51 protein-coding genes and 1 tRNA gene (1 of these 52 running past the window's edge) are annotated in these 57,671 nt (G+C 69.6%); 10 read left to right on the top strand and 42 right to left on the bottom strand.

What is annotated here, in order from left to right:
• Positions 1 to 140, top strand: partial view of a DUF1440 domain-containing protein gene (locus tag PKE84_RS13250; protein ID WP_271177729.1) — the end only. It extends 448 nt beyond the left edge of the window; 140 of the gene's 588 nt are visible here — the last part of the coding sequence; the start codon falls outside the window, past its left edge; the stop codon is at positions 138 to 140.
• A 74-nt stretch (positions 141 to 214) separates the two neighbouring features.
• Positions 215 to 628, top strand: a complete 414-nt coding sequence (locus tag PKE84_RS13245) for a GNAT family N-acetyltransferase (protein WP_271177728.1) — start codon at positions 215 to 217, stop codon at positions 626 to 628.
• Positions 629 to 665: 37 nt separating this feature from the next.
• Here the strand turns inward: PKE84_RS13245 and PKE84_RS13240 are convergent, their stop codons facing one another.
• A complete protein-coding gene (locus PKE84_RS13240; protein WP_271177727.1) occupies positions 666 to 3,506 on the bottom strand; it encodes a helix-turn-helix transcriptional regulator in 2,841 nt (946 codons plus the stop codon).
• Between the two features lie 182 nt (positions 3,507 to 3,688).
• Between PKE84_RS13240 and PKE84_RS13235 the strand changes: the two genes are divergently transcribed.
• A complete protein-coding gene (locus PKE84_RS13235) occupies positions 3,689 to 4,600 on the top strand; it encodes an alpha/beta fold hydrolase (RefSeq protein WP_271177726.1) in 912 nt (303 codons plus the stop codon).
• A gap of 62 nt (positions 4,601 to 4,662) precedes the next feature.
• Here the strand turns inward: PKE84_RS13235 and PKE84_RS13230 are convergent, their stop codons facing one another.
• The 9 genes from PKE84_RS13230 to PKE84_RS13190 form a co-directional block, all read right to left on the bottom strand.
• The gene (locus PKE84_RS13230; RefSeq protein WP_271177725.1) at positions 4,663 to 5,343 is read right to left on the bottom strand and encodes a TylF/MycF/NovP-related O-methyltransferase; all 681 of its coding nucleotides are present in this window, start codon (positions 5,341 to 5,343) and stop codon (positions 4,663 to 4,665) included.
• Positions 5,344 to 6,071: 728 nt separating this feature from the next.
• Positions 6,072 to 6,145: transfer RNA gene (locus tag PKE84_RS13225), tRNA-Pro, on the bottom strand.
• A gap of 256 nt (positions 6,146 to 6,401) precedes the next feature.
• The gene (locus PKE84_RS13220) at positions 6,402 to 8,333 is read right to left on the bottom strand and encodes a glycoside hydrolase 5 family protein (protein WP_271177724.1); all 1,932 of its coding nucleotides are present in this window, start codon (positions 8,331 to 8,333) and stop codon (positions 6,402 to 6,404) included.
• Positions 8,334 to 8,389: 56 nt separating this feature from the next.
• Positions 8,390 to 9,229 (bottom strand): carbohydrate ABC transporter permease, encoded by an 840-nt coding sequence (locus tag PKE84_RS13215; RefSeq protein ID WP_271177723.1) that lies wholly within the window; start codon positions 9,227 to 9,229, stop codon positions 8,390 to 8,392.
• A complete protein-coding gene (locus PKE84_RS13210) occupies positions 9,222 to 10,214 on the bottom strand; it encodes a carbohydrate ABC transporter permease (protein ID WP_271177722.1) in 993 nt (330 codons plus the stop codon). The genes PKE84_RS13215 and PKE84_RS13210 overlap by 8 nt, the downstream gene beginning before the upstream one ends.
• A gap of 97 nt (positions 10,215 to 10,311) precedes the next feature.
• Entirely contained in the window at positions 10,312 to 11,616 is a 1,305-nt protein-coding gene (locus PKE84_RS13205; protein WP_271177721.1) for an ABC transporter substrate-binding protein, read from the bottom strand.
• 139 nt (positions 11,617 to 11,755) lie between these two features.
• On the bottom strand, positions 11,756 to 12,769 hold the full coding sequence (locus PKE84_RS13200; protein ID WP_271177720.1) for a LacI family DNA-binding transcriptional regulator: 1,014 nt from the start codon (positions 12,767 to 12,769) through the stop codon (positions 11,756 to 11,758).
• Positions 12,770 to 13,132: 363 nt separating this feature from the next.
• The gene (locus PKE84_RS13195) at positions 13,133 to 14,755 is read right to left on the bottom strand and encodes a chitinase (RefSeq protein WP_373877145.1); all 1,623 of its coding nucleotides are present in this window, start codon (positions 14,753 to 14,755) and stop codon (positions 13,133 to 13,135) included.
• A gap of 8 nt (positions 14,756 to 14,763) precedes the next feature.
• Entirely contained in the window at positions 14,764 to 17,091 is a 2,328-nt protein-coding gene (locus PKE84_RS13190; protein ID WP_271177718.1) for a glycosyltransferase family 2 protein, read from the bottom strand.
• A 363-nt stretch (positions 17,092 to 17,454) separates the two neighbouring features.
• Between PKE84_RS13190 and PKE84_RS13185 the strand changes: the two genes are divergently transcribed.
• Entirely contained in the window at positions 17,455 to 18,855 is a 1,401-nt protein-coding gene (locus PKE84_RS13185; RefSeq protein WP_271177717.1) for a DUF2252 domain-containing protein, read from the top strand.
• Between the two features lie 105 nt (positions 18,856 to 18,960).
• Here PKE84_RS13185 and der read toward each other — a convergent pair whose 3' ends face one another.
• From der to tyrS, 15 genes are all read right to left on the bottom strand, one after another.
• Positions 18,961 to 20,472, bottom strand: coding sequence for a ribosome biogenesis GTPase Der (gene der, locus PKE84_RS13180; protein WP_271177716.1), 1,512 nt, complete (start codon positions 20,470 to 20,472; stop codon positions 18,961 to 18,963).
• A 4-nt stretch (positions 20,473 to 20,476) separates the two neighbouring features.
• Entirely contained in the window at positions 20,477 to 21,247 is a 771-nt protein-coding gene (cmk, locus tag PKE84_RS13175) for a (d)CMP kinase (protein ID WP_271177715.1), read from the bottom strand.
• Positions 21,244 to 22,332 (bottom strand): prephenate dehydrogenase, encoded by a 1,089-nt coding sequence (locus tag PKE84_RS13170; RefSeq protein ID WP_271177714.1) that lies wholly within the window; start codon positions 22,330 to 22,332, stop codon positions 21,244 to 21,246. The genes cmk and PKE84_RS13170 overlap by 4 nt, the downstream gene beginning before the upstream one ends.
• Positions 22,329 to 23,096 carry a pseudouridine synthase gene (locus tag PKE84_RS13165; protein ID WP_373877148.1) on the bottom strand — a complete coding sequence of 256 codons (768 nt, stop codon included), beginning with the start codon at positions 23,094 to 23,096 and terminating at the stop codon, positions 22,329 to 22,331. Before PKE84_RS13165 ends, PKE84_RS13170 begins: the two co-directional genes overlap by 4 nt.
• A gap of 118 nt (positions 23,097 to 23,214) precedes the next feature.
• Positions 23,215 to 23,913, bottom strand: a complete 699-nt coding sequence (scpB, locus tag PKE84_RS13160; protein WP_271177712.1) for an SMC-Scp complex subunit ScpB — start codon at positions 23,911 to 23,913, stop codon at positions 23,215 to 23,217.
• Positions 23,903 to 24,748: a segregation and condensation protein A gene (locus tag PKE84_RS13155; RefSeq protein ID WP_271177711.1), complete on the bottom strand. Its 846-nt coding sequence runs from the start codon at positions 24,746 to 24,748 to the stop codon at positions 23,903 to 23,905. The genes scpB and PKE84_RS13155 overlap by 11 nt, the downstream gene beginning before the upstream one ends.
• The gene (locus PKE84_RS13150) at positions 24,732 to 25,592 is read right to left on the bottom strand and encodes a ParA family protein (protein ID WP_271177710.1); all 861 of its coding nucleotides are present in this window, start codon (positions 25,590 to 25,592) and stop codon (positions 24,732 to 24,734) included. The genes PKE84_RS13155 and PKE84_RS13150 overlap by 17 nt, the downstream gene beginning before the upstream one ends.
• Before the next feature lie 134 nt (positions 25,593 to 25,726).
• Positions 25,727 to 26,632, bottom strand: coding sequence for a site-specific tyrosine recombinase XerD (gene xerD / locus PKE84_RS13145; protein ID WP_271177709.1), 906 nt, complete (start codon positions 26,630 to 26,632; stop codon positions 25,727 to 25,729).
• Positions 26,629 to 27,279, bottom strand: coding sequence for an NUDIX domain-containing protein (locus PKE84_RS13140; protein ID WP_271177708.1), 651 nt, complete (start codon positions 27,277 to 27,279; stop codon positions 26,629 to 26,631). Before PKE84_RS13140 ends, xerD begins: the two co-directional genes overlap by 4 nt.
• A complete protein-coding gene (gene pyrG, locus PKE84_RS13135; RefSeq protein ID WP_271177939.1) occupies positions 27,279 to 28,979 on the bottom strand; it encodes a CTP synthase in 1,701 nt (566 codons plus the stop codon). Before pyrG ends, PKE84_RS13140 begins: the two co-directional genes overlap by 1 nt.
• Before the next feature lie 70 nt (positions 28,980 to 29,049).
• A complete protein-coding gene (gene recN, locus PKE84_RS13130; RefSeq protein ID WP_271177707.1) occupies positions 29,050 to 30,774 on the bottom strand; it encodes a DNA repair protein RecN in 1,725 nt (574 codons plus the stop codon).
• The gene (locus tag PKE84_RS13125; RefSeq protein ID WP_271177706.1) at positions 30,767 to 31,684 is read right to left on the bottom strand and encodes an NAD kinase; all 918 of its coding nucleotides are present in this window, start codon (positions 31,682 to 31,684) and stop codon (positions 30,767 to 30,769) included. Before PKE84_RS13125 ends, recN begins: the two co-directional genes overlap by 8 nt.
• A 159-nt stretch (positions 31,685 to 31,843) precedes the next feature.
• Positions 31,844 to 32,677: a TlyA family RNA methyltransferase gene (locus PKE84_RS13120; protein ID WP_271177705.1), complete on the bottom strand. Its 834-nt coding sequence runs from the start codon at positions 32,675 to 32,677 to the stop codon at positions 31,844 to 31,846.
• On the bottom strand, positions 32,670 to 32,828 hold the full coding sequence (locus tag PKE84_RS13115) for a hypothetical protein (RefSeq protein ID WP_271177704.1): 159 nt from the start codon (positions 32,826 to 32,828) through the stop codon (positions 32,670 to 32,672). The genes PKE84_RS13120 and PKE84_RS13115 overlap by 8 nt, the downstream gene beginning before the upstream one ends.
• A 29-nt stretch (positions 32,829 to 32,857) precedes the next feature.
• The gene (tyrS, locus tag PKE84_RS13110) at positions 32,858 to 34,159 is read right to left on the bottom strand and encodes a tyrosine--tRNA ligase (protein ID WP_271177703.1); all 1,302 of its coding nucleotides are present in this window, start codon (positions 34,157 to 34,159) and stop codon (positions 32,858 to 32,860) included.
• Between the two features lie 141 nt (positions 34,160 to 34,300).
• Here tyrS and PKE84_RS13105 point away from each other — a divergent pair, with 141 nt between their 5' ends.
• Together PKE84_RS13105 and PKE84_RS13100 are read left to right on the top strand one after the other, a co-directional pair.
• On the top strand, positions 34,301 to 34,918 hold the full coding sequence (locus PKE84_RS13105) for a DNA-binding protein (RefSeq protein WP_271177702.1): 618 nt from the start codon (positions 34,301 to 34,303) through the stop codon (positions 34,916 to 34,918).
• A complete protein-coding gene (locus PKE84_RS13100) occupies positions 34,915 to 35,526 on the top strand; it encodes a hypothetical protein (RefSeq protein ID WP_271177701.1) in 612 nt (203 codons plus the stop codon). Before PKE84_RS13105 ends, PKE84_RS13100 begins: the two co-directional genes overlap by 4 nt.
• Positions 35,527 to 35,611: 85 nt before the next feature.
• On the opposite strand, the gene PKE84_RS13095 is transcribed toward PKE84_RS13100, so the two are convergent.
• The 15 genes from PKE84_RS13095 to infC form a co-directional block, all read right to left on the bottom strand.
• A complete protein-coding gene (locus PKE84_RS13095; RefSeq protein WP_271177700.1) occupies positions 35,612 to 36,283 on the bottom strand; it encodes a DNA-3-methyladenine glycosylase in 672 nt (223 codons plus the stop codon).
• 39 nt (positions 36,284 to 36,322) lie between these two features.
• Complete coding sequence (locus tag PKE84_RS13090) at positions 36,323 to 36,451, bottom strand: hypothetical protein (RefSeq protein WP_271177699.1); 129 nt, start codon at positions 36,449 to 36,451, stop codon at positions 36,323 to 36,325.
• Positions 36,451 to 37,908, bottom strand: coding sequence for an argininosuccinate lyase (argH, locus tag PKE84_RS13085; protein ID WP_271177698.1), 1,458 nt, complete (start codon positions 37,906 to 37,908; stop codon positions 36,451 to 36,453). Before argH ends, PKE84_RS13090 begins: the two co-directional genes overlap by 1 nt.
• Before the next feature lie 11 nt (positions 37,909 to 37,919).
• A complete protein-coding gene (locus PKE84_RS13080) occupies positions 37,920 to 39,119 on the bottom strand; it encodes an argininosuccinate synthase (RefSeq protein ID WP_271177697.1) in 1,200 nt (399 codons plus the stop codon).
• Between the two features lie 65 nt (positions 39,120 to 39,184).
• Positions 39,185 to 40,108, bottom strand: coding sequence for an ornithine carbamoyltransferase (gene argF / locus PKE84_RS13075; RefSeq protein WP_271177696.1), 924 nt, complete (start codon positions 40,106 to 40,108; stop codon positions 39,185 to 39,187).
• Positions 40,109 to 40,130: 22 nt separating this feature from the next.
• Positions 40,131 to 41,312: an acetylornithine transaminase gene (locus tag PKE84_RS13070; protein WP_271177938.1), complete on the bottom strand. Its 1,182-nt coding sequence runs from the start codon at positions 41,310 to 41,312 to the stop codon at positions 40,131 to 40,133.
• An 89-nt stretch (positions 41,313 to 41,401) separates the two neighbouring features.
• Positions 41,402 to 42,367, bottom strand: coding sequence for an acetylglutamate kinase (gene argB, locus PKE84_RS13065; protein ID WP_271177695.1), 966 nt, complete (start codon positions 42,365 to 42,367; stop codon positions 41,402 to 41,404).
• 1 nt (position 42,368) lies between these two features.
• Positions 42,369 to 43,541, bottom strand: coding sequence for a bifunctional glutamate N-acetyltransferase/amino-acid acetyltransferase ArgJ (gene argJ / locus PKE84_RS13060; protein ID WP_271177694.1), 1,173 nt, complete (start codon positions 43,539 to 43,541; stop codon positions 42,369 to 42,371).
• On the bottom strand, positions 43,538 to 44,620 hold the full coding sequence (argC, locus tag PKE84_RS13055) for an N-acetyl-gamma-glutamyl-phosphate reductase (protein WP_271177693.1): 1,083 nt from the start codon (positions 44,618 to 44,620) through the stop codon (positions 43,538 to 43,540). The genes argJ and argC overlap by 4 nt, the downstream gene beginning before the upstream one ends.
• A 344-nt stretch (positions 44,621 to 44,964) precedes the next feature.
• Positions 44,965 to 47,511, bottom strand: coding sequence for a phenylalanine--tRNA ligase subunit beta (pheT, locus tag PKE84_RS13050; RefSeq protein WP_271177692.1), 2,547 nt, complete (start codon positions 47,509 to 47,511; stop codon positions 44,965 to 44,967).
• Positions 47,511 to 48,551, bottom strand: a complete 1,041-nt coding sequence (gene pheS, locus PKE84_RS13045; protein ID WP_271177691.1) for a phenylalanine--tRNA ligase subunit alpha — start codon at positions 48,549 to 48,551, stop codon at positions 47,511 to 47,513. The genes pheT and pheS overlap by 1 nt, the downstream gene beginning before the upstream one ends.
• A gap of 226 nt (positions 48,552 to 48,777) precedes the next feature.
• Positions 48,778 to 49,593 (bottom strand): TrmH family RNA methyltransferase, encoded by an 816-nt coding sequence (locus tag PKE84_RS13040; RefSeq protein WP_271177690.1) that lies wholly within the window; start codon positions 49,591 to 49,593, stop codon positions 48,778 to 48,780.
• A 105-nt stretch (positions 49,594 to 49,698) separates the two neighbouring features.
• Positions 49,699 to 50,091: a 50S ribosomal protein L20 gene (gene rplT / locus PKE84_RS13035; RefSeq protein WP_271177689.1), complete on the bottom strand. Its 393-nt coding sequence runs from the start codon at positions 50,089 to 50,091 to the stop codon at positions 49,699 to 49,701.
• A gap of 29 nt (positions 50,092 to 50,120) precedes the next feature.
• Entirely contained in the window at positions 50,121 to 50,315 is a 195-nt protein-coding gene (rpmI, locus tag PKE84_RS13030) for a 50S ribosomal protein L35 (RefSeq protein WP_271177688.1), read from the bottom strand.
• The gene (infC, locus tag PKE84_RS13025) at positions 50,315 to 50,971 is read right to left on the bottom strand and encodes a translation initiation factor IF-3 (protein WP_271177937.1); all 657 of its coding nucleotides are present in this window, start codon (positions 50,969 to 50,971) and stop codon (positions 50,315 to 50,317) included. Before infC ends, rpmI begins: the two co-directional genes overlap by 1 nt.
• A gap of 317 nt (positions 50,972 to 51,288) precedes the next feature.
• Here infC and PKE84_RS13020 point away from each other — a divergent pair, with 317 nt between their 5' ends.
• Positions 51,289 to 51,636, top strand: coding sequence for a DUF1844 domain-containing protein (locus PKE84_RS13020; protein ID WP_271177936.1), 348 nt, complete (start codon positions 51,289 to 51,291; stop codon positions 51,634 to 51,636).
• 81 nt (positions 51,637 to 51,717) lie between these two features.
• On the top strand, positions 51,718 to 53,529 hold the full coding sequence (locus PKE84_RS13015) for a gamma-glutamyltransferase family protein (protein WP_271177687.1): 1,812 nt from the start codon (positions 51,718 to 51,720) through the stop codon (positions 53,527 to 53,529).
• Between the two features lie 7 nt (positions 53,530 to 53,536).
• Here PKE84_RS13015 and PKE84_RS13010 read toward each other — a convergent pair whose 3' ends face one another.
• On the bottom strand, positions 53,537 to 54,934 hold the full coding sequence (locus PKE84_RS13010) for a pyridoxal phosphate-dependent decarboxylase family protein (protein ID WP_271177686.1): 1,398 nt from the start codon (positions 54,932 to 54,934) through the stop codon (positions 53,537 to 53,539).
• Positions 54,935 to 55,052: 118 nt separating this feature from the next.
• Here PKE84_RS13010 and PKE84_RS13005 point away from each other — a divergent pair, with 118 nt between their 5' ends.
• Positions 55,053 to 55,382, top strand: a complete 330-nt coding sequence (locus tag PKE84_RS13005; RefSeq protein ID WP_271177685.1) for a hypothetical protein — start codon at positions 55,053 to 55,055, stop codon at positions 55,380 to 55,382.
• Here PKE84_RS13005 and PKE84_RS13000 read toward each other — a convergent pair.
• Positions 55,364 to 56,791 (bottom strand): amidase, encoded by a 1,428-nt coding sequence (locus PKE84_RS13000; RefSeq protein ID WP_271177684.1) that lies wholly within the window; start codon positions 56,789 to 56,791, stop codon positions 55,364 to 55,366. The two genes, PKE84_RS13005 and PKE84_RS13000, sit on opposite strands and share 19 nt — an antisense overlap.
• Before the next feature lie 131 nt (positions 56,792 to 56,922).
• On the opposite strand from PKE84_RS13000, the gene PKE84_RS12995 reads away from it, so the two are divergent.
• Positions 56,923 to 57,624: a hypothetical protein gene (locus PKE84_RS12995; protein ID WP_271177683.1), complete on the top strand. Its 702-nt coding sequence runs from the start codon at positions 56,923 to 56,925 to the stop codon at positions 57,622 to 57,624.
• Positions 57,625 to 57,671 lie beyond the last annotated feature (47 nt).

Genomic DNA, 57,671 nt, shown 5'->3' with positions numbered 1-57,671 from the left:
CTCCGATGCGTCTCTACAAGCCCATCACCGAGTACGACGCCAAGACACTCGGCAAGGATCTCGCCGCCCACCTCGTCTACGGACTGGGCACGGCCGCCGCCTTCACACTGCTGCTCTCACGCCGAGGCGGCCGCCGCTGACGACCCGCACCACTCGATCCGCCCGATCCGCCCGATCCGCCCCGCCGCGCCCGAACAGAAAGAGGAACCTCCGAATGACCGAGAACAATCGAGACGAGTACCCCGACGAAGCCGGTTACCCGGACGGCGCAGGGTTCCTGAGCGAAACCCAGCCCGAATTGGTCGACGAAGTGAAGGCCGGCGCTGCCCCGAGCACCGGAATCGACTTCTTCATCGTGGACAATGAAGCCGACAAGACGTTCGAAGCCGTCAGCGGCGACACCCTCATCGGCGGGATCACCTACCGCGTGCAGGACGACGTCGTGACGTTGATCCACACCTACGTCTACCCGGAGTTCCAAGGTCAGGGTGTCGCCTCCGAGCTGGTCCGCAGAGTGCTCGACCAGATCCGGTCCGGCGGTCGCACGATCGTCATCGAATGCCCCGTCGTCAAGGCGTTCGTCGAGAAGCACCCGGAGTACCAGTCTCTGGTCTCCCCACCGGCGTGATGGCGAAGCCGGCGGCCCTGGCCGAGGGAGACGGCGGCTACGGCATCCTGCCCTGGTAGCGTGCGGCCGCGGGCGAGCCCAGCCCCGGCCCGGCCGGCGCCACGGCTGTCGCGCGTAGTCCCCTGCGCGATGTGACACCGAGCTTGGTGAACACCTTGCCGAGATGCCACTCGACGGTTCGCGGGCTGATGAAGAGCTGCGCCCCGATCTCCGGATTGCTCCTGCCCTCCGCCGCGAGGCGTGCGATGAGGGCCTCCTGTGCAGTCAGCTCGTTCGCGGTGTCGACCGAGCGGGCGCGCACAGTCTCACCGGTCGCCGCCAGTTCGCGCCGCGTTCGTTCCGCGAAGCCTTCCATCCCGGCCTCGCGGAAGAACTCGTGGGCCCGACGCAGCTGCACCCGCGCATCCATGCGCCGGCCGCTGCGGCGCAGCCACTCGCCGTACAGCAGGTTCGTGCGCGCCAGCGCCATCCGGATGCGCGTTCCACTCAGGCGTTCGGCCGATTCCTGATACGACGCCTCGGCGATGTCGTCGTCGCCGAGCAGGGCACGGCAACGTGCCAGAACGCCGAGCGACCAGTCGGTGCCGCTCGCGCGGGCGATCTCCTCCAGCCGGCCGAACGCGGCCGCCCCGCGCTCCGCCTGGTCGCTGCGCACCGCGGCTTCGACCAGCTCCGGGTAGACCCAGGTCGAGAGCCCCAGCTCGAACGGATGCTCGGCGGCGTGCTCGGCCGTCGCCAGCGCCTCGTCGTACCGTCCGAAACTGTTCAGGAAGACGGCACTCGTCAGCTCCGTTCCCATGAGCCAGAGACCCTCACCGCGCGCGGAGACGTCGCTGCGGCTGACGTCGATCAGCGCACGCGCCTCGGTCTCGCTGCCGCTCCACGCCGCGCGCAGGAACGCGATGTGCGGAGACAGGGCGTTGCCGGTGGCCGCGGTCACCGCGTCCGCCTCGACGGCGAGCGCGAGCGCGGCCGCGAGATCCCCCGTGAAGAGCTCGACGGTGAAACGCTCGGTGAGGGCGATGGGCAGCATGGCGAGGGCGCCGGTCCGCCGCGCGACGGCGACGAGTTGCTCCGTGAGGCCGAGCCAACCGACGTCATCGCCGATCGCACGGGCCGCACGTGAAGCCGGCCAGAGCCAGCGCAGGGCGTCCGCGTCGCCGATCCCCTCTCTCCTCAGCGCATCGAGGGCGCGGCGAAGCATCGGAACGCCTGCGGCGTAACCGCTCCTGACGAGCACGGCGAGGCCGTTCAGCAACAGCTCACAGGCGGTCGGAAGCCTCCTTCCCGAGTCGCCCCAGCGCGCGTCGATGATCGAGTCCGCCACGTCGTCGAGCGCACCACCGCCACCCGCGAGGCGTCCCGCGAAGAGCGCCGCGGTGAACGCGTCGAGATACGTCTCACGCGCCACCGTGGCGTCCAGCGCCTCGAACCGCTTCGCGGCGCGAAGCAGTAGCGATGGGGCCTCGCGCCCGCGCGTGGACGCGAACGAGATCTCTGCTCCGAGCAGTTGCGCCCGTGCATCGTCGAGCTCGCCGAGGGGTCCGGCCGAGGCGATCGCGAGCATGGTGTGCGCCGCGTCGGTGGCACCGGCCTGCAGCCGGGCGTTCGCCGCGGCGAGAGCCCGCCGGGCGCGTTCTGCGGGCTCAGGAGTCAGTTCCATGGAGCGGGTCAGAAATGCGGCGGCCGCCGCCCATCCACCGCGCGCCCGCGCACGGACGGCCGAGGCCTCGAGTTCGGCGGCGACACCCTCGTCCAGACCACCGGCCGCGACGGCCCGGTGCCAGGCGAGGTAGTCGGAGTCACTGTCGCCGATGATGGCCGCCGCGAGCACCTCGTGCGCCCTGCGCCGATCCAGTTCGGAGGCGGCGCGGTAGACCGCGGACCGCATCAGGGGATGCCGGAACCGGACCTGAGCGCCGAGATCCAGCAGGCCGGCCTCCTGTGCCGGTGTCGCCGCATCGGCCGGAATGCCGAGCCGGGCGGCGGCCCTCCACAGCAAGGTGACATCCCCGGACGGGTCGGCGGCCGCGATCAGCATCAGCTGCCGGGTCGGCTCGGGAAGTTGCTCCAGTCGCCGGATGAAGCCCTGTTCGATCCGGCCGGTGAGCGCCGACCGGTCGGCCGCACCGTTGCCGAAGGCCAGCTCCGCCGCGTCCAGGTCGCGCGGCAGTTCGAGGAGCGCGAGCGGGTTGCCGCGCGCCTCGGCGATGATCCGGCTGCGCACCCGCTCATCCAACGGCCCCACGATCACCGAATCGAGCAGGGCCGCGGCATCGGCGTCGGCGAGACCGCGAACGACGAGGGTGGGGAGGGCCGCCAACGCATCGCTCCCATCGCTTCCCTCGCCGGCATCCGTCGCATCCCGCACCGCGAAGACCATCCCGACCCGCTCCGCGACGAGGCGGCGGGCCACGAACGTCAACGTCAGAGCCGACGCGGTATCGATCCACTGGGCGTCGTCGAGAGCGCAGAGCAGCGGTGCGGTTTCGGCCACCTCCGCGAAGAGGCCGAGCACGGCAAGACCGACGAGAAACCGATCCGGCGGCTCGCCGCTCTGCGAGCCGAACGCGACACCCAGCGCCTGGCGCTGAGGCTCGGGGAGGTGGGTGACGCGGTCGAGGAACGGAGCGCACAGCTGCTGGAGAACCGAGTACGCGAGTTCGACCTCCGACTCGACACCCGTCGCCCGGGCGATCACGAAGCCGTCCGCGCGCTGCACGACGTAATCGAGCAGCGCCGTCTTGCCGACGCCCGCCTCGCCTCGCAGCACCAGCACCTGGCTGCGGCCTGATACCGCGTTCGCCAGCACCGCATCCAGCTGCTCGCACTCGCCGCGCCTGCCGTGCAGTGCGCGGCTCTCTTCATGACTCGTCATGGCAACCCACCGCCAGTTCCGACATTAGGGATCGCCGTGATCCCTGGCAAGAGGCGGTCGGCGCCGACCCCCGGGCGCCGGGCGCCGGGGTGCGGACCCGGGCATCTCCCGGGCGCGAAGGGAAAGCGACAGGAACAGGATCGATGACATCAGCAACGAGATCTCTTGAAAGGGGATTGATCATGAACACCACAAGCACACTCACCAGCGCAGCGGTCGACGTGCGTACCGCACTCACCGAGGGCTACGCGGACGTCGGCGAGGTGACACTGCACTACGTCGAAGCCGGCGAGGGACCCCTCGTCATCCTCCTGCACGGTTTCCCGGCCTTCTGGTACACCTGGCGGGAGCAGATCGCGCCGCTCGTGAACGCGGGCTACCACGTGGTCGCACCGGACCTGCGCGGCTACAACCTGTCTTCGAAGCCCGCGGCGTTCACCGACTACACGGCCGACAAGCCCGCCGCGGACATCCGGGGCCTCATCCGGGCGCTCGGGAGCGAGACGGCGACGGTGGTCGGACACGACTGGGGCGGATCGGTCGCCTGGACACTGGCGATGAACAACCCGGAGGTCGTGGACCGTCTCGTCATCCTGAACGCGGCGCACCCGCGCAAGCTGAACGAGGGGCTGAAGAACCCGCGGCAGCTGCTGAGGAGCTGGTACTTCTTCTACTTCCAGCTCGCGGGTTCACCGGAGCGTCGCGCCGCCCGCGACAACTGGAAGTTCTTCACGGGCTTCCTCCGCGACGCGCATCCGGCGTACACGCAGCAGGAGCTGGATCAGTACCGTTCGGCCTGGTCGCAGCAGGGAGCGGCCACAGGCATGATCGACTACTACCGCGCGGCGGTCCGCCTCGGGTCGAAGCAGAAGGTTCTGACCATCACGGCACCCACCCTCGTCATCTGGGGACAGGAAGACCGGTACCTCGGCGCCGACCTCGCCGAACCGCACGCGGAGGACGTACCCAACCTGGTCTCAGTCGAGCGCTTGCCCAACGCGTCGCACTGGGTGCACCACGACGAGGCCGGGCGCGTCAACGAACTGCTCGTCGACTTCCTCGGGGGTGACAGCGGGAGCCTGACCGGCCGATGACGGTTCGTCGGCCGAGAGCGATCGACGAGACGACCGGGGCGTGTGGCCCCGGTCGTCGCGTATCACTCGGGTTTGATCGCGACGCGCCCGCTGCCGGTGCGGGCGAGGTAGAGGCGGGCGCCGGTGCGTGCGATGAATTCGTCGACGGCCTCGCGCGATCCCTGCCACCACCCATAGTCGTCGAGCAGCAGAACGCCGCCCGGCGACAGCCGTTCGTACAGATGCGTCAGCTCGTGCGCTGTCGATTCGTACCAGTCCGTGTCCAGTCGCAGTACGGCGATGCGCTCGGGCGCCTGGCTGGGGACGGTCTCCTCGACCGGCCCCTTGATGAAATGGAGCTTCTCCGCCGGGTAGGGGACCTCATGGAAGCCCTCCTGCACATCCTCGAGGGAGGCGTACGCCCACACCCGGGACGTCTTGTCGTACGACGCCAGCAGTTCGGCAGCGGGCCGACCGTCGCCGCGCTTGTCCCGCGGCCCCGGCTCGGTCATCCCTTCGAACGTGTCGAACAGGTACACGTCACGCTCGTGCGAGCCGACAGCATCCAGCGCCCGGGCGATCGCATGCACGCTCCCGCCGCGCCACACGCCGCACTCGACCACCGCGCCGGGGATGTCGTACCGGGTGACGTAGCGCGCGGCCATGATGACGGCGTACAGCTTCTCGATGTTCGTCATCGTGTACGGCTGCACCGCCCGGATGATCGCGGCGGCCTCCTCGTCGATGTCCGTGGGAATCTTCACAACTGGAGGAGCCTCAGGCACCGACGCGTCGGCCGCTGGTGTGCGCGCCGAGGGCGTGGGCGCCGTCGGTGTTCTCGCCGGCGTCGGGCCGTCGGCACGGGGCCGCGCGCGCCGCAGTTCGTACCCGGTCAGCCGGGACAGGACACCATTGACACGCTTCCGCATCGACACAGTCCACAAGCTACCCCACCGCCGGATGCTCCGGGCCGGCTGCGTCGATCGACACGGTCAGTCGGTCGGTGAATTCGTGCTGCGTCAGGACTCGGACCCGGCCACGTGCATGCGACCAAGCGGCCGTTAGATTAGCTCTCATGACCAACGGTGGGTTACAGAGGCTGTGGCGGAGCTATCGGATCACGTATCTCCTCTGGGTGGGTTGGGGGGTCCTCGCGGCAGGCCTCGCGCTCCTCTTGAGCTATTTCCTGACTAGTGGGACGTATCCGCTTCCCGCGGCTGGCGCATGGAATCTGGCGTTCCCGATCGGCTTTCTGATGCTCGGGTCCATCGTGACGACGATCGGGGTTCTGGTGACAGTCAGAAAGCTGCGTCAGCGCTAGCGCTCGGGCTGCGCCCCGCGCGCTCCCCCAGCTGCCGCGCCTCGCTGCGCTCGGGGCGGCGCCCGGGGTCCCTCGCGGCGGGGACCCCGATAGTCAGCAGCAAGTGACGACAAAAAGAAGAGGGTGACCGCTCGCCATGCGAGCGGTCACCCTCTTCTTTTTGTCGTTACGTCGGGCTGACAGGATTTGAACCTGCGACCCCTTGACCCCCAGTCAAGTGCGCTACCAAGCTGCGCCACAGCCCGATGCTGCTTCGAGGGTGGAGCCCCAAAGCAACTTGACCATACTAGCGTGTCCGCGAGGGAGGTCGTGCCACGAGCGTGAGCGGCCCGAGCGCGTGCGGCGGGAGCGGGACCTCGCATAACTCCGGAAGTTCGAGCCGGGGTGAAGCGCAAGTTCCGGAGTTAGACGCGCAGCGCCCGCGTGTCGCATGAGACTTCCGGAGTTACGCCAGCGCCAGCCCGACCGGCACCACGCCAGCCCGACCAGCACTGCCCACCCCTACTCCCAAACCAATTCCCGCACCTCGACCCCGTACCCCTCCAGCGTCACCGACGACACCGCATCCCCCGCCAGCGTCTGCAGCGCACCACCCGACACGACCGGCGACACGGTCACCGACGCCGGATGCTGCGACACGAAGAACACGAACCGCCGCCCGTCGGCATGCACCAGCGAGTCCACGAACACGAGCGGATCGTCCAGCACGACATCCCGTTCGAGGTCGGCGACGACGGCCAGCGCGTCGTACAGCCGCCACGTCTCCTCCGGGTTCACGCGCGGCAGCGCCGAGGCGAAGTACTCGAACGGGTACGTCGACAGCACGGCCCGCCCCGACCCGTGCGACTGCGACACGATCACCGGATTGTCGTGCTGGTCGACCGCGATGATGGTCCCCGTCGTCGCCGACACCGGGAGGAACGACCGCGAATGCTCATTGCCTGCGGCGGCGAACGAGAGCGAGGTCCCTTCCTCGATCGAGCCGAACGACGAGAGGAACCGCACGGTGACCACGTCGTCCGCCACCGGCTCGACGAGCCCGTACGCCGACTCGCGCTGCACACCGAACAGCTCCTCGGTGTACGCCCACCAGGGCCCGCGCTGCACGCCGATGTCACCGGCGCAGTACGACGCGTAGACGGTCGCCCCGGCCGAAGCGAGTTCTCGAAGCTGCAGCCACGTCGGACCGCACAGTTGCTTGACCGACGGCAGGATGTACAGCCCGTACCCGGACGGCACTCCCCCGTCCTCCTCCTCGCGCACCACGGCGACGGGCACGTGCGCCTCGTGGGCGGCGACGTACGCCTGCTCCCCGGCGGCGACGATCAGCGCGCGCTCCGCCTCCTGCGTGAACGGGTAGTCCGCGGCGAGGTGCGACGGCACGACCAGTGCCGCGTCGACCGACGAGCGCGTGACCGAGGCGACGTCGATCGCCGCGAGGTCACCGGCGAACCGGGCGAGCTCGAGCAGCGGCGGCTTCGGCGCACCGGAGGAGTCCGTGATCCCGAAGTGCAGCTCGAACGGGTGATGCGAGTACGGGCGCTGGCCGACGAGGTCGTCGTAGTCCGTGTTGTTCCAGGCGATCCAGCCGGTCGCGCCGGCGAGCAGCGTGTTGTAGAGCAGCTGCCGGTAGTACGACGCAGCGCCGGATGGCGAGACGAAGTCGCTCGTCAGCCCGAACTCCTCCATGATCACCGGCAGGCCGGCAATCTGGCACAGTTCGGCGATGTACGCGGCCTTGAGGTGCTGGCGGGTCTGGTCCGACTCCATGCGGTACACGTGCGGCCCGACGAAGTCCGTAAAGGCGGCGATGTCGACGGACGAGAAGCCGTTGTCATGCCCCGTCGTCTCGATGCCCCAGGCGCCGTCGCCGACGGCGACCGGCTGCGTTCCGCCGCCCGCGCGCACGGCGTTGACGAGCAGCGACGCCCACGCGTTGACGATCGGGCGCGGCGCCTCACCCCCGTAGATCGGCACCTCGTTGGTGAGCAGCCAGCCCGCGACAGCCGGATGCGCGGCGAACCGCGCGGTCAGCTCGCGCACGTACCAGGCCTGCCGCCCGACGAACCAGACGTCGCTGTACAGGTCGCGGCCGTCACGCCACGCCGGGTCCCAGTTCTCCCCCGACATGTGACCCACGAGGAAGGTCGGCACGGTGGTCATCCCGACCTCGCTGTGGGCGTCGAGGAAGTCGTGGAAGTTCTCGATGCACTGCTCGTCGAGCGTGTCGGGGGTGGGGTGGAAGTCGGGCCAGTAGAAGAACGAGCGGGTCATGTTGAGGCCGTGCTCGGCGAGGACCCGCAGTTCTTCTCGCACGACCGCCGGGTCGTAGCGGGTCCACATGAGCGGGCCGCCGGTGCGCGACCAGAAGTTGGCACCCAGCCAGATGGCCGGGGCTCCCTCGACGGAGAGCAGGGGTGAAGGGCGTTCCATGATGCCTTTCCAGAGAACGATCGGTAAAACAGGGAGGCGACGGCCGGCGGCAGGAGCTACTTCACGGCGCCCGCCGTCAGGCCGGCCACGAACGAGCGCTGCAGCAGCAGGAACGCCACGACCACCGGGATGCTCACCACGAGCGAGGCCGCCATGATCTGGTTCCAGTAGACGTTCGTCTGGGTCGAATAGAGCTGCAATCCGACGGCCAACGTCCTGTTCTCATCCGTCGTCATCACCGAGGCGAACAGCACCTCACCCCAACTGGTCATGAAGGAGTAGATGGCGACGGCGATCAGCCCGGGCTTCGCGGCGGGGAGGACGACGTGCCAGAGCGCACCCATCGGGCCACTCCCGTCGACCATCGCCGCCTCGTCGAGATCGCGCGGGATGCCGTCGAAGTAGCCGGCGAGCATCCAGATCGAGAACGGCAGCGCGAAGGTCAGATACGTGATCACCAACCCGAACCGCGTGCCGACGAGCTGGATGCCGACAGCCTGGTTGATGTTCACGAAGATCAGGAACAGCGGCAGCAGGAACAGCACACCGGGGAACATCTGCGTCGAGAGCACCGTGGTGCTGAAGACGGTGCGCCCCTTGAACCGGTAGCGCGAGATCGCGTAGGCCGCGAAGATCGCGATGATCAGCGACACGATCGTGGCGGATCCGGCGACGATCAGCGAGTTCACGAAGTACGACGCGAGCGGAACGGTCGACCACATGTCGATGTACGGCTGGAACGTGATGTGCTCCGGCCACCAGGTGAAGGCTCCCTGAACATCCGGAAGCGATTTCACCGACGACGTGATCATCACGTAGACCGGAACGGCCGTGAAGATCGTCAGTACGAACAGGACGACCCAGCGGAAGGTCTTGGACGAGGCAGTTTCACGCACGACGCGACCTCCGGTTGATGACCAGCAGGTAGATGCCGGTGACGATGAGCAGGAAGATCAGCAGCAGCACGCTCATGGCGGCGCCGGAGCCGAAGTTCCAGGTGAGGAAGGAGGCGTTGTAGATGTGGAACGAGATGAGGTCGCCGGCCGCTGGTTGAGCGTTGCCGAACAACACGAATGGTGTGTTGAAGTCGTTGAACGTCCATAAGAACATCACCAGCAGCAGCACCGTGTTGACCGGGCGCAGCATCGGCAGGGTGATCGCGCGCCAGGTGCGGAACGGCTTCGCGCCGTCGACCGCCGAGGCCTCGTAAACCTCTTCCGGGATGCTCTGGAGTCCGGCCATCAGCATCAGGAACGCGAAGGGCCAGAGCCGCCAGATGGCGACGATGACGATCGACCAGAACGCGTTGCCGCCGATCAGCCAGAATGGCTTGTCACCGGGAAGGTTCAGGTTGTCGAAGAGGAAGTGGTTGACCGCTCCCGTGTCCTTCTGGAGCATGAACTTCCACGCGATGATGCCGGCGTACATCGGCAGCGCGTAGGGCACGAGGAACAGCGTGCGGAAGAAGCCGCGGCCGGCGAACTTGCGCTGCAGCGCGACGCCGGCGGCCATCCCGAGCCCCCACGAGATGCCGACGACCAGGATCGTGAAGCCGACGGTCACGGTGAACGACTGCAGGAGGCCTGCGCCGATGGAGCTGTTGAAGTCGAGGGCGACGGCGTAGTTCTTGAACCCGACGAACGGGGCTTCGCTCCAGTTGGCGATGAAGAACTTCGTCAGCTGGAGGAAGCTGATCCAGATGCCCGTCAGCATCGGGATCACGTGGATGAAGATCTCGAAGATGATGGCCGGCGCCAGGAGCACCAGCGGAATCCACCACCCCTTCTTGCGCTTGCGCTGTTTGGGCGGGGGCGTTGCCACCGCACGTTCGGTGGCGATGGGAGCGCTGAGGGAGCCTCCGGCTGATGTCGTCGTCGACATGTGGATCCTAAACCTCGGGGATTGTCTGGTGCTGCCGGGGCGGCTCACGACGGTGTTGAGTCGTGAGCCGCCCACGGCGGGCGGATGCGCGGTTACGCTATCCGATCGACTGCTCGACCTGGTCCTGCGCGGTCTTCAGAGCGGCCTTGATGTCCGCCTCGCTGACCGTTCCACCGGTGGCGACCTTGGCGAACATGTCGTTCATCGCCTTGCCGACGGTGTTCTCGAACTGGTCCTCGGCCGGAACCAGCGGCAGCGGCTTCGACATCGTGTTGTAGATCTTCTGGAAGGTCGCAGCCTCTTCAGCGTTGTCGGTGAAGTTGGCCTTCGCCCCGTTGAGCACCGGGAGGGAGGCGTACGGCTTGCCCAGCGTGGTCTGGGTGGACTCGCTGGTCATGAACTTCACGAACTGCAGCGCCGCATCCTTGTTCTTGGTGTTCTTCATGATCGACAGGTTGATGCCGGCGACGTGGCTGGCGACCGGCTGGCCGCCCTCGGGTGCCGGGAACGGAACCACACCATAGGCGTCGGACTTCATGCCGTTGGCAGCGATCGACGAGTCGGCGTTGTTCTGGTTGAGGATCATCGCGACCTTGCCCTTGGCGAAGTCGTTGACCGCCTGCACACCGTTGTCGTACTGCGCGTTCGACGTGTTGACGACCTTGTCGCTCTGCATCAGGTCGACGTAGCGCTTGATGCCGGAGACGACGCCGTCGGAGGTGAACGTCGGGTTGCCCTTCGAGTCGAAGAGCTCGGCGTTGTCCTGAGCCGCGTTGATGAACGCGAAGTGCGCGTTCTCGGTGTAGCTGCCTGCCGCGAGCGCGAAGCCGTACTTGCCGCCGGTGGTCAGCTTCTTGGCGTCGGTGACGAGCTCTTCCCAGGTCGTCGGCGGCGTGACGCCGGCGGCGGTGAACATCGCCTTGTTGTAGTACAGGCCGTAGGCGAGACCGTAGAGCGGAACGCTCGTCTTGGTCTTACCGGGCGCGCCACCCGTGTCGAGGGCCGTCTTGACGAACTTGTCCGCGCCGCCGATGGCCTTCATGTTCGCGTCGTCGAACGGCAGGAACGCGCCGGTCGCCTGCAGCGAAGCCGCCCAGGTGTTGCCGATGTTCAGCACGTCGGGACCCTGACCACTGGTGACCGCCGTCTGGATGCGCGTCTGCAGGTCGTTCCAGCCGATGACCTCGAGCTTGACCTTGATGCCGGTCTTCTTCGTGAAGTCGTCGAGCACAGGGGTGAGGACCTGCTTGTCGTTGTCGAGGCTGGTGCCCTGGTTGCTGGCCCAGTACGTGATCGTGGATCCGCTGGCATTGCCGGTCGACCCGCCCGATCCGCTGCACCCGGCTGCGACGAGGCCGATCGCGGCCGCGATCGCGCCCGCGAGAATGACGCGTTTTCTCATAGTGACTCCCTTGTCTCTTGGTGGGTGGCGCGGAACGCCACGGGACCGATGCTAACTTAACCGGTTCAGTTGTCAAGAGGGCCCGCGAAAACGATATCCAGACGAGACTCGGGTGTCTACGCGAGACCGGTCGTGCCCCTTACAACCGTACGCTCGCCGGGATGCTCGTGGTGCGCACGACCAATTCGCTCGGCCGGGCGCGCGTGTGCTCCGGGGGCAGACCACGCAGATTGTCGAGCAGCAGCTGCGTGCTGCGACGCCCCTGCTCCTCGGGGAATCGCGCCAGCGCCGTGATCGGGCGGGCGCCGAGGCGGCAGAGCAGGGAGTCGTCCCAGCTGACCAGCGCCACGTCGTCCCGCCCCAATCGCTCCAGTGCGTTCGACGCTCCCAGCGCCAGCAGATCGTTCGACGTGGCCACCGCCGTGATCTCCGGATGCGCGCGCAACTGCTGGGTCACGATCCGCTCACCCTCCTCCGAGCTGTAGTCCGAGCCGACGAACGAGGCGCGCGCTCCGTGGTGGGCGGCCCGGGCGGCGACCGCGTCGCGGCGGTCGTGCTCGTGTTCGAACTCGAGCGGGCCCGTCACATGCAGCAGGCGGCTGTGGCCGAGCGCGACGAGGTGATCGACGATCAGCTCCGCGTCACCGCGCACGTTGTAGACGAGCACACGGCCGGGCGCGATCTGGGGGCGGGCGCCGTGCAGCACGAACGCGAGGCCGAGGCTGTCGAGCAGTGCCGGACGCGGGTCGTCGAGGGCGATGTCGAACAGGAGCACGCCGTCGACCCGGCCCTCGCCGCTCCACCGGCGGTAGGTCTCGAGGTCCTGCCCGGGATGCGTGCCGACCATCCGCAGCAGAAGCGCCTGATCGCTCTCGGCGAGAACGCTCTCCACGCCGGCCAGCAGGCTCATGTAGAACGGTTCGGTGCCGAGCAGGCTTGGATCGCGCCGCAGCACGATGCCGATCGCGTCGGTGCGCGAACGCGACAGTGCGCGGGCGCTCGAACTCGGGTGCCAGCCCAGCTCCCGCGCGAGCTCGAGCACGCGTCGACGGGTCTCATCACTCACCCCCGGCTGCCCGTTGAGGGCGTACGAGACCGAGGCCTTCGACAGCTGAAGCTGTTCAGCGAGACCGGCGATCGTCACGCGGTTCACGTCTCGGCACTCCTTCCCGCTGGGATGTCGCGCCTGGTCATCGGCGCACGAATGGCGGCGCCACGACAACAACGGCGCTGGGTCAACAGTAGCCAGTGCCCGCCGAAGTGGCGGTGGACGGCGCGTCAAGGCAGCGTGTCGGCGGGGGCGGAACATGCGCTACCCGAAAGCGCAGAGAGCTTCCCCGCCGACACCGGGCGTTCGTCCGTCCGGCCGCTGCGCAATGGGCGTCGAGACGCGCAGAGCACACCGAGAGGCGGACGACCGCCCAGGACTCCACCCCGCAGCGGAGTCCGGTCGAACGACGACGGGATGCGAGACGCACTGGGGGGCGCACGTCGCAGGCATCCCGCCGCCGAACCCTTACTGGGTGGTGCTATCACCGCCCAGCAGCTTGTCGATCTCGTCCTGGGTCAACGGGGTCCAGGGGGACGAGTCGGGGTTGGAGGACGCGGCTTCCGGGCTATCGGCCTGCGTCCACCACTTGGCTTCGAACGGCACGCCCTCGAAGAGCACGCGGGTGCCCTTGTCGTAGGCGGTGGTGCCGCTCCAGTCGGGGAAGGTCCCGGCCTTCAGAGTGGGCTGAGGGATGGGCGTCTCGCCCGGCAGCACGGGGCCGACGAGGGTCCACGGCGTCTCCCATGCGTTCAGCACGGGGTTGTCGGGAACGTCGCCCTTGGTCCACCACTTGGCCACGTAGACGTTGTGGTGCCAGACCACCTTCGTTCCCTTGAGGTACGAATCGTCGGTCGCCCAGACCGCGTACGGCGAGTGGGCGGGATCGTCGGCGACGGCCGCGGTCGAGGTGGGCTCCGCGGTGGTCACAGCGGACTCGCCGAGCGAGATGCGTCCGTCGAAGTGTGCGCTGAGGAGCGAGGCGAAGGTGGTCTTGCCCTGGCTCACGCCGCTGCAGGCGTCGGAGACGACCGTGGTGTCGACATAGTTCGATCCGCAGGTCTTGTCGCGGTTCGCCGACCACATCGACATACGTCCGAGGCCCTTGGAGGTCGCCCACGTGTTGAACGTCTTGGCGTCGGCGAGGGTGAACACCTCCTTCTCGATGTCGTTCTGGCCGATCATCGGCGTGGCACCGATCTTGGCCCAGAGACTGGGGTCGCTGAGGTGCGTCTTGTTGCGGTCGTAGAGCACGCCGAGCTGGTGCTGGGCGGCCGAGACGGCCTGCTCGGAGGCGGCGACCATCGACTGCTTCGCATCCTTCGACGTCCCATAGTCCATCGTCATCAGGTTGACGCCGGCGATGTCGACCTTGGCGGCGAGCATGGCCGCGATCGCGTCGGTGGCGTCGGAGGTCATCCCGCTCGGAGCGACCGGGAGGGTCAGCCAGACGGCGAGGCTCTTGCCCGCCGCCCGCCGCTCCTGCTGCAGGTCCGCGATGGCGGATGCCCGACGCGTGCTCGCTGCAGCGTCGCTGAGTCCGGCGCCCTCGAGGTCGAGGTCGATCGTGCCGACCTCGTAGCGGTCGACGACCGTGGAGTACGCCTTCTTCAGCTCCGTCTCGTCGATGCACGACACCGCGAGCTCGTCGTTGCGCTGGCCGCCGAACGACACCGCGACGGTGCCGCCCTGCTGCTGCAGACGGGCGATGCGGCGGTCGAGGTCGAGCGATGCGCGGGCCTGGTCGAGGGTGTACGCGGCGCCCCAGGTCGGCGTGCAGCCGTCGGAGGCCGAGGCGACGACGAACGACAGCACGGCATCCTTGGTCTTCGTCGCACCGAGGTTCTCGAACGCGAACCGCGGGGTCGCGGTCACGTCGACGTACGCGGCGAACCACGGCTTGGCTTCGACGGACGCCTTGGCGCTCCACCACTGGAACCCGACCACTCCGGCCGAGACGACGATCGCGGCCACCAGGGCTGCCCCGATCACGCGCAGCGGCGACAGGCGACGGCCACCGTCGGAGTTGCCTCCGGTCGGCGCCTGGGCGTCGCGGTTCTCGGCAGCCTGCTGCTGTTGCTGCTTCTTCACGCGGGCCATCAGGCGGCCTGCCTCTCGGTGTCGGAGAGAGTGTCGGAGGTGACATCGGTCTCGACCGACTCGGTGATGCGGTGGGTGGCCTCGACACGCGGCAGGTCGCCGCCGGCGTGGCCGTGGTAGAGCACCGAGCGCCAGTCGAGCACGTCGGCCGCCGGAGCCGGGGTGTCCGCGGCACGGGTGCGGTTCTTCTCGACGTAGAGCGGGCGGGTGAGGCCGAGCCAGATGTCGACGATCGAGTTGCCGATGCCGATGTACGAGATGATCGCCCACACAGCGAGGGTCGCGTTGAAGAGCGCGAACGCGGCGTTGCCCCAGTTCTGCGCGTTGACGTCACGCCACAGCGTGAAGACCGAGAACGCGACGATCAGGAACGGCGTGATCACGTAGAGCAGCGGGGATGCGGTGCGGTTCTTGACCTTCGGGGTGCGCACGAACGGGATCTTCTTGCCGGTGAGCGACTGCTGGATCGACTTGAGCACGCCGGCCAGGTTCACCGGGAGCAGGATCAGGTTGAAGCCGTAGATGCGCAGCACGTCGGTGGCCTTGTAGCCGGCGTAGCGCAGGTCGCTGGCCATCGCGATGAAGTACGGCAGCGCCGCAAGGAGCACGACCGGGCTGAGCAGGCGGCCGTCGTACGGGTACGCCAGCAGCAAGATCAGGCCGAAGCTCGCCCAGGCGATCGACGCCATGTAGTTCACCCGCAGCATGAGCTCGGTGCGCGACACCAGGTCGCCGCGACGCTTGCGCTCGCGCACCTGGCGCCACAGCTTCGGGAGGATGAGGAGCCCGCCGTTCGCCCAGCGGCGGCGCTGAACGATCAGCGAGCCGAAGTCGGGCGGGGTGGCGGAGTAGCTCAGGCGCTCCGGGTAGTTCACGAGGGTCCAGCCGTGGGTGCCGAGGTCGACGCTCGACTCGGTGTCCTCGATGACCGTGCGGTCCTGGATATACCGGCGCACCTCGAAGCCGCCGACGAACTCGGTCTCGACGATGTCTTCGAGGGCGCGCTTGCGGATGACGGCGTTCGCGCCCACCCAGAAGGTGGCGCCGTAGTAGCTCATGCCCTGGTGCAGGATGTGCTGGATGTCGGTGGTCGCGCCGGCGAGGCGCTCGATGCGGGTGCCGGCGCCGCGGAACGACGAGTACGGGGTCTGGGTCACGGCGACACGGGCGTTGTCCGGCTGCTGCAGGAAGTACGTGAGGCGCAGGCAGTACTCGCGCAGCAGGATCGAGTCGGCGTCGAGGGTCAGCAGGAAGTCGCTGTCGGGGATCTCGATGTCACCGGGACGACGCGAGCTCACCGGGGTCAGGATGGGACCATCCGGCGTCTCCTCGACGCGGTAGGTGCCGCCCATCAGGCCGATGTAGGCGTTCAGGTTCATCGCCTTGTTGGCCTCGTGCGAGAGGGATGCCCACTGCTTGCGCTCGAACACGGCGAGGTCGGCGTCGAAAGTCCAGGCGAGGCGGCGGTAGAGCTGCGCGACGCGCTCGGAGGTCAGGGCGGCGCCGTCCTCGAGGGCGGCCTCGACAGCCTGCCCGACGAGGGCGAGCTCGTCGGCGAGGCCGCGCAGCACCTGGTCGGCGAAGAACAGGTCGACGTGGTCGTCGATCGCGTGGGCGTCCGCCTGGGCGTAGAGCCACTCGGCGGCCCAGGCGTACTCGCCGGCCAGCTCCACCGCGGTGTGCGGTGCGACGAAGGTGTCGGTGTCGTTCAGCTCGAACCGCAGCAGGGCATCCGTGAACCGCGAGCGGGGCTCGGCGAGCATCCGGCTGATGTCGTCGGCGAGGGCGCGGGTGGCGTTCAGGCGGTCCGCCACGGCCGGGTCGGTCGGGTGGGGGTTGTCGTCGAGCAGCAGCACGACGCGCATCGACGGGAACTCCTGGAGCGCGGCCGACAGCAGGGTCATCTTCACGACCTCGGGCTCCTCCGCGTAGGAGGGCACGAGCACGGTGATCGACGGCTGGTTGGCGGCGAAGTGACGGTCGAGCTCGGCGCGGGGAACACGCACGTGCTTCTTGAACCGCACCAGCGCACCCTGGCGGGCGACCAGGTACATCAGCGCCGAGAACGTCAGGAAGGTGACGACCACGAGGTAGCCGATCGCCTCCATCGTGAAGCGGAAGTCCTGCGTGCCGAGCACCAGGAACTGACGGATGATCGTGGTGACCACATAGATCACCCAGAACAGCACGGTGAGCACGATGGCGACACGGCTGAAGGTGATCTTGCGGTCGGAGGGCTTCGGGTGCACGGTCGGCAGCGGTTCGGTTCGCTTCTCAGCGCCGAGCTGCCGTTTGCGGGCAGGGTTGTATGAACTTGTAGAACTCATGATCGGGTATGCGTCCTTGAAATAGGAGAGCCCGCGCCTTCGGGTGGCGCGGTCGGGTAGCTCTCGTAGTGTCCACATTAGTGAGGACATACCGGGGTACAAAACCCCCCTTTGTGGGCGGGCGTGTCTACCCCACCTCAGCGTGGTTTTGCGCTACGAATTCGGCGCTAGGCTACGAAAAACGTGGTCAGCTGGCATTTTGGCGACTCGTTCCGAAGCGATTCGGGGCGCTTGAAACCGCGCGTTCACGCTGGGTATACCGACCGTTCTTCCTACCTGAGAGTATCCTATGCGTTTGCATCGGAAATTTACGCCCCTCTCCCGCGGGCGTGGCGCGCGGATCGACGCCGCTATCGTGAGCACATGAATCGTGCACCCGGCCGGCTCCGCTTCGACCACGACCACGTCGTCACCCACGAGGAGCGGTACGAGTCGGGCAGGGCCGCCCGCTCGCGTATCCCGCGATCCTCGCAGGCGCACTACGTACCCGACGCCGCCCGCGATCCGCTCGGCGTGCTCGACCAGCAGCACGCGCGCCGTCTCCCCGACCTGGTGCCCCTGCGCATCGCCAGGATGCTGCAGGATCCCTTCGCGTTCTACCGCGGCACCGCCGCCATCCAGGCCGCCGACCTGGCGGGGCTCCCCACCAGCGGCGCCGACATCGTCATCTGCGGCGACGCCCACATCGCCAACTTCGGGCTGTTCGCCTCCCCCGAGCGCTCGATGGTGTTCGACCTCAACGACTTCGACGAGGCCACCACCGGCCCCTGGGAGTGGGACCTCAAGCGCATGGTCACCAGCGTGGTGATCGCGGCGCGGGGTCGCGGGGCGAGCGACGCCCGTGCCCGGGAGGCGGCTCTGCACGCGGCCCGCACCTACCGCGACGCGCTCCACCAGTCACTGGGCGTGCCGGTCACCGAGCGCTTCTTCCTCCCGGCCGTTGTGCGGGGCGGGCGTCAGTTCGGCAAGAAGACGCAGCGCGTCGTGCGCGACCTGGTGGCGGCGTCCGAGAAGCGCACATCGGAGCGCGTGATCTCCCGCATCACGGAACGCGCCGCCGACGGGTCATTGCACCTCATCGAAGCGCCTCCCCGCCTGACGCACGTGCCGCCGGAGATGGAGTCGGTCGTCGGCGAGGTGCTCGCCCGCTACAGCCGCACCGTCTCCCCCGACATCGCGCTGCTGCTCTCCCAGCACACCGTGACGGATGTCGCGCGACGGGTCGTCGGTGTGGGCAGCGTGGGCACGCGCTGCTTCATCGTGGTGCTCACCGGGCCCCATGGCGAAGCGCTCATCCTGCAGATCAAGGAGGCGACCGATTCTGTGGTGCAGGAGTTCGGCGGCGTCGAACGCGAAGAGGTCGCCGGCATCGACAGGGAGCGTCTCGGCGAGCACCACGGATACCGCGTCACGGCCAAGCAGCGCATCCTGCAGGCGGTGTCCGACCCGTTCCTGGGCTACGTGACGTTCGAGGGCTTCGGGTTCTACGTGCGCCAGTTCCGCGACCGCAACGTGTCGTTCGACATCGACCGGATGGCGGAGCAGACGTTCGACGACTACGCCTTCGCCTGCGCGCAGCTCCTGGCGCGGGCGCACTCGCGCAGCGCGAACGCTGCGTTCATCGCCGGGTACATCGGGCATGGCGACGTGCTGCCTGAGGCGGTGACGACATGGGCGCTCTCCTACGCCGACCAGTCGCACGCGGACTACGAGACGCTGCAGGCCGCCGTGGTCAGCGGCCGCTACGAGGCCGCGCCGCTCTGAGCGCGGCCCGCGCGCCCGGCGCCCGCCGCCCGATCGTGCGATACCGCACGACCGACGGCTCTCGGTTCGCGATACTGCACGACCGGCGCCGGAGCGACCGGGGCGCTAGCGCTTGCGCTTCTCGCGCACGCGCATGTTGAGCTGGATCGGCGTCCCCTCGAATCCGTAGATCTCGCGCAGGCGCCGGATGATGTAGCGGCGGTACCCGGGGTCGAGGAACCCGGTCGTGAACACCACGAATGTCGGCGGACGGCTTGTCGCCTGGGTGCCGAACAGCACGCGCGGCTGCTTGCCACCGCGCACGGGGTGCGGATGCGCGGCCGTGAGCTCCGCCAGGAAGGCGTTGAACTTGCCGGTGGGGATGCGGGTGTCCCACGACTCGAGCGCGAGCTCGAGAGCCGGCACCAGTTTCTCCAGGTGGCGCCCGGTGCGCGCGGAGATGTTGACGCGCGGCGCCCACGACACGTGCGCGAGGTCCTGCTCGATCTCGCGCTCCAGGTACCGGCGGCGGTCGTCGTCGAGCAGGTCCCACTTGTTGAACGCCAGCACGAGCGCACGGCCCGATTCGAGCACGAGGTCGATGATGCGCACATCCTGCTCGCTGATCGGCTCGGTCACGTCGAGCACTACGACGGCCACCTCGGCCTTGTCGAGCGCGGTGGAGGTGCGCAGCGACGCATAGAAGTCGGCGCCCTGCTGCAGGTGGACGCGACGCCGGATGCCGGCGGTGTCGACGAAGCGCCACACCTTGCCGGCGATCTCGACCTGCTCGTCCACCGGGTCACGGGTCGTGCCCGCGAGCTCGTTGACGACGACGCGCTCCTCCCCTGCTGCCTTGTTCAGCAGCGAGGACTTGCCGACGTTCGGCCGACCGACGATCGCGACACGACGCGGCCCTCCGACCTCCTGCTTGGCGACCCGGGAGACCTGCGGCAGCACCTTGAGGATCTCGTCGAGCAGGTCTGCGACGCCACGGCCGTGTAGAGCCGAGACGGGGCGGGGCTCGCCGAGTCCGAGAGACCAGAGTTCGGTCGCGTTGGGCTCCTGACGAACGTCGTCCACCTTGTTGGCCGCGAGGAAGACCGGGCGGTTCGCCTTGCGGAGCATCCGGACGACCTGCTCGTCGGTCGAGGTGGCGCCCACGTTCGCGTCGACGACGAACAGCACGGCGTCGGCGAGGTCGATCGCGATCTCGGCCTGGGCGGCGACAGACGCGTCGATGCCCTTGGCGTCGGGCTCCCAGCCGCCGGTGTCGACGAGCGTGAAGCGCCGGCCGTTCCACTCCGCCTGGTACGAGACGCGGTCGCGCGTCACACCGGGGGTGTCTTCGACGACGGCCTCGCGGCGGCCCAGGATGCGGTTGACGAGCGCGGACTTGCCCACGTTGGGCCGGCCGACGATCGCCAGCACGGGCAGCGCGGGCAGGTAGGTGATGGCATCCGGATCGTCGCTGACGGTCTCGAGGATGTCGAGGTCGCTCTCGTCGAGCTCGTAGTCGTCGAGGCCGGAGCGGAGCGCGGCGGCGCGCTGCGCGGCCAGTTCTTCGTCGAGATCGGTGAGGCGCTCGACGAGGTCGTCGTCGCCTTCCGGCTCGGCCAGTTCGGCTTTGTCAGTCATGGCTTCACGTGCTTTCGGGGTTTCGCTGTGCACTGTCGCGTTCTGTCACGGAGTGCACGACCTCGATGACCGCATCCACGGTCTGGTCGAAGTCGAGATCGGTTGAATCGACGGTGGTCACACCGTCGGCGGCGTTCATGAAGTCCACGACGCGGGAATCGGCCCGGTCGCGCCGGTGGAGCTGCTCGCCGACATGGGCGGCGGACTGGCCGACGAGCTCTGCGGAACGCCTGGCTATTCTAGCCTCTTCGCTGGCAGTGAGCAGGATGCGGACCTGAGCGTCCGGCGCGACGACCGTCGTGATGTCCCGCCCCTCCACCACGATGCCCGGCCGCTCGGTGCGCCGGATGATCGTGCGGAACAGTCCGGTGAGGTACGTGCGCACCTCGGGAACCCGGGCGATCGCGCTCACGACCGCGGTCACATCCGGCTCGCGGATGGCCTCGGTCACGTCGTGATCGCCGACGAAGACGCCGGTGTCGGCGGGGTCGCCGCCGCTCGGATCCGTGCCGATGCGGTAGTCGAAGTCGGCGATCGCGTCGATGACGGCGGCGGAGTCCGTCGGGTCGAGCCTGCGCTGCACGACGAACCAGCTGAGTGCGCGATACGCGGCGCCGGTGTCGAGGTACGCGAACCCCAGCTTGCGCGCAGAGGCCTTGCTGACGCTCGACTTGCCGCTGCCGGCGGGGCCGTCGACGGCGACGACGATCGTGCCGCTCAGGTCGTCGGCGTGCGCGGTGGCCCCAGTCGTGGCGTCTGACGTGGCGTCGGTCATCCGGCGATCCTCCATCCTCGTGCGGTCAGGTCGTCGATCGTGCGCTGCAGCACTTCGGGCAGCACGGCGATCTCCGCGAGACCGACCTGCGCGCCGGGCGAGTGCTCGAGCCGCAGGTCTTCCAGGTTCACAGCGATCTCGCCCAGCTCCGTGAGCAGGCGGGCGAGCTCGCCGGGCTCGTCGTCGACCATCACCACGATCGAGGCGTAACGCTTGTCCTGCCCATGCTTGCCGGGCAGGCGCGAGACGCCGAGGTTGCCGCCGGCGAGCTCTTCCGCGATGGTGCGGCGCGATCCGGCGACGTCGATGTCTCCGAGGGCGATCAGCATGCGGTCGAGGTCATCGCGGTAGGCACGCAGGATGTCGACGACCGCCGGCGCGTTCGCACCGAGGATCTGCACCCAGAGCTCGGGCTCGCTGCCGGCGATCCGCGTGACGTCGCGCACGCCCTGACCGGCCAGCGCGAGCGCGGCATCCGTCGAACCGGCGAGGCGCTTGGCCATCAGGCTCGAGACGATCTGCGGCGTGTGCGAGACGAGCGCGACCGCGGCGTCGTGCTCCGCGGTCTGCATCTCGATGGGCGTCGCACCGAGGTCGAGGATCAGCGCCTCGACGAGCGAGACGGACGAGCGGTCGTTCTCCGGCCGCGCGCAGACCACCCATGGGCGGCCGAGGAACAGGTCGGCGCGTCCGGCGCTGGGACCGCCGCGCTCGCGTCCGGCCAGCGGGTGCGAGCCGACGTAGCGCGAGAGGTCGACGCCGGCCGCCTCGAGCTCCGCCAGCGGCGCGACCTTGACGCTCGCGACATCGGTGACCACGGCATCCGGATGCGCGGCGAGCTCGGCGCGCACGACGGTGCCGACGAGGTCGGGCGGCACCGCGACGACGATCAGCGCGGGCTCGGCCGAACCGTCGTCGGCCCGGCCGGCGCCGTAGTCGGCGGCGAGGCTGAGGTGGGCAGGCGATGCGTCGGCGAGCAGCACGTCGACTCCGCGGGCGCGCAGCGCAAGGCCGACGGAGGCGCCGAGCAGCCCGGTTCCGACCACGCGGACGGGGCCGCTGAGCCGGGAGGTCGTGTCGTTCACCTGGCGTCTCTCTCGGTGGGTTTCGTGGCGGGCTTCGCGTCGTCCTTCTTCGCGTCGTCCTTCTGCCGCGAGATCGTCAGCAGCTGGCCGAGTTCCACCTTAGTCAGGTCGCGCATCATGCCCACTCGCAGCGTCCCGAGGTGCAGCGGGCCGAACTGCCGGCGCACCAGCTCGATCACCGGATGCCCGACTTCGGCCATCATCCGGCGCACGATGCGGTTGCGTCCCGAGTGCAGCGTGATCTCGACCAGACTGTCCCTGCTCGCCGAGCTGCGCTCGATCAGGCGCGCGCGGTCGGCGGCGATCGGTCCGTCCTCGAGTTCGACGCCGCGGGTGAGGGTGGCGATGGTCTGCGGCGTGACGACGCCGCGCACCCGGGCGATGTAGGTCTTCGTTACCCCGAAACTCGGATGCGCGAGCACGTGGGCGAGTTCGCCGTCGTTCGTGAGGATCAGCAGCCCGGACGTCTCGGCGTCGAGCCGCCCGACATTGAAGAGCCGTTCGGCGTAGTCGGCGGTGAAGCGCGACAGATCCGGGCGCCCCTGCTCGTCGCGCATGGAGCTGACGACGCCGACGGGCTTGTTGAGCATCACGTAGCGCCGGCTGGTGTCGAGCTGAACGGCCGAGCCGTCGACGGCGACGAGGTCGTTGACCGGGTCGATGCGGCGCCCGAGCTCGGTGACGACGTCGCCGTTGACGGTGACGCGTCCCGCCGCGATCAGGTCCTCGGAGACGCGCCGGGAGGCGACGCCGGCGGCCGCCATCACTTTCTGCAGCCGCTCCCCCTGCGGAGCGTCCGACCAGTGCGGGGCGTCGGCGGAACCGGAATCGCGGCCGCCGCGCTCCGGCTCGCGACCGCGCTCCGGCTCGCGCCCCTGGTGCTTAGCGGACATCGCCGTCGAACCCGTCCACGCCGTCCGCGAGCAGCGGCGAGATCTTCGGGAGCTCGTCGATCGAATTGATGCCGAGCTGGGTGAGCAGCAGGTCGGTCGTGCCGTAGTTGATGGCGCCCGTCTCGCTGTCGGTGAACATCTCCGTGATCAGACCGCGGCCGAGCAGCGTGCGCACCACCGAGTCGACATTCACGGCCCGGATGGAGGCGATCGCACCACGGCTGATGGGCTGCTTGTAGGCGATGACCGCCAACGTCTCGAGCGCGGCCTGCGACAGCCTGGTGGGGTTCTGGGCGAGCACGTAGCCCGCGACGACGGCATCGAACTCCGCGCGCACGTAGATGCGCCAGCCGCCGCCGACCTCGCGCAGCTCGAAGCCGCGTCGTACCCCCGTGCCCGCGGAGCCGTCGGGCCCCACGCCGTCGAAGTCCGCGACCAGAGCGTCCACCGCGGCGCGCACGCGCGAGACCGGCGCGCCGACCGCTGTCGCCAGGGTGACGATGCTCATCGGCTCGTCGGCGACCATCAGGATGGCCTCCAGTGCGCGCTCGAGGGCGATGCCCTCCGGCAGCGCGGGCGCCTCCGCCGCGCCCGCAGGCGCGTCTGTCGCGTCTGTCGCGTCCGCAGGCGCGTCCACCGCGCCGTCGGCGACGCCGGCCTCCACGGCCTCCGCGTTCTCAACCGTCATAGTCAGCTCCCAGATTGGACAGATTCTCTTGCGACCAGTGCTCCGCCGTCCAGCGCAGCGTCAGCTCGCCGAGCGGTTCCAGCTGTTCGAAGGCGATGGCGGCGTGCCGGTACAGCTCGAGCACCGCCAGGAAGCGCGCGATCACGACGCCCTTCTGGTCGGCGCCGGCCACCAGCTGCCGAAAGGTGAGGGTCTCGCCGGAGCGCAGCATTCCGACCACGTGGGCCGCCTGCTCCCGGATGCTCACCAGCGGCGCGTGCAGGTGGTCGAGGCCGACCACCGGGATCTCCCGCGGCGTGAGCGCCAGCGTGGCGAGTGCGGCGAAGTCCTCGGCGGTGAGGGTCCACACGAGCTCCGGCGTGCGCTGCCGGTACTTGTCCTCGAGGCGCACCGAACGGGCATGCCGGGTGGACTCGGCCTCAAGCCCTGCCTGGAACCACGCCGACGCCTCCTTGAAGGCGCGGTACTGCAGCAGGCGGGCGAAGAGCAGGTCACGCGCCTCGAGCAGCGCCACGTCTTCCGCGTCCACGAGTTCGCCCTGCGGGAGGAGCCCGGCGACCTTGAGGTCGAGCAGGGTGGCGGCCACGAGCAGGAACTCGCTCGCCTCGTCGAGGCTGTCGTCGGAGTCGAGCGCGCGCAAGTAGCTGATGAATTCGTCGGTGACCCGGCTCAGCGAGATCTCGGTGATGTCGAGCTCGTGCTTGGTGATCAGCGAGAGCAGCAGGTCGAACGGGCCCTCGAAGTCGCCGAGGGCGACCCGGAAGCTGGTGGGCTCGGGAACGGACGGCGCCGGTTCGACCTGGTCGCTGTCGGCCGGGCTAGGCGACGGCGCCACGCGAGATCAGTTCCCTCGCCAGCTGGCGGTACGCCTCGGCGGCGGCGTGCTCGGGCGCGAACTGCGTGATCGGGGTGCCGGCGACGGAGGCATCGGGGAACTTGACCGTGCGCGAGATCACCGTCTCGAGCACGCTGTCGCCGAACGCGTCGACGACCCGCTCCAGCACCTCGCGCGAGTGCAGCGTGCGCGAGTCGTACATGGTGGCCAGGATGCCGTCGAGCTTGATCGCCGGGTTCAGGCGCTCGCGCACCTTATCGATCGTCTCGATGAGCAGCGCGACGCCGCGCAGCGCGAAGTACTCGCACTCCAGCGGGATCAGTACGCCGTGAGCCGCCGTCAGAGCATTGACGGTCAGGATGCCGAGCGACGGCTGGCAGTCGATCAGGATGACGTCGTAGTCCGCGCTCACCTTGCGCAACACGCTCGCGAGGATCTGCTCGCGCGCGACCTCGTTCACGAGGTGCACCTCGGCGGCCGAGAGGTCGATGTTGGCCGGGATGATGTCGAGCCCGGGAGTGCCGGTGTGCTGGATCGCCTCGGCCGGCTCCTTCGTGCGCGACAGCAGCAGGTCGTAGATCGTCGTGACGTCGTGCGTCTGCGCCCCGAGACCCGCCGAGAGCGCGCCCTGCGGGTCGAAGTCGATGGCGAGCACGCGGCGACCGTACTCGGCGAGGGAGGCGCCCAGGCTGATGCTGGTCGTCGTCTTGCCGACGCCGCCCTTCTGGTTGCAGAGCGCGATGATGCGCGCCGGCCCGTGGCCCTTGAGCGGGGCGGGCACCGGGAAGCTGCGGAGGGGACGACCGGTGGGTCCGAGCCGGACGGCGAGGGATGTGTCATCCATGCCCGGGAGCTCGGTCCGTACCTCGTCGTTGCGCGTCACCTGCGTGTTCCTCGTCCCTCTGTCGCGTGGCTCTTCAGTGGCCAAGTCTAACGGCGCAACCCCCGGTTCGCGGGCCGCACCGCCGCCCGGTTCGCTCAGCGCGCGCGGGGGTGCGCCGAGGTGTAGACGTCGCGGAGCGTGTCGGCCGTGACCAGGGTGTAGATCTGCGTCGTCGCCACCGAGGAGTGGCCGAGCAGCTCCTGCACCACACGCACGTCGGCTCCCCCGGCCAGCAGATGCGTCGCGAACGAATGGCGCAGCGTGTGGGGCGAGATCTCCACGTCGAGGTGCGCCCGCTCTGCCGCGGCCCGGATGATCAGCCAGGCGTTCTGGCGCGACACCCGGGCCCCGCGCATCCCGAGGAACAGCGCGGGCGTCGCCCGGCCGCGCAGAGAGAGAGCCGGACGCGCCCGCACGAGGTAGTTGTCGATCGCCGTGCGCGCGTAGCTGCCGAGGGGGACGATCCGCTGCTTGTTGCCCTTGCCGGTCAGGCGCACGATGTCGTCGTCGATCACGTCGTCGACATTGAGCGAGACGGCCTCGCTCACCCGCGCGCCGGTGGCGTACAGCAGTTCGAGCAGCGCCTTGTCCCGGAGCGACTGGATGTCGTCGCCGTCCGTCGCCGCCAGCAGCGCGCCGACCTGGTCGACCGTGATCGCCTTCGGCAGACGGCTCGGCAGCTTCGGCGGCCGCACCTCATGCGCCACGTCGGAGTCGACGACTCCCTCCTCCAGCAGGAAGCGGTGGAATCCGCGCACCGTGGAGAGCATCCGGGCCAGTGACGACGCGGTGAGCGGTGACTCCGCGCGGGATCCGAGGTGCAGGGCGAAGTCGGAGATGGCGGTGGTCGTCACCGCGGCGGGATCGTCGATGCCCTGCCCGGCGAGCCACGACCCGTAGACCACGAGGTCGCGCCGGTACGCCGCAACAGTGTTGGCCGAGAGCCCGCGCTCGATCGAGACGTGCCGAAGATACGTGTCGACCGCTCGCTCGATGTTCATTCCCCGCCGAGTTTGGGATGCCGCGGCCAGGGCAGGTCGGCCGCCCCGAGCTGCGCCCATCCGGACTCTCGGGCGACCCGTGCCGACAGCGCGCCGACGATGAGCGACGGGTTCTGCACCCGGCGGTTCAGCACGGCATCCACCACGTCGTCGAGCGGCACCCAGCGCACCTCGATGTCGGCCTCTTCCTCGGCACGGGTGAATACCGTTCCGGTCGGTGTGACGCCGCGGGCGAGGTAGATGCGGATCGCCTCGTCGCTTCCTCCGGGGCTCGTGTAGAACTCGCCGAGCACGTTCCACTCGTCGGCCTGCAGGTCGGCCTCTTCCGACAACTCGCGCTTGGCGGCCGCGAGCGGCTCCTCGCCGCGCACATCGAGCAGCCCGGCCGGAATCTCCCACTCGCGGTGCCGGACCGGGTGCCGGTATTGCTTGATCAGCAGCACCCGGCCGTCGTCGTCCATCGCGAGGATGGCGACGGCGCCCGTATGGTCGATGTACTCCCGCGTGATCTCGTCGTCGTTGTAGCGGAACGTGTCGCGCCGCACGTTCCAGATCTTGCCCTCGAACGCGATCTCGCTCGAGGTGATCTGCGGCGAGAACGCGTCGTCGGTCAGGGCCTCCTCGGCCACGACGGGAGCGTCGCTCATCAGGCTTCCGCGGCGACTTCGAACAGACGGCTCGCCTTCTGGCGGTCGAGTGCAGCGCCGACGAGACCGCGGAACAGCGGGTGCGCGCGGTTCGGGCGCGACCGGAGCTCGGGGTGGGCCTGCGTTCCCACGTAGAACGGGTGCACGTCGCGCGGCAGCTCGACGTACTCGACCAGGTGGCCGTCGGGCGAGGTGCCCGAGAACCAGAGGCCGGCGTCCGCGATCTGCTCGCGGTAGTTGTTGTTCACCTCGTAGCGGTGGCGGTGACGCTCGGACGCCTCCGGCGCTCCGTACAGCTCGGAGACGATCGACCCCTCGGCGAGCGCCGCCGGGTAGAGGCCGAGACGCATCGTGCCGCCGAGGTCGCCGCCGGCGATGATCTCGACCTGCTCGGCCATGGTGGCGATCACGGGGAACTCGGTGTCCGGGTCGAACTCCGACGACGAGGCTCCCGCGAGGCCGGCCTCGTGACGCGCGTACTCGATGACCATGCACTGCAGCCCGAGGCAGAGGCCGAGGGCCGGGATGCCATTCTCACGCGCAAAGCGGAGGGCGCCGAGCTTCCCCTCGATGCCGCGCACGCCGAACCCGCCGGGCACGCAGATCGCGTCGACGTCGGAGAGCATGTGGGCCGCGCCTTCCGGCGTGCCGCACTCGTCAGAGGCGATCCACTTGAGGCGCACCTTGGCGTTGTGGGCGAATCCGCCGGCGCGCAGGGCCTCGGTGACCGAGAGGTAGGCGTCGGGCAGGTCGATGTACTTGCCGACGAGGCCGATGGTGACATCGTGCTTCGGGTCGTGGACCGCCTCGAGCAGGTCGCTCCAGCCGTCCCAGTTGACGTCGCCGGCGTCGAGGCCGAGCTGGTCGATGATGTAGGCGTCGAGCCCCTGGTCGTGCAGCATCGTGGGGATGTCGTAGATGCTCGGCACGTCGACGGCGTTGACGACAGCGCCCTCGTCGACGTCGCACATCAGCGCGATCTTGCGCTTGTTGGACTCGGAGACGGGACGGTCGCTGCGCAGCACCAGGGCGTCCGGCTGGATACCGATCGAGCGCAGGGCCGCGACGGAGTGCTGGGTGGGCTTGGTCTTCTGCTCGCCGGACGCGTTCATGTACGGCACCAACGAGACGTGCACGAAGAAGCAGTTCTTGCGGCCGAGCTCGTGGCGCACCTGACGGGCCGACTCGATGAACGGCTGCGACTCGATGTCGCCGACGGTTCCGCCGATCTCGGTGATGATCACGTCGGGAGCGGGCTCGCCGTCGGGGCCGGCCTGCGCCTGCAGGCGCATGCGGCGCTTGATCTCGTCGGTGATGTGCGGGATGACCTGCACCGTGTCGCCGAGGTACTCGCCGCGTCGCTCCTTGGCGATCACGTTCGAGTAGATCTGCCCGGTGGTCACGTTGGCCGACTGGCCGAGGTTGATGTCGAGGAAGCGCTCGTAGTGCCCGATGTCGAGGTCGGTCTCCGCGCCGTCATCGGTCACGAACACCTCGCCGTGCTGGAACGGGTTCATCGTTCCGGGATCCACGTTGAGGTACGGATCGAGTTTCTGCATGACGACCCGCAGCCCGCGAGCTGTGAGAAGGTTGCCGAGGCTGGCCGCTGTAAGGCCTTTGCCCAACGAAGAAACGACACCACCCGTCACGAAGATGTGCTTGGTAATGCCGTTTGAAATGCCCGCGTCTGATTTATCCACCACGGGCTTTTATCCTATCACCGCCAGCGGGGTGGATGCGCCGGACCGGGCGCGGATGTTCGGGCAGGACTCAGCGGCCCGCGGTGGCCATCTCGACGAGCTCCCTGGCGTGAGCCAGGCCGCTCTCGGAGTCGGGCAGGCCCGACAGCAGCCGCGCCATCTCGGCGATGCGCTCGTCGCCGGTGAGCTGGCGGACGCTCGACTCGGTGACCGAGCCATCGCTGCCTTTGACCACCGTGAGGTGATTGTTCGCGAACGCGGCGACCTGCGCGAGGTGCGTGACGACGATCACCTGCGACGATTCGGCCAGTCGCGCGAGGCGGCGGCCGATCTCGATGGCCGAGGCACCGCCGACGCCCGCGTCGATCTCGTCGAAGATGAAGGTCGGGACCGGATCGGTGCCCGCGATGACGACCTCGATCGCCAGCATCACGCGTGACAGCTCACCGCCCGACGCCCCCTTGCCGAGGGCGCGGGGCTCTGCTCCCGAGTGCGGCTGCAGCAGGATGGCGACCTGGTCGCGCCCGCTCGCCGTGAACTCTTCGCGCTCCGTCACCTCGACGACGATGCGCGCGTCGGCCATGGCGAGGGCGGTGAGCTCGTCTGAGACGGCCGCGCCCAGCCGCTCGGCGGCGTCACGACGCAGCGCGCTGAGTCCGTCGGCCAGCTCTGCCACCAGCACCTCGTCGGACTCCACGTCGGCACGCAGCTGGTCGATGCGATCGGAGTCGCCGTCGAGCTCGAACAGCCGCGAGCTGCCGGTCTCGAGCGCCCGGATGACGTCGTCGAGGGTCGGACCGTACTTGCGCACCAGGGTGGCGAGCTCCGAACGACGCTCCTGCACGATCTCGAGTTCACGAGCGCCGTCGGTGTCGAGCGCCGCGAGATAGGTCGACAGCTGGGCCGCGATGTCGGACACCAGGTAGTTGGCGTTCGCGACCGCCTCCGCCACGTCGCCGAGCGCGGCATCGTGCGGGGCGACGCGCTCCAGGCTGCGCCGCGCGTTGTCGAGCAGCGAGAGGGCGTCCGCTCCCTCGGACTCTTCGGCCGACAGCAGCTCGCGGGCGCTGGCGGCGCCGAGGCGCAGTTCTTCGAGGTTGGAGAGCCGCTCGGCGCGTTCGGCGAGTTCGTCGTCTTCGCCGGGCTGCGGCGCGACGGTCTCGATCTCGGCCATGGCCAGGCGAAGATCTTGGGCTTCGCGGGCACGTCGATCCTGATCGGCGACGAGTTCGTCGAGTTCGGCCCGGTTGTCGCGCCACCGGTGGAAGACGTGCACGTAGTTCTCGATGGCGTCGGCGAGCGGAGCTCCTGCGTAGCGGTCGAGCGCCTCGCGCTGGGCGACGGCGGAGCGCAGCCGGATCTGGTCCGACTGCCCGTGCACGACCACGAGCTGCTCGCCGAGCTCGGTGAGCACGCTGACCGGTGCGCTCCGACCGCCGACGACCGCGCGCGACCGCCCCTCGGCCGACACGGACCGGGAGAGCACCAGTTCGGCGGAGCCGGACCCGACGGGGTCGACGTCGCCGCCGGCATCGCGCACCCGCTCGACGACCTCGCCGGCATCGGCCACCCGCCAGCGGCCTTCGACCCACGCCTGCGGGCTGCCGAGCCGCACCGCGCCCGTGTCCGCCCGCTCGCCGAGCAGCAGCCCGAGCGCGGACACGACCATCGTCTTGCCCGCACCGGTCTCACCCGTCAGCGCCGTGAACCCCGGCCCGAGTGGCAGTGACGCGTCGGCGATGACGCCCAAGTCTTTGATCGAGATCTCCTCGATGCCTGCTCGCTGCTCAGTCACGCCCGGCCGGCCCCCTCCACCCCGTGACCGGAAGGTTGAACTTGTGCACCAGCCGGTCGGTGAACGGGCCGGGGTGCAGCCGCGCGAGCCGTACCGGGATCGGCGAGCGACGCACGACGACCCTGGCCCCCGGCGGAAGATCGTATGCGCGACGGCCGTCGCACCAGAGGATGCCCTCCCCCTCGGCGCGCTCGAGCAGTTCGACCGCCAGTGAGGAGTCGGCGTTGACGACCAGCGGTCGCGAGAACAGGGCGTGCGCGCTCAGCGGCACCAGCAGCAGGGCGGCGACGCCGGGCCAGACGACCGGGCCGCCCGCGGAGAACGAGTATGCCGTCGATCCGGTCGGGGTCGACATCACGACTCCGTCGCAGCCGAAGCTCGACATGGGGCGGCCGTCAACCTCGATGACCACCTCGAGCATCCGCTCACGGCTGGCCTTCTCGACTGTCGCCTCGTTGAGCGCCCAGCTCTCGTAGACGACCTCTTTGCCCACCTTGACCCTGGCGGAGAGGGTCATGCGCTCTTCGACCTCGTAGTCCTTCTCGAGCCCTCGCGCGACCGCGAGTTCGAGGTCGTCGCGCTCGCTCTCGGCCAGGAAGCCGACGTGACCGAGGTTGACGCCGAGGAGGGGCGCCGAGCATCCGCGTACCAGCTCGGCCGCACGCAGGATGGTGCCGTCGCCGCCCAGCACGATGACGAGCTCGAGCTCGCTCGGCTGAACGTCGACGCCGAGCACGGCGACCTGATCGAAGCTCGGCTCAGCGGCGAGGACATCGCGGCGCTCGTCTTCGCTGAGCACGGGGATGACGCCCGCGTCGATGAGTTGGGAGCAGACGGCGACTCCCGCAGTGAGTGAATCTTGGCGACCGGTGTGCGCGACGACGAGGATGTACCGTGCGGGTGCATCCATACGCGTCACGCTCCATTTCGGTGATGAGATCCGGTTCATCCATTCTGTCGGATCATCGGGCCCCGTTGGTGAACCGGAGCTGAGCCTGTTCACAACTCATGCCTGTGGACGTGGCTCCGCGGCCGGGTTTGCGACGGACGGACGCCGTCGCCTGACGCTTCAGAGGGTGATCTGCGTCACCGTCTGGAGCCATTCCGTCGGGTTCGTGCCGACGACCGCACTCAGCCAGACCAGATACTCCCGGTTCCCCTGGCTCCCCGCGATCGGCGACGGGATGACCCCGGCCGTCCCGACGCCGAGATCGAACGCCGCCCAGAGCACGTTCATCACGGCCTCGGCCCGAAGCACCGGATCGCGCACGATCCCCTCTTTGATGCCGGTGCGGCCCACCTCGAACTGCGGCTTGACGAGCAGCACGAAGTCGGCGCCGTCGGCCGCCGTGGCGACGAGCGCCGGCAGAACCTGCGCGAGCGAGATGAACGACAGGTCGCCGACGACGAGCTGCGGGCGCAGCGGCCGACCGACGAGTCCGGCGAACGACTCCGCGGTGAGCGCCCTGGCGTTGACACCTTCGTACGAGGTGAGGCGCGGCTCGATCGCGAGGGCCGCCGCGAGCTGGCCGTGCCCGACGTCGATCGCGATCACCTCCGTCACACCCCGCTCGAGCAGCACCTGGCTGAACCCGCCGGTGGAGGCGCCGACGTCGAGCGCGACACGCTCGGCGACGGGCACCTCGAACGCGTCCAGCGCGCCGATCAGCTTGTGGGCGCCGCGGCTGACGTAGTGGTCGGCGCCGGCGACCTCGATGGTCTGCTCGTCGCGCACCTTGGCCGACGCCCGCACGACGGCGGCTCCGTCGACGCTGACGATCCCTTCGGCGATCAACGTGGCGGCGTGCGAGCGGGAGCGGGCGAGTCCGCGTGCGGCGAGCGCGACATCGAGCCGCACCTCCCCGCTCGCTACGGTTTCGTCAGACTTCGGCGCGTCAGGCATTGCGGTGGACGTCGCCGCCCTCGAGCACGTCGCGCAGCTCGTCGTGCATCTGGGCGTACGCCTCGGCGCGCGTGGCGAGCGGCTGATCCTCGATCAGCTTCAGCCGCGGAACCAGCGCGTCGTCCACATCCTGCTTGTCGTCACCGTTCATCCCTCAACGGTACGCGTTTCCGGGCTCCGCTACTCGACGAACAGGCCGGCCAACGTCTTCTTCCCGCGGCGCAGCACCGCCATCCGGCCCGCCAGCAGCGAATCGGCCAGCGAGACCTCGCCGTCGTCGATCTTCACGTTGTTGAGGTAGACCCCGCCCTGGGCAATCGCCCGCCGCGCCTCGCTGAGGCTCGCCGTGAGTCCCGTGTCGACGAGCGATTGGGCGACGGTCGCCGTCGGAGCCGTCGTCGTGTTGGGTAGCTCGCGCAGCGCGGCCTCGAGGGTATCGGCGTCGAGGGCCTCGAGCTCCCCCTGACCGAACAGCGCCTCCGATGCGGCGATCGCGGCATCGGTCGCCTCCACACCGTGCACCAGGCTCGTGACCTCGTAGGCCAGCCGTCGCTGCGCCTCGCGCTTGTACGGCTCGTCGGCCACGGCCTGCTCCAACCGCTCGATCTCGGCGCGCGTGAGGAACGTGAACACCTTGAGGCGGGCGATCACGTCGGCGTCGTCGGTGTTCAGCCAGAACTGGTAGATCGCGTAGGGGCTCGTGAGCGTGGGGTCGAGCCAGATGGCGTTGCCCTCGCTCTTGCCGAACTTGGTGCCGTCGCTGTTCGTGATCAGCGGGGTGCCGATCGCGTGCGCGGCGACGTGCTCGACGCGGCGGATGAGGTCGGTTCCGCTCGTGAGGTTGCCCCACTGGTCGCTGCCGCCGGTCTGCAGCACGCAGCCGTACTGGCGGTAGAGCTCCAGGAAGTCCATCCCCTGCAGGATCTGGTAGCTGAACTCGGTGTAGCTGATGCCCTCGTCGGAGTTGAGGCGCGCGGCCACCGCATCCTTCTTGAGCATGGTGCCCACGCGGAAGTGCTTGCCGATGTCGCGGAGGAAGTCGATGGCCGACAGCGGGTGGGTCCAGTCGAGGTTGTTGACCAGCCGGACGGCGTTGGCGCCCTCGGAGCTGAGGAACCGCGACACCTGGTTCTGCAGGTAGCCGACCCACTCGGCCACCGTCTCGCGCGTGTTCAGGGTGCGCTCGGCGGTGGGACGCGGGTCGCCGATGAGACCGGTGGAGCCGCCGACCAGGCCGAGGGGCTTGTGCCCGGCGAGCTGGAGTCGGCGCATGGTGAGCAGCTGCACGAGGTTGCCGAGGTGCAGACTGGGTGCGGTCGGGTCGAAACCGCAGTAATAGGTGACCGACTCGCCCGCGAGGAGCTGTTTCAGCGCTGCTTCATCCGTCGAGACGTGGATGAGCCCGCGCCACTTCAGCTCATCCCAGACGTCGTCGAAAGACGGGTCGTTGGTCTGTGCGTGGAGGATCTCTGAGTCGGACACGGGATCAGGCTATCAGCGGAGGACTGCAGGCCTGATCTCACAGTGATCAGGTTTACAGGCCTGATTATCGGTGCATCAGGATCAGAGACCTGATAGACTCCGGATCAGGTGTGAAAGCCTGATCGACGAGAGGAGATCATCGTGTTCGTCATCACCGCCGACCAGGTCGACAGCAGGTCGGAGCCCGACATCGTCGGAGAGACCCTCGGCCAGCTCAACGAGAGCTACGGAGACCGGCTCGCGTTGCCCGTCGACCGCAACGCCGGAGACGAGATCCAGGCCCTCACCGCCGACGCCGCAACGGCCCTCGATCTCATCCTCGCCCTGACGCGTCGCGGCGCCTGGAGCGTCGGACTCGGCAGCGGCGACGTCCGCACACCGCTGCCGGCCGAGACCCGCGAGGCGACGGGCGACGCCTTCATCGCCGCACGGTCGGCGGTGACGCGAGCCAAGCGGATGCCCACCCGTTTCGCCGCGGACGCGATCGTCGAACCGCAGGCCGCCGAAGACGCCGAAGCGATCGTCAACCTCCTGCTCAGCCTGCGGGAAAGCCGCTCCCCGGCCGGCTGGGAGCTCTACGACCTCGTGACGACCGGCCTCACGCAGGCGGAGGCCGGCGCCCGGCTCGGCATCACCCCGCAGTCGGCGAGCGATCGAGCGCGCGCGGCCGCCCTCCGTGTCGAGCTGGCGGCGATCGGACCGCTGACTAGGCTGTTGACGAGCCTCGACGACGCCCAGCTGCGAACGGACCCTGCATGATCCCGAATCTCCAACCACTCTTCGCCACGGTCGGCCCTGTGCTGGCCTGGTGCGCGGTGCTGATCCTCGTGATCGCCTCGCTCTGCTGCATCCTGTTCACGATGCGCTCCCCGCGGCGTCCCCTCGTCTATGTGGCGACCGGACTGCTCGGGCTCGCGCTGATCATTGTGGCGCTGCCGACGCCGGACGCCCCCGTGCTGTTCCGCGTGCTGATCGGCCTGGTCGTGCTCGCCCTCAGCGTGACCGGCGGCGGCCCGGCATCGCAGCTGGTGCTGGCCCTGGCCTCGCGCGGCGCCGTCCCCGGGGTGCACGGCGGCATCGTGATCGCCGAGACGGCCACTCCCCAGCAGCAGGCCGCGGGCGTGCAGCCCACCCAGGAGGTGCTGCGCGGCGGGACGACGATCGGGTATCTCGAGCGCTTCGCTGCGACGGGCGCGATCATGGCCGGTTTCCCCGAAGCGCTGGCTGTGCTGATCGCGATCAAGGGCGTCGGCCGCTTCACCGAGCTCGAAGCTCCGGAGGCGCGCGAGCGGTTTATCATCGGCACGCTCACCAGCCTCATCTGGGCCTGCGTCTGCGCCGGCGTCTTCCGCCTCACCTTCGCCTGAGCGAGCACCCGCAATCGAGTCCGAACTTGTTGCGCTCGACACGCCGCTCTCGGGTGCAACAAGTTCGGACTCGAGTGCGTGCGGGTCAGGTGTGGGACTTGGGGTGGCGCTTGTAGGGCGAGACCGTCGGATCGCCGTCGAGCCAGAAGCGCCAGGGGAACGCGTCGCCTCCGCCGGCGCCGGAGACCCCGGTGCGCGGTCCCGAGACGAACGGCAGTGCCACCCGCGGCAGCTCGAGCGAGAACGGCGGCGCGTACAGATCCGCGCCGTTCTCCTCCAGCCGGATGCCGGCGGCCACCACGAGCCGGGCGGGCCCCCTGGCGAGATCGCGATCGCTGACCACGCGCACCGGACCGTTCTCGGCCCCGCCGGAGGATGACGCCCGCGACCGCCGCGCCCGCGCCAGTTCGCGCCCTTCGACGACCTCGGCCGCCCGCAGCAGCACGGCCGTCGCCTCGCCTTCCGGTGAGCAGACGACGTTGGCGCAGACGTGCATACCGTACGTGAAGTAGGCGTACATGAACCCCGGCGGCCCGTACATCACGGCGTTGCGCTTCGTGCGCCCCCGGAAGGCGTGCGACCCCGGGTCGACGCCGTCGCCCACATACGCCTCGACCTCCGTGATGCGCAGGCCGACCTCGCCCTCCGGGGTGTCGTGCCGGAGCACCGCACCGAGGAGCAGCGGGGCGATCTCCAGCGACGACGCCTCGAAGAAGCTCCGTTCCGGCCGGTACAGCCCGGCGTCGTCCGTCGTCACGTCAGAGACTCCCCGAGCATCCGGATGCGTTCGCCTGCGTCAGAAGATCCGGCCGCCGGCGACCACCGTGGCGATCAGCCCGCCGACCACCACGACCACCGCGACGACCACGATCGCCGGGATGATCCACTTCTGGCGCGGCGGCTTGCGGTTCGACAGTCCGGGCATCAGACCAGGTCCCTTCTGACCGACGGAACGGAGGCAGCGACAGCGCGCACCCGCTCGGTGAGTGCGGCGAGCTGCTCCGCGACGCGCTGAGGCGCCGTGCCGCCGACGTTGTCGCGGCTCGCGACGGAGCCCTCGATGGTCAGCACGGAGCGCACCTCCGGCGTCAGGTGCGGCGAGACGGAGGCCAGCCCCGCGTCGTCCACCTCGCTCAGCTCGATGCCCCGCTCCTCGGCGTACTTGACCAGGTTCCCCGTGATCTCGTGCGCGTCGCGGAAGGGCACCCGCTGCTTCACGAGCCACTCCGCCACGTCGGTCGCGAGCGAGAAGCCCTGCGGGGCGAGCTCCGCCATCCGGTCGGTGTGGAAGCGCATCGTGGCGACCATGCCGGTGAAGGCGGGCAGCACGACCTCGAGGGTGGTGACGGCGTCGAACACCGGCTCCTTGTCCTCCTGCAGGTCGCGGTTGTACGCCAGCGGCAGGCCCTTGAGCGTGCTGAGGAGCCCGGTGAGGTTGCCGATCAGGCGCCCGGCCTTGCCGCGCGTGAGCTCGGCGATGTCGGGGTTCTTCTTCTGCGGCATGATCGAGGACCCGGTGGAGTACGAGTCGTCGAGGGTGACGAACCCGAACTCGCGCGTGTTCCAGAGGATGATCTCCTCGGCGAACCGGGAGAGATCGACGCCGACCTGCGCGGCGACGTACGCGAACTCAGCCACGACATCGCGGGCGGCGGTTCCGTCGATGGAGTTCTCGGAGCTCCGCGCGAAACCCAGCTCCCGGGCGACCAGCATCGGGTCGAGGCCGAGCGTCGAGCCGGCCAGGGCTCCGGACCCGTACGGCGAGACGTTCGCCCGCGCATCCCAGTCGGCCAGGCGCTCGAGGTCGCGCACCAGGGGCCAGCAGTGCGCCAGCAGGTGGTGGGCGAGCAGCACCGGCTGCGCGTGCTGCAGGTGCGTGCGCCCCGGCAGGATGGCGGCGGGATGCGCATCCGCCTGTGCCGCGATCGCGTCGATGAGCGCGATGATGCGTTCGGCGATCGCACCGGCGTGATCGCGCAGGTACAGGCGCACCAGTGTTGCGATCTGGTCGTTGCGGCTGCGCCCGGCGCGCAGCTTGCCGCCGAGCTCGGTGCCGGCGCGCTCGATCAGGCCCCGCTCCAGCGCGGAGTGCACGTCCTCGTCGCTCTCGGCGGCCTCGAAGGCCCCGGATGCGACATCCGCGTCGAGCGCGTCGAGAGCGGCGAGCATCCCGTCGAGCTCATCCGGCGCGAGATAGCCCGCGGCGGCGAGCGCCTTCGCGTGCGCCCGCGAACCGGCGATGTCGTACGCCGCCAGCTGCCAGTCGAACTGCGTCGACTTGCTGAGTGCGGCGAGCTCCGGCGACGGACCGCCGGCGAAACGGCCGCCCCACAGGGCGCCCGCCTCGCCGGCCCGGTTGCCGGTCTGATCGTTGTCTGTCACCGCAGCGCCCGCTACTCGGCGGCCAGGTCGCGGCGTGCCGAGATCTTGCTCGGCAGCGACCAGAGCTCGATGAAGCCCTTGGCCAGCGACTGGTCGAACGTGTCGCCGGTGTCGTAGGTGGCGAGGTTGAAGTCGTACAGGCTCTCGGCGCTGCGACGGCCGGTGACCACCGCGCTGCCGGCGTGCAGCTTGAGGCGGATCTCGCCGGTCACGTGCTTCTGGGTCTCGTCGATGAACACGTCGAGGGCGCGCTTGAGGCCGGAGAACCAGAGGCCGTCGTAGACGAGCTCCGCCCACTTGGACTCGACGGTGCGCTTGTAGCGGGCGACGTCGCGCTCGACCGTCATGTTCTCGAGCTCTTCGTGCGCGGCGATCAGCGCGATGCCGGCAGGCGACTCGTAGACCTCACGGCTCTTGATGCCGACGAGGCGGTCCTCGACGATGTCGATGCGGCCGACACCCTGGCCGCCGGCGATCCGGTTCATGATCTGAACGGCCTCGAGCGGGGTGATCGACTTTCCGTCGATGGCCACCGGAACGCCCTCGCTGAACGCGATGACGACCTCGACCGGCTCGCGGGTGACGGCGGGGTCCTCGGTGTAGGTGTAGAGGTCTTCGATCGGGGCGTTCCACGGGTCCTCGAGGAAGCCGGTCTCGACGGCGCGACCCCAGACGTTCTGGTCGATCGAATACGGCGACTTCTTCGACTGCTCGATCGGCAGGTTGTGCTCGGCCGCGTACACGATGGCCTTGTCGCGGGTGAGGGCGAAGTCGCGCACCGGGGCGAGCGAGGTGAGGTCGGGCGCGAGCGCGGCGACCGCGGCCTCGAAGCGCACCTGGTCGTTGCCCTTGCCGGTGCAGCCGTGGGCGACGCTGTCGGCGCCGAGCTCCTTGGCGGTCGCGGCGAGGTGCTTGGCGATCACCGGACGGCTGAGCGCCGAGACCAGCGGGTAGCGCTTCTGGTACAGGGCGTTGGCCTTGAGCGCCGGCATGATGTAGTCGTTCGCGAACTCGTCCTTCGCGTCGACGACGACCGACTCGACCGCGCCGCAGTCGAGCGCGCGCTGGCGGATCGCCTCCATGTCCTCGCCGCCCTGGCCGACGTCGACGGCCAGCGCCACGACCTCTTTACCGGTGGCGTCCTTCAGCCAGCCGATCCCGACCGAGGTGTCGAGTCCGCCCGAGTACGCGAGAACAACACGTTCCGCCATGATTCTCCTTCAGCTTCTTGTTTCTCTTCGAGTGTAGGTTCCGGGCCCCGGCGGGACCCGGGGGTTCAGGCCTGGCGCAGGAGCCAGACGAGCAGGGCCTTCTGGGCGTGAAGGCGGTTCTCCGCCTCGTCCCAGATGACGCTCTGCGGTCCGTCGATGACCTCGGCGGTCACCTCGTAGCCGCGGTCGGCCGGGAGGCAGTGCATGAACAGCGCATCCGGCTTCGCGAGCGCCATCACGGCCGAGTCCACCTTGTAGCCGCCGAACACGGCGATGCGCTGCGCTTTCTCGTCCTCCTTGCCCATCGACACCCAGGTGTCGGTGACGATCACGTCGGAGTCCGCGGCCGCCTCGTTCGGATCGGTGAACAGCGCGACCGATCCCCCGGTCTCCGCGGCGATGCGTTCGGCGTCGGCGATCACGGCGGCGGAGGGCGCATAGTCCGCGGGAGACGCGATGCGCACGTGCATCCCGGCGGTGACACCGGCGAGCACGTAGGACTGGCCCATGTTGCTCGCGCCGTCACCCAGGAAGGTCAGGGTGAGGCCGGCGAGTTCGCCGCGCTTCTCCTTGATGGTGAGCAGGTCGGCCAGGAGCTGGCACGGGTGGAAGTCGTCCGAGAGCGCGTTGACGACCGGCACGGTGGTACCGGCTGCCATCTCCTCGAGCCCCGACTGCGCGTACGTGCGCCAGACGATCGCCGACACCATCCGCTCGAGGACGCGTGCCGTGTCCGACGGGGTCTCCTTGCCGCCCAGCTGGCTGTTGGCGGTCGAGATGATCAGCGGGCTTCCGCCGAGGTCGGCGATCCCGACCGCGAACGAGACGCGGGTGCGGGTGGAGGACTTGTCGAAGATCACGGCGACCGTCTGGGGGCCTTCGAGCGGCTTGCTGCCGAAGCGGTCGGCCTTGAGCTGCTCGGCCAGCTCGAGGATCTCCGCCTGCTCGGCGGGGCTGATGTCGTCGTCGCGCAGAAAATGCCTGGTCATGTCTTTCTTTCGTTCGAGGGGTCTAGAGGGACGCGAGAGCGCGGCCGAATCGTTCGCGGAATCCGCTGAGCTCGTCGTCTCCCACGATGAGCGGCGGGGCGAGCCGGATGCTCGACTCGTTGGGGGCGTTGATGATGAGGCCGTTGGCGAGCGCCGCATCCGAGAGGCGGTGCGCCTCGCCGTCGGTGAGCCCGATGCCCACCAGGAGGCCCTGGCCCCGCAGTTCGCCGATCAGCGGCGAATCGAAGCTCCGGATGATCGCCCGCAGCTCATCGCCGCGCCGGGCGGCGTTCTCGACCAGCCCCGCGTCCTCGATCTCCTTCAGCACGGCGTTGCCCGCGGCCGTGGCCAGCGGGTTGCCGCCGAACGTGGAGCCGTGCTGCCCGCGCGAGAACAGCTCGGATGCCCATCCGAACGTCACCAGCGCGCCGATCGGCACGCCACCGGCGATGCCCTTGGCGATCGTGACGGCGTCGGGGGTGATGCCCGCGTGCTCGTACGCGAACCACCGGCCCGTGCGCCCGACGCCGGTCTGGATCTCGTCGATGATGAGCAGCGCGCCGTGCTGCTCGGTGAGCTCGCGCGCCCGGCGGAGGAAGCCTTCCGGCAGGTCGAGCACGCCGGCCTCGCCCTTGATCGGTTCGATGAACAGAGCGGCGACATGGTCGTCGATGGCGGCTTCGAGCGCGGCGATCGTCGATTCGATGTGCTCGACACCGCCGGGCAGCGGCTCGAAGGGCGCGCGCATCGGCGGCTTGCCGGTGAGGGCGAGCGAGCCCATCGTGCGACCGTGGAACGCGTTGTTCAGTGCGAGCACCCGGGTACGGTGGCCGTTCCCCTTGTTCAGGCGGGCCAGCTTGAAGGCGGCCTCGTTGGCCTCGGCGCCGGAATTGCCGAAGTAGACCCGGCCCCCCGCGCCCGCGCCCGTGACGCGGGTGAGTCGCTCGGCCAGCTCGAGCTGCGGCGGGGTGGCGAAGTAGTTGGAGACGTGCGCCAGCGTCGCGATCTGCCGGCTCACCGCATCCACCAGCACCGGATGCGCGTGGCCGAGCGAGTTCACCGCGATGCCGCCGAGGAAGTCGAGATACTCCTTGCCGTCGACGTCCCACACGCGGCAGCCCTCGCCGCGGGCGAGCATGACCTTCGGCGTCGCAAGGGTGCGCATCATCGTGTGGCCGAAGCGCGCATTCCAGTCGGCCGTGATGTCGGTGCTGACGTTGCCGTCGGTGCCGACGTTGCCGTCAGTGCTGACGTTGTCGTCGGTGCTGGTGTTGCCGTCGGTACTGTCGGTGCTCACGAGGGCACCACCTCCGTTCCGATGCCGGATTGCGTGAACACTTCGAGCAGGATCGAGTGCGGGACGCGGCCGTCGATGATCGCTGCCTTCGCCACTCCCCCGTCGACCGCCGCCAGACAGGCGGACATCTTGGGGATCATCCCGGACTCGAGCGACGGGAGCAGCTCGCGCAGCTCGGGGGCGGTGATCTCGGAGACCAGGGAGTCGCGGTTGGGCCAGTCGCTGTAGAGGCCGGCGACGTCGGTGAGGATGACGAGCTTGGCGGCGCCGAGTGCCACGGCGAGGGCGGCGGCCGCCGCATCCGCGTTGACGTTGAGGGACTGACCGGGATCGTCGATGTCGGGCGCGATCGAGGAGACGACCGGGATGCGGTCCGCGGCGATCTGCGCGTGCACCGCCGCCGGGTCGACGCCGATCACATCACCGACCAGGCCGAGGTCGACCTCGTCGCCGTCGATGACGACGCCGCGCTTGCGACCCTGGAACAGTCCGGCGTCCTCACCGGAGAGGCCGGCCGAGAGGGGCCCGTGCCGGTTGATGTTGCTCACCAGGTCGCGGTTGATCTGGCCGGTGAGCACCATGCGCACCACGTCCATCGCCTCGGGCGTGGTGACGCGGTAGCCGCCGCGGAACTCCGACGCGATGCCGAGCCGGTCGAGCATGGCCGAGATCTGCGGGCCGCCGCCGTGCACGACGACGGGGTGGATGCCGGCGTAGCGCAGGTACACCATGTCTTCGGCGAAGGCGCGCTGCAGCTCCTCGCTGACCATGGCGTTGCCGCCGAACTTCACCACGATGATCTGCTCGTGGAAGCGCTTGAGCCAGGGAAGCGACTCGATGAGGGTGGCGGCCTTGGCGGCCGCGCTCGCCTGCTCGGCCGCCTCGGCGGGATCGGAGTCGGTGACCGTGCCGGTGCCGGTGTCGGTGCCAGTGCCGGGTTCTGTGTCTGTCGTCGAAGTCATCTCAGCTCGCGTAAGCGCTGTTCTCATGGACGTAGTCGTGGGTGAGGTCGTTGGTGAGGATGGTCGCGGCCGCCTCGCCCGCGTTCAGGTCGATGTGCACGTGCACGGAGCGCGGCGTGAGGTCGACGAGATCGCGCGGCTGATCGGGCTCACCGGCGGTGCAGACCTGCACGCCGTTGATCGCGACATCGATGCCGTACGGGTCGAAGGCGGCGTCCGTGGTTCCGACCGCCGCCAGCACCCGGCCCCAGTTGGGATCGTTGCCGAAGATCGCGGCCTTGAACAGGTTGCTGCGCGACACGGCGCGGCCGACCGTTACGGCGTCGTCCTCCGTGGCCGCGTTGACGACCTCGATGGCGATGTCGTGCGAGGCACCCTCGGCGTCGGCCTGCAGCTGCTCCGCGAGACTCTGGCAGACCTCCGTGAGCGCGGCGGCGAACTCGGCGATGCCGGGCTCGATGCCGCAGGCTCCCGACGCCAGCAGCGCGACGGTGTCGTTCGTGGACATGCAGCCGTCCGAATCGAGGCGGTCGAACGTCACCTTCGTCGCGAGCCGCAGGGCCGTGTCGAGCTGGCCGGAGTCGAGCACGGCATCCGTCGTGATGACGACGAGCATGGTGGCGAGTCCCGGCGCGAGCATCCCGGCACCCTTGGCCATGCCGCCGATGGTCCAGCCCTCGGCCGACACGTGCACGGCCTCCTTGGGCCTGGTGTCCGTCGTCATGATCGCTTCAGCGGCGGCGAGCGCGGCGGCGGCGGATTCCGCGTCGTCGCCGGCCAACGCGAGGGTCGCATCCCACACGCCGGCCTGCAGCTGATCGAGGTCGAGCTGCTCGCCGATGAGACCGGTCGAGCAGACCAGCACGTCGCCGGCCGAGATCTCGAGGCGGTCGGCGACAGCCTCCGCGGTGGCGTGGGTCGTCTGGAAGCCGCGCGCGCCGGTGTAGCAGTTGGCGCCGCCGGAGTTGAGCACGATGGCCTTCACGACGCCGTCGGAGATGACCTGCTCGCTCCACAGCACGGGGTTGGCCTTGCAGCGGTTCGTGGTGAACACCGCGGCAGCCGCGTCGAGCGGACCGAGGTTCTGCACGATCGCCAGGTCGCGCTTACCGCTCGACTTGAGGCCGGCAGCGACCCCCGCCGCGGCGAATCCGGATGCTGCGGTCACGCTCATGGCGCCACTCCGTTCACGTTCAGGCCGGCGGTCTCATCGAGGCCGAGGGCGATGTTGGCGGACTGGATGGCGGCGCCCGCCGTCCCTTTGTACAGATTGTCGAGCGCGAGCACTGCGATCACGCGGCCGGCCGCCTCGTCGACGGCCACCCCGATCAGAGCGGTGTTCGCGCCGAGCACGTCGGCGGTGCGGGGAACGCTCCCGTGCGGGAGCACGTGCACGAAGGGCTCGTCGGCGTACGCCCGCTCCCACGTCTGCTGCACCTGCTCGGGCGTGACGCCCGGCTTGAGGCGTGCGGTCGAGGTGGCGAGGATCCCCCGCGACATCGGCACCAGCACCGGCGTGAACGACACGGTCGGATGGGCGGCGCCCGCCTTGCGCAGGTTCTGCTGGATCTCCGGGATGTGCCGGTGCGTGCCGCCGACCGCATACGGATTGGCGGATCCAAGGATCTCACTCGCGAGGTACATGGTCTTGAGGCTCTTGCCCGCACCGGACGGGCCGACGGCGAGCACGGCGACGATGTCCTCATCGTCGATCAGGCCGGCCGCGATACCCGGCGCGAGCGCGAGGGAGACGGCGCTGGCGTTGCAGCCGGGGGCGGCGATGCGGGTCGCTCCGACGAGGGCGTCGCGCTGCTTTCCGCCGGTGCTGTTCGCGGTGCCGGTCGCGGTGCTGTTCGCGCTGACGACGGGCAGCTCGGGGACTCCGTACGCCCACGCTCCGAAGTAGTCGCCGCCGTAGAACGCCGCCCACGACTCCTCGCTCTCGAGTCGGTGGTCGGCGCCGCAGTCGACCACGAGCGTCTCATCGGGCAGCTGGGCGGCGATCTCACCGGACTTGCCGTGCGGCAGGGCGAGGAAGACGACGTCGTGGCCGGCGAGATTCGACGCGCTGGTCTCGACGAGAGTGAGGTGGGCGAGCGAACGCAGGTGCGGCTGGTGGGCGATCAGTGGCTGCCCGGCGTTCTGATGCGCCGTGACCGTGCGCACCTCGAAGTCGGGGTGGCTTGCCAGGATCCTGAGGAGTTCTCCGCCCGCGTAGCCGGATGCACCGGCGACGGCTACCGAGAAAGTCATGCTTCTACCTTATTGAGTGGACGACAGGGGGCCTCGAGACGGCGGCACCCACGTCGGCCCTCGTCAAGGGTCGCGCCAGCGCCGCCTAGATTCGGCGGTCGCGCAGGCGTCGGCGCAGGGCGCGGGCGGCATCAGCCGAGCGCGTGTCCATGAAGCACCGAGCGAAAAGCATGTCGCCACCCTAGCGCGCCTCCCCGGCCGGGCGCGAATCCGGGTCGCTGCGCGTCTCCGGCCGACGCGCGCCCCCGCAACTCCGGAACACCGACCCGACACCCCGCGCAGAACGGCACAACTCCGGAACCCCCGAGCCCGATGGGCCGCGAGTTCCGGAGTTGTGAACGGGGTCAGTCCCGGATGTGCGCGCCGAAGCGCTCCTCCGCGCGCGCCGCACCAGCGAGCTTCGCCTCCGACGCCTCGGCGGCCGTCAGCGTGCGGTCGTCGGCACGGAAACGCAGCGCGAAGGTCAGCGACTTCGTGTCGTCGGGGAGCCCCGTTCCGCGGTAGTCGTCGACCAGGCGGATGCTCTCCAGCAGCGGCCCGGCGCCCTCGCGCACCGCGCGCTCCACCTCGGCGGCGGGCGTGCTCACCGCCACGACGAGCGACAGATCCTGCGTCGCGGCCGGGAAGCCGGCGATCGTGCCGGCCACGATGTCCGCGGGCGCCACGCTCACGAGCGCGTCCAGGTCGAGCTCGAACACCGCGACCACGCGCGGCAGGTCGAGCTCCTCGGCGAGCGCGGGCAGCAGTTCGCCCGCGTAGCCGACCGACACCGTTGAACCGTCGCGGTCGCGCACCACGAGCTCAGCGGTCCGTCCGGGGTGCAGCGCCTGGTGCGTGCTCTGCACCGGCTCGATCGTCAGTCCGAGCGCGGCACCGGTCTGGGCGGCCATCGTGAGCGCGTCCGCGACGCCGGCGGCGATCGCATCCTGACCGGGCTGCTTGACGATCGTGTGCCCTACCACGAGTCCGGCGAGGTGACGCGGCTGCGGCGGAATGCCCGCGTTCAGGCCTGCGAGCACCTCGTCGCTCGGCAGGGCCGCGCCGACCGGCAGGGTCTCGCTGCCGAAGCGGGCGCCGGCGACCGGGCGGAAGACCGTGCCGATCTCGTAGATCGACAGGTCGACCAGACCGCGGGCGAGGTTGCGCTTGGCGACGTCGAGCAGTCCGGGCAGCAGCGCCGTGCGCAGGTAGGGCGCCGTGGCGTCGAGCGCGTTCGCGATCTTGACGGCGGGTACGCCGCCCGTCTCGGCCGAGCCGAACGTGTCGTTCGCCTTCTCGCTCACGAACGGGAAGGCGAGCACCTCGGTGGCTCCGTTGGCAGCGAGCACCTCGGCGACGGCGCGGCGCAGCTTCTGCTCGCGGCTGAGCCCGCGTCCGGGAGGCGCGACCGGCAGCACCGATGGGATGCGGTCGTAGCCGACGATGCGGGCCACCTCTTCGGCGAGATCCGACTTGTCGCGAAGATCCGGTCGCCACGACGGCGGAACGACCTCGAGCACGTCGCCGCGGTCGGAGACGGCTCCGCCGATCTCGGCGAGCGCGCCGCGGACCTCGTCGTCAGTGAAGTCGGCGCCGACGAGCGAGCCGATGTAGTCCTTCGGCAGGCGGATGGGGGACGGGGCGTCGGCCGCGTCGAAGAGCGAGCCCAGCGCATCCGGATGCCCGCCGGCGAGCTGCTCGAGCAGCTGCACGACGCGCGCGGCCGCCGCGACGGCGACGCGTGGGTCGACCCCGCGCTCGAAACGCTTGGACGCCTCGCTGGGGAGCTTGTGGCGGCGTGCCGTGCGGGCGATCGACACCGGGTCGAAGTTCGCCGCCTCGACGAGCACGCTGCTGGTGCCGGCGCCGATCTCGGTGGAGGCACCGCCCATCACGCCCGCCAGCCCGATGGGGCCGGAGTCGTCGGTGATGAGCAGGTCTTCTTCGTTCAGCGTGCGCGTCTGCCCGTCGAGCGTGACCAGGGTCTCCCCCGGGTGCGCCCGGCGCACGACGATGCCGCCGTGCAGTTTGTCGAGGTCGTACCCGTGGATCGGCTGACCGAGTTCGAGCATCACGTAGTTGGTGATGTCGACGATCAGCGAGATCGACCGGATGCCGGCGAGCTTGAGCCGGGCGATCATCCAGGCCGGTGTCGGTCGGCTGCCGTCGACGTCGCGCACCACGCGCGTGACGAACACGCTCGCGCCCGAACGGCCCCGGATGCCGGAGCGGTCGTCGATGGTCACGCTGAAGCCGGCCGCATGGTCGCCGCTGATGGCGAGCCCCGGCGCGGACGCGGGGTCGCGGAAGGCCGCGCCGGTCGCGTGCGAGTATTCGCGGGCGATGCCGCGGATCGAGAAGGCGTAGCCGCGATCCGGGGTCACGTTGACCTCGACGGCCGTGTCGTCGAGCCCCAGCAGCGAGATGGCGTCGCTGCCGACCTCGGGGTCGAGCCCCAGGGTCGCCAGGCGCAGGATGCCGTCGTGCTCGTCGCCGAGCCCCAGCTCGCGCGCAGACGCGATCATGCCGTCGGAGACGTGCCCGTACGTCTTGCGCGCGGCGATCGGGAACGGTCCGGGCAGCACCGAGCCCGGAAGGGTCACGACGACCTTGTCGCCGGGGAAGAAGTTGCCCGCACCGCAGACGATGCCGTGCACGGCGTCGCCGCCGTCGGCCGCCGTCTCGCCGTCCGGGGCGACCCGCACCTGGCACCACCGGATGGTCTTTCCGTTCGTCTGCGGCTCCTCGACGAAGTCGAGCACCTCACCGACGACGACGGGGCCCGTGATCTCGAACGTGTGGACGTCTTCTTCTTCGAGTCCCACCGACACCAGCGCCGCGTGGACGTCTTCGGCCGTCGTGCCGGGCTCGAGGTCGACGTACTCGCCGAGCCAACTCAGAGGGACGCGCATCAGACCACCATTCCGAACTGCTGGGAGAAGCGGACATCGCCTTCGGCCATGTCGCGCATGTCTTTGACGTCGTTGCGGAACATCAGCGCCCGCTCGACGCCCATACCGAACGCGAAGCCGGAGTAGACATCCGGATCGATGCCCGCCGAGCGCAGCACGTTCGGGTTCACCATGCCGCAGCCGCCCCACTCGATCCAGCGCGCGCCGCCTTTGAAGGTCGGGTGCCACAGGTCGAGTTCGGCGCTCGGCTCGGTGAAGGGGAAGTAGTTGGGACGCAGTCGCACCTTGGCGTCGTCGCCGAACAGCGTCTTGACGAAGTGGTCGAGCGTTCCGCGCAGGTGGGCCATCGTGAGGCCCTTGTCGACGGCGATGCCCTCGGTCTGGTGGAAGACCGGGAGGTGGGTGGCGTCGAACTCGTCGGTGCGGAAAACCCGCCCGGGCGCGATGCGGTAGACCGGCAGCTCGTTACCGAGCAGAGCGCGCAGCTGTACCGGCGAGGTGTGGGTGCGCATCACCATGTGGGCGTTGGTCGGCTCGACGAAGAACGTGTCCTGCATGGCGCGAGCCGGGTGGTCCTCATCGAAGTTGAGGGCGTCGAAGTTGTACCACTCGCTCTCCAGCTCGGGACCCTCTGCGAGCTCCCAGCCCATGCCGACGAACACGTCGGCGATGCGCTCCTGCAGCAGCGACAGCGGGTGACGCGCACCAGGCGTCCAGCGCGTAGGGAGGGCGGTGACATCCACGGCCTCGGCGGCGAGCCTGGCGGCGTCCTCGGCCGCTTGGATCTGTTCCTCCTTGGCGGCGAACGCCTGGTTGACACGGCCCCTGGCCTGGCCGACGAGCTTGCCCGCTGCGGCCTTCTGATCGTTCGGGACGTTGCGCAGGCTCGCGTTCAGGCGGGCGAGCGGCGACCCCTCTGCGGTGTGCTCGCTGCGAACGACCTTGAGCGCGGCGGAGTCGGCCGCGGCGTCGATCGCCGCGAGTGCAGCGGCGACGGCGGCTTCGACCGCTGCTTCGGTGATTTCGGTGGGTTCAGACACGGTACCCAAGTTTAGTGGCGCTCAGCGCGCGTCGGCCTCCGAGTACACCTCGTATGCGGCGTCCCAGAGACCCTCCGGTCGGGCGACGCTCGTTCCGGCGACGGACGCATCCGGCCGCCGCCTTTTCGTTGAGGGGTGGCGAATGCGTCTAAACACGCCGGTACCGGGCGAATTTGCCACCCCTCAATGAAAAGAGACGAAGGGAGACGCGGGGAGACGCAGCGCGTCAGTCGAAGAGCTCGGAGGAGCGCTGCGCGAACGCCGACTCGTAGAGGCAGACACTGGCCGCCGTCGCGAGGTTCATCGACTCGGCGCGGCCGTAGATCGGCACGGTCACGACCCGGTCGACCAGCGTGAGCAGCTCGTCGGGGAGCCCGCGGGCCTCGTTGCCGAAGACCCACGTCGTCGGGCGGGCGAGCTGGCCGTCGGTGCGGGCCGCGAGGAGATCCTCCCCCTTCACGTCCGCCGCGAGCACCTGCAGACCGGCGGCGTGTGCGCGCTCGATCACGTCGTCGAGTGTCGCGCCGACGGCGACCGGCACATGGAAGAGCGATCCCGTCGTCGAACGGACGACCTTGGGGTTGTAGAGGTCGACCGTGCGGCCCGTGAGCACGACCGCGTCGGCACCGGCCGAGTCGGCGGCCCGGATGATCGTTCCCGCGTTGCCGGGATCGCGCACCTCCTCGAGCACCGCCACGAGGCGGGGCTCGCCCGAGAAGATGTCGCGGATCGACGTGGGGAACTGCCGGCAGACCGCGACGAAACCCTGCGGCGTGACCGTGTCGGCCATCGCCTCGAGCACGTGCTCCGTCACGAACTCGACATCGACGCCGGCCTCGACGGCCGTCTGCGCGATGTCGCTGTAGCGCTCCAGCGCTGTCGGCGTCGCGTAGAGCTCGACGACCAGCTCGGGTCGGAACGTCAGCGCCTCGGCGACCGCCTGCGGCCCCTCCAGCAAGAAGAGCCCGGTCTCCGACCGCGCTCCTCGCTTCGCCAGTTTGGCCACGGCCCGAACGCGCGGTGAGCGCGGGTTGTCAAGCATGGCACCAGCCTAGTGGGCGCAAAAGCAATCGAGCCCGACCTCGTTGCGGGCGAAACACAAGGGTTCCGGCCGAACGACGTCGGGCTCGATCGTGAAAGGGTGCGACTATGCCGCTGCGCCGGCCTTCGGTGCCGACGTGTCGGCGGGAAGGGCGTTCTTGGCGGTCTTGACGAGGGCCGCGAACGTGGCGGGCTCGTTGACGGCCAGGTCGGCGAGGATGCGACGGTCGACCTCGACACCGGCCAGACCCAGACCCTGGATCAGACGGTTGTAGGTGAGGCCGTTCGCGCGGCTCGCAGCGTTGATGCGCTGGATCCACAGGCGACGGAAGTCGCCCTTGCGGGCACGGCGGTCACGGTAGCTGTAGACCAGCGAGTGAGTGACCTGCTCCTTGGCCTTGCGGTACAGGCGCGACCGCTGACCGCGGTAGCCCTCTGCACGCTCAAGGATGACCCGACGCTTCTTGTGGGCGTTGACCGCCCTCTTTACTCTTGCCATTTGTCTTTACTTCCTCTTACGTCGGGGTTCTACTTGCCGAGCATCCGGCGGATGACCTTGGCATCCACCTCGGGCACGACCTGATCCTGGTTGAGCCGGCGCTTGCGGTCGCTGGACTTGACCTCCAGGTGGTGGCGCATACCGGCCTGCTGCTTCATGACCTTGCCGCTGCCGGTGATCTTGAAGCGCTTCTTGGCCCCGGAATGAGTCTTCTGCTTGGGCATTACTTCTCCTCGTTCGTCGCCTGGGTCGGCGAACTCTCGTCGGACTGCGCAGAGTCGTCTGCGGCAGCAACCGGCTCCTCAGCAGGGGCGTGAGCCCGAGCCTTGGAGGCGGCACGTTGTGCGTTGGCCTCGGCCTTGGCCTCTGACTTGTTCTTCAGAGGGCCGATGACCATGACCATGTTTCGACCGTCGATGGTCGGGGTCGATTCCACCGAGCCGAACTCGGCGACATCTTCTGCGAAGCGCTGGAGGAGGCGCACACCCTGGTCGGGGCGCGACTGCTCGCGACCGCGGAACAGGATCATCGCCTTCACCTTGTCGCCGGCCTTCAGGAAGCCTTCGGCGCGCTTGCGCTTCGTCTCGTAGTCGTGCTTGTCGATCTTGAGGCGGAACCGGACCTCTTTGAGGATGGTGTTCGCCTGGTTGCGCCGGGCCTCCTTGGCCTTCTGCGCAGCCTCGTACTTGAACTTGCCGTAGTCCATGATCTTCGCGACAGGCGGCTTGGAGTTGGGAGCAACCTCAACCAGATCCAGGTCTGCTTCCTGCGCGAGTCGGAGGGCGACCTCGATTTTGACGACGCCGACCTGCTCACCGCTGGGGCCGACGAGTCGAACTTCGGGGACGCGGATACGGTCATTGGTACGGGGATCGCTGATGCTTTTCTCCTCTGATCAAGCGATGCTTGCTGCCACGCTCCCGTCGGATGACGAAAGCGGCGAAAGAGGATTTTCCACGCACCAACACACTCCTGCGAATCTCTCGCAGGCTTGGTACCACACCCTGACTACCCCCGCGCTTGCGCGCGTTGGCGGAGTGCAACAACCCGGTAACCTTGTAAGCGGTCAAGCGCGGGTGGGAGGAATCTCCACTTTCGTCCGAGACAGATGTCTCGAAGCCCGAGCAATTCTAGCAGAGGAACGCAGTGAGCGACACACCCCCCGTCGAGCCCGCCGGCAGCGAGCCCGTCGACGTCATCGGCGACACGTACGAGGAGACCTACGACGAGGCTCTGCGCGACATCGCCGAGGTGCCGGCGGTCGAGGTCATCACCACCACGGCAGTCCACCTCATGAGCGCGGCAGCGGTCAAGTGCGGGCTCGCCGACGATCCGGATGCGCAGACCGACCTCGACGAGGCGCGCAAGCTCATCGACGCCCTCGCCGGGCTCGTCACGGCCAGCGCGGCGCACCTGGGCGACCAGCACGCGCGCAGCCTGCGCGACGGCCTGCGGTCGCTGCAGCTCGCGTTCCGCGAGGCGTCGCCCATCCCCGACCCGATCGGCAAGGGCCCGGGCGAGAAGTACACCGGGCCGGTCAGCTAGCCGAGCGGTCCGCCGGCGCACGCCGACGCACGGCCGCACGGCCGCGCCGACCCGCGGCGAATGAATGTATAGCCTGGCGTGATGGGATTCACGCCGCCGCCGTCGTTCACCACCCGCCCGACGCTCGAGGGCACCTTCGGGATGTCCGCCTCGACGCACTGGCTCGCAACGGCCAGCGCGCAGGCCGTGCTGGAGCGCGGCGGCAACGCGTTCGACGCCGCCGTCGCCGGCGCCTTCGTGCTGCACGTCGTCGAGCCCCACCTCAACGGCCCAGGCGGCGATCTGGTCGCGATCTTCCAGGCGGGCGACGACGCCTCGCCCACCGTGCTCTCCGGGCAGGGCCCCGCTCCAGCCGGCGCCACCCGCGAGCACTACCTCGGCGAAGGTCTCGACCTCGTGCCGGGATCCGGTGCCCTCGCGGCCGCCGTGCCGGGCGCCGTCGACGCCTGGCTGCTCCTGCTGCGCGATCACGGCACCTGGGAGCTCGCCGACGTGCTCGCGTTCGCCATCAGGTACGCCAGGGACGGGCATCCGGTGCTCGAGCGGGTGGCGCGGACGATCGCCACCGTGCATCGCCTGTTCACCGAGCACTGGACCACCTCCGCCGCGCACTGGATGCCGGAGGGCCGCCCGCCGCGGCCCGGTGAGATCATCGTCAATCCGGCCTACGCCGACGTGCTCGCCCGCCTGATCGACGCCGGCGCCGCCGCGGCCGATCGCGTCGGGCGCATCGACGCCGCCCGCACGGAGTGGAAGACCGGCCACGTCGCCCGCGAGGCGGCGGCCTTCCTCGCACAGCCGCACCGCCACTCCTCCGGCACCGACCACGCCGGGGTGATCACCGTCGACGACTTCGCCGCCTACGACGCGTCGTACGAGGAGCCCGTCACGCTCGAGTTCCGCGGGCACACGATCGCGAAGACAGGCGCGTGGGGCCAGGGGCCCGCGCTGCTGCAGACCTTGGCCATCCTCGACGGGTTCGACTACGACGAGCGCCTCGATCCGTCGAGCGAGCTCGGCGCGCACACGATCCTCGAGGCGCAGAAGCTCGCCTACGCGGATCGCGAGGCGTACTACGGCGACGGCGACGTGCCGCTCGACGTGCTGCTCTCCCCCACGTACGCGGCCGAGCGCCGGGCGCTCATCGGCGACACGGCGTCCGCCGAGTTCCGTCCCGGATCCGTCGCGGGCGTCGAGCCCTTCGTACCCCCGCTGCGCACCGAGTACGGCACCCCCACCGACGGCAGCGCCCGCTCGGCCATCGCCGGCGTGGGCGAACCGACCGTCGCCGTGACGGGAGAGACGCGCGGCGACACCTGCCACATCGACGTCGTCGACCGCTGGGGCAACATCGTCTCGGCCACGCCCTCGGGCGGATGGCTGCAGTCCTCGCCGACGATCCCGTCGCTCGGCTTCTGCCTCGGCACCCGCTTGCAGATGACCTGGCTCGAGGAGGGCTCGACCTCCACGCTGGTTCCCGGGCGGCGACCGCGCACGACGCTGACGCCGACGCTCGTGCTCCGTGACGGACTTCCGGTGACGGCACTGGGATCGCCGGGCGGCGACCAGCAGGACCAGTGGCAGCTGCTCTACCTGCTCCGCACGATCGTCGGCGGATACTCGCCGCAGGCGGCGATCGACGCCCCGGCGCTGCACACGACCTCGCTCGCGGGATCGTTCTGGCCCCGCACCTGGGAGCCGGCCGGCGCCGTCGTCGAGGACCGGCTCGGTGACGCGGTGATCGACGGCCTGCAGGCGCGCGGACACGTGATCACCCGCGCGGGAGACTGGTCGCTCGGGCGGCTCTCGTCGGTCGGGCGCGATCGCGAGCGCGGCGTGCTGACCGCGGCGGCGAACCCCCGGAGCGCGCAGGGATACGCGGCCGGGCGCTGAACCGCCCCTACGACCGGCGGCCGATCGCCTCCCGTACGACCTCGACCGTGCGCTCGACGTCGTCGGGCGACGTGAGCCAGTTGCTCACCGAGAAGCGCAGCACCGCACGCCCCTGCCACTGGGAGGGCGAGCCGTACGCCGTTCCCGACGCGTCGACGGCGGCAGCGACCGCCCGCGTCGTCTCGTCGTCGCCGAACGCGACGCACACCTGCGTGTAGACCACGTCGTTCAGGATGCTCACGCCGGGCACCGTGCGCAGCCCGGCGGCGAGCGCGGCAGCCCCGTCAGCGAGAGTCTGCACGAGGTCGGCGACGCCGTCACGCCCGAGCCGCGCGAGCGCCGCCCAGACGGGTACGCCGCGCGCCCGCCGCGAGAGCTCGAGCACCCTCTGGCTGGGGTCGCCGACGTCGGCACTCGCCGCCAGATAGGCGGCCTGCTGAGTGAAGGCCGAATAGAGCGCTGTCGGGTCGGCGACGATCGCGATCCCCGAGTCGTAGGGGACGTTCAGCGTCTTGTGCGCGTCCGTCGCCCAAGAGTCCGCGCCCGCCATCCCCGCCGTGAGGTGCGAGAGCCCGGGCGTCACCGCGGCCCAGAGCCCGAACGCCCCGTCGACGTGCACCCACGCACCGGCGTCGTGCGCCACCGCGATCGCCGCAGCGAAGTCGTCGAACGCGCCGGAGTGCACATTCCCCGCCTGCAGGCAGACGAGCGCCGGTCCGCTGCCTTCCGCCAGCGCGTCCCTCAACGCATCGACCCGGATGCGACCCTGAGCGTCCGAGGCCACAACGGCCGGCACGCCGAGCCCCGCGTAGCGTCCGGCGTCGTCCACCGAGATGTGCCGTTCCTGCCCCGCGATGAACCGCACCCGGGGCCCGCCCGCCAGACCATCGGTACGCGCATCCCAGCCCGCGCGCCGCAGCACCTCGTCGCGCCCCGCGATCATCCCGACCGCGTTCGCCGTGGTCGCGCCGGTGACGAATCCGACCTCCGCCGACGGCGGCAGGCCGAGCAGGTCGACGAGCCAGCCGCCCGCGAGCTCCTCGGCGGCGACCACCCCCGGCGTGACGGCGCGCATGGCGGCGTTCTGATCCCAGGACGAGACGAGCCAGTCCGCGCCGAGCGACACCGGCTGCGTGCCGCCGATCACCCAGCCGTAGAATCGCGGCGAGTCCATCCGCATGAGTCCGGGTTCGACCGCATCCGCGAGCCGTCGGAGAACAGCGATCGCATCGTCGCCGCGCGCCGGAAGGGATCTGCCGAGCGCATCCTTCACCTCGTCGATACCGGCGCGGGGCGGGATGCTGCCCTCGCGCACGCCGTCGAGCCAGCGGCCGGCGAGCGCTGACGTCTCCCCGAGCACCTCCTCGAAGGTGTCGGCGCGAGGATCGTGCTGATCACCGCTCACCCGGTGGATTCTCCTCCCGCTCCATCCACCGGTCAACGCATTCGTCGGTCAACGCATCCGTCGGTCAACGTATCGGCCGACGTCGCCGCACCGACCCGGCGCGGACTACCCTGGGCGCATGGACGCCGACGCCGTGCGTGCCCTGGCCCTCGCCCTCCCCGAGACGGAGGAGTACGAGCACGGCGGGCTGCCCGCGTTCCGCGTGCGCGGAACGCGCTTCGCCACGATGCTGCAGGGATCGACCGTGCACCTGATGCTCGGCGAACTCGGCATCCGAGAGGCCGTCGCCGCGTGGCCCGAGCACTGCTCGGAGCGCTGGTTCGCCGGCCGGCTCAGCTCCGCGCTCGTCGACTTCGGCACCATCGACCCCGAGCTGATGCGCGAACTCGTGACGGATGCGTGGCTCGCGCGTGCCCCCGCATCCCTCCGTCACCAGGTGGGCGGGTAGCGCAGCTGCCAGCGGACGCGGCGCTCGAGCTGGGCCGCCAGCGACAGCAACGTGCGCTCACCGCCGGGACGCCCGATGAGCTGCACGCCCATCGGTAGCCCGTCCGCGGTCTGCGAGACGGGCAGCACGATCGCCGGGAGTCCGGAGACGTTCAGCATCGAGGTGAACGGCGTGTACTGCACCTGCTGGGCGAAGTTGCGTTCCCCATCATCCGGGTCGTACCAGCCGACCGGTCGCGGCCTCATCGCCATGGCCGGGGTCAGCACGGCGTCGAACGACGACAGCTGCGCGATCAGCGACCGCTCGAAGGCGGTGAGGGCCGAGAGCGCCTCGCTCAGCTCGCGCGCCGAAAGGGCGCGGCCACGGCCGACGAGCCACTTCGTCAGCGGCTCCAGCAGGTCGAGGGCCTCCCCCTCGGCGGGGATGCGCGCCGCACCCGCCTGCCAGATCGTGCGGAAGGCGGGCGCGTACGTCGGGTCCGGCGTGAGCGCGGTCTGCTCGATCCCGTGGCCGATCGCAGTGAACGCGTCCACCGCGGCGTCGAGCGCGGCCAGCGCCTCCGAGTCGATGGTGATCTCGTAAGCGTCGTCCCATGCCGAGGTCGTCATCACCCCCAGCTGGAACCGGCCCTCTCCGCGCACAGCGGTGCCGAGGAAGGGACCGTCATCGTCGTAGGGCGCACGCAGCGTGTAGTGGTGGTCGATGCGGCCGTCGCGTTTGGCGATCATCCCGTCGAGCAGGAGGGCGGCGTCAGCCGTGGTGCGGGCGAGCGGACCATCGACGACAAGCCCGGCCAGCGAGTCGATCCCGCTGCCGGCCGGGACGAGTCCGCGCGACGGTTTGAGTCCGACCAGACCGCAGGCAGCGGCGGGGATGCGGATGGAACCGCCGCCGTCGGAGCCGGGCGCGAACGGCAGCATGCCGCTCGCGACCGCCACGGCCGCTCCTCCGCTGGAGCCGCCGGCGCCGAGTTCTGGGTTCCACGGATTGCGCGCGGGAGGGGCCGCGAGGGATTCGGTGTACGCGGGCAGGCCGAACTCGGGCGCGTTGGTCTTGCCCAGGCTCACCGCACCGGCGTCGTCCATCGTCTGCACGATCTCGTCGGAGGAGTCCGGCACGAAGCCGGCCATCAGACGTGATCCGAAGCCGGTCGGAACCCCGGCGCGCTGCCAGAGGTCCTTGTCGCCGAACGGGAGACCCCACAGCGGGGCGGTCCGGGGCACCTCGGACGCGACGCGGTCGGCTCGCTCGAGTGCCGCATCCCGCGTGACGGTCACGAAGGCGCCCAGCTCGGGATTCAGCCGTTCGATGCGGTCGAGGTAATGGGCGGCGAGTTCGCGGGGCGAGACGTGTCCGGTCTGAAGTTCCTGCCAGAGGGCCAAGGCGGTGAGCTCGTGAAGGTCGGCCATGCATCGAGGCTATCCCCACCGCGCGCGCGGGCGGGGCGGGGCGGCGGCGCGCGGGCGTGCTGGGTCGCGCGTGCCAGGGCTCGCGTGCCGGGGCCCCGCGCCATCCGGATCGCCCGCACTACAGTGATGCCATGGAGGAGCGGGAACCCGTGGAGCAGGTCGTCGCCCGGCGATCGGTGATCCGGGCGGCCGCTCACTACGAGGAGCGTCATCCGGCCTGGCTGGTGGAGCACGCTCTGACCGCCGGCTGGGTCTGGGCCGCGTTCTGGATCGCGCTGCTCATCCCGGCCGACCACTACAGCTGGCACGCCGCGTACTGGTTCGTCATCGTGATCCTCGCGGTGCTCCCGACCTTCGTGGCGACCGTGATCGTGCTCAGCCAGACGCCGCACTCCCACCTGCGCCGGCCGGAATCGGTCCTCGGCCACTTCTTCAGCCGGTTCGCCGCCTACGTCGGCGCCTTCGTCGCCTGGACGTTGTCGGTGGTGCTCAGCGCGACCATCGCGACGCAGCTGCAGTCCGAGGGCAAGAACAACGAGGTCGACACTCTCGGCGTCGGCCTCGGTCTGCTGGTCTCGACCGCCCCCGTGGTCATCCTGTTCCTCTGGCTGCTGCTGATCGTCCGGTACGCCTGGTACCTGTCGCGGCTGCGCGGCTGGCAGGCCCGGCCGCGCAAGACACGCATCCCGACGGCGTTCCTCGCGGACGCGCCGCGCACGCACCGGCTGATCGTCGGGCTGGCGCATCCGGCCCTGCTCGCGGCGACCGGCACGTTCGCTGTGCTGATCGCGCTGCTGCTCTACGTCGACGACGTCACGCTCAACCTCCTCTGAGCCGTCCCCCCGCTGCCGCCGGGCGTCGCCCGCCGCGCACCGGCCGC

This window comes from Leifsonia poae, from assembly GCF_027921845.1.
GTDB lineage: Bacteria > Actinomycetota > Actinomycetes > Actinomycetales > Microbacteriaceae > Leifsonia > Leifsonia poae.
This window is presented reverse-complemented; position numbering and strand designations above follow the sequence as displayed.

What these genes read in the sequence shown, in the direction of transcription:
- PKE84_RS13125 (WP_271177706.1), bottom strand. Translation starts at nt 31,684, where the DNA reads ATGGATGCACCCGCACGGTACATCCTCGTCGTCGCGCACACCGGTCGC.
- argF (WP_271177696.1), bottom strand. Translation starts at nt 40,108, where the DNA reads ATGACCAGGCATTTTCTGCGCGACGACGACATCAGCCCCGCCGAGCAG.
- PKE84_RS12995 (WP_271177683.1), top strand. Translation starts at nt 56,923, where the DNA reads ATGGAGGAGCGGGAACCCGTGGAGCAGGTCGTCGCCCGGCGATCGGTG.
- PKE84_RS13210 (WP_271177722.1), bottom strand. Translation starts at nt 10,214, where the DNA reads ATGTCGACGACGACATCAGCCGGAGGCTCCCTCAGCGCTCCCATCGCC.
- PKE84_RS13100 (WP_271177701.1), top strand. Translation starts at nt 34,915, where the DNA reads ATGATCCCGAATCTCCAACCACTCTTCGCCACGGTCGGCCCTGTGCTG.
- xerD (WP_271177709.1), bottom strand. Translation starts at nt 26,632, where the DNA reads ATGAACATCGAGCGAGCGGTCGACACGTATCTTCGGCACGTCTCGATC.
- PKE84_RS13235 (WP_271177726.1), top strand. Translation starts at nt 3,689, where the DNA reads ATGAACACCACAAGCACACTCACCAGCGCAGCGGTCGACGTGCGTACC.
- PKE84_RS13185 (WP_271177717.1), top strand. Translation starts at nt 17,455, where the DNA reads ATGAATCGTGCACCCGGCCGGCTCCGCTTCGACCACGACCACGTCGTC.
- PKE84_RS13165 (WP_373877148.1), bottom strand. Translation starts at nt 23,096, where the DNA reads ATGGCGGCCGCCGGCGTCGCCTCCCGGCGCGTCTCCGAGGACCTGATC.
- PKE84_RS13190 (WP_271177718.1), bottom strand. Translation starts at nt 17,091, where the DNA reads ATGAGTTCTACAAGTTCATACAACCCTGCCCGCAAACGGCAGCTCGGC.
- PKE84_RS13005 (WP_271177685.1), top strand. Translation starts at nt 55,053, where the DNA reads ATGGACGCCGACGCCGTGCGTGCCCTGGCCCTCGCCCTCCCCGAGACG.
- PKE84_RS13140 (WP_271177708.1), bottom strand. Translation starts at nt 27,279, where the DNA reads ATGAGCGACGCTCCCGTCGTGGCCGAGGAGGCCCTGACCGACGACGCG.
- PKE84_RS13115 (WP_271177704.1), bottom strand. Translation starts at nt 32,828, where the DNA reads ATGAACGGTGACGACAAGCAGGATGTGGACGACGCGCTGGTTCCGCGG.
- rplT (WP_271177689.1), bottom strand. Translation starts at nt 50,091, where the DNA reads ATGGCAAGAGTAAAGAGGGCGGTCAACGCCCACAAGAAGCGTCGGGTC.
- PKE84_RS13040 (WP_271177690.1), bottom strand. Translation starts at nt 49,593, where the DNA reads ATGCTTGACAACCCGCGCTCACCGCGCGTTCGGGCCGTGGCCAAACTG.
- PKE84_RS13120 (WP_271177705.1), bottom strand. Translation starts at nt 32,677, where the DNA reads ATGCCTGACGCGCCGAAGTCTGACGAAACCGTAGCGAGCGGGGAGGTG.
- PKE84_RS13240 (WP_271177727.1), bottom strand. Translation starts at nt 3,506, where the DNA reads ATGACGAGTCATGAAGAGAGCCGCGCACTGCACGGCAGGCGCGGCGAG.
- pheT (WP_271177692.1), bottom strand. Translation starts at nt 47,511, where the DNA reads ATGCGCGTCCCTCTGAGTTGGCTCGGCGAGTACGTCGACCTCGAGCCC.
- PKE84_RS13220 (WP_271177724.1), bottom strand. Translation starts at nt 8,333, where the DNA reads ATGGAACGCCCTTCACCCCTGCTCTCCGTCGAGGGAGCCCCGGCCATC.
- PKE84_RS13205 (WP_271177721.1), bottom strand. Translation starts at nt 11,616, where the DNA reads ATGAGAAAACGCGTCATTCTCGCGGGCGCGATCGCGGCCGCGATCGGC.
- argB (WP_271177695.1), bottom strand. Translation starts at nt 42,367, where the DNA reads ATGACTTCGACGACAGACACAGAACCCGGCACTGGCACCGACACCGGC.
- der (WP_271177716.1), bottom strand. Translation starts at nt 20,472, where the DNA reads ATGACTGACAAAGCCGAACTGGCCGAGCCGGAAGGCGACGACGACCTC.
- PKE84_RS13090 (WP_271177699.1), bottom strand. Translation starts at nt 36,451, where the DNA reads ATGCCCGGACTGTCGAACCGCAAGCCGCCGCGCCAGAAGTGGATCATC.
- rpmI (WP_271177688.1), bottom strand. Translation starts at nt 50,315, where the DNA reads ATGCCCAAGCAGAAGACTCATTCCGGGGCCAAGAAGCGCTTCAAGATC.
- argJ (WP_271177694.1), bottom strand. Translation starts at nt 43,541, where the DNA reads ATGAGCGTGACCGCAGCATCCGGATTCGCCGCGGCGGGGGTCGCTGCC.
- PKE84_RS13080 (WP_271177697.1), bottom strand. Translation starts at nt 39,119, where the DNA reads ATGGCGGAACGTGTTGTTCTCGCGTACTCGGGCGGACTCGACACCTCG.
- PKE84_RS13015 (WP_271177687.1), top strand. Translation starts at nt 51,718, where the DNA reads ATGGGATTCACGCCGCCGCCGTCGTTCACCACCCGCCCGACGCTCGAG.
- PKE84_RS13150 (WP_271177710.1), bottom strand. Translation starts at nt 25,592, where the DNA reads ATGGATGACACATCCCTCGCCGTCCGGCTCGGACCCACCGGTCGTCCC.
- PKE84_RS13000 (WP_271177684.1), bottom strand. Translation starts at nt 56,791, where the DNA reads ATGGCCGACCTTCACGAGCTCACCGCCTTGGCCCTCTGGCAGGAACTT.
- cmk (WP_271177715.1), bottom strand. Translation starts at nt 21,247, where the DNA reads ATGACCGACGCCACGTCAGACGCCACGACTGGGGCCACCGCGCACGCC.
- PKE84_RS13245 (WP_271177728.1), top strand. Translation starts at nt 215, where the DNA reads ATGACCGAGAACAATCGAGACGAGTACCCCGACGAAGCCGGTTACCCG.
- scpB (WP_271177712.1), bottom strand. Translation starts at nt 23,913, where the DNA reads ATGACGGTTGAGAACGCGGAGGCCGTGGAGGCCGGCGTCGCCGACGGC.
- argC (WP_271177693.1), bottom strand. Translation starts at nt 44,620, where the DNA reads ATGACTTTCTCGGTAGCCGTCGCCGGTGCATCCGGCTACGCGGGCGGA.